The sequence below is a fragment of the Deltaproteobacteria bacterium genome (assembly GCA_016931625.1).
In the GTDB taxonomy this organism is placed as follows: domain Bacteria; phylum Myxococcota; class XYA12-FULL-58-9; order XYA12-FULL-58-9; family JAFGEK01; genus JAFGEK01.
This window is the reverse complement of sequence record JAFGEK010000055.1, coordinates 1-46,524: the sequence shown is the minus strand read 5'-3', so window position 1 is coordinate 46,524 and position 46,524 is coordinate 1. Positions and strand designations below refer to the sequence as shown.

General features: G+C 39.9%; 33 protein-coding genes and 1 tRNA gene. 12 read left to right on the top strand and 22 right to left on the bottom strand.

Features of this window, described 5'->3' with window-relative positions; all coding sequences use genetic code 11:
- The first annotated feature begins 457 nt into the window (after positions 1 to 457).
- On the top strand, positions 458 to 1,135 hold the full coding sequence (locus JW841_04925) for an HAD family phosphatase (GenBank protein MBN1960268.1): 678 nt from the start codon (positions 458 to 460) through the stop codon (positions 1,133 to 1,135).
- A gap of 36 nt (positions 1,136 to 1,171) precedes the next feature.
- Here JW841_04925 and JW841_04920 read toward each other — a convergent pair whose 3' ends face one another.
- The 8 genes from JW841_04920 to JW841_04885 form a co-directional block, all read right to left on the bottom strand.
- Complete coding sequence (locus JW841_04920; protein ID MBN1960267.1) at positions 1,172 to 1,525, bottom strand: acetyl-CoA carboxylase biotin carboxyl carrier protein subunit; 354 nt, start codon at positions 1,523 to 1,525, stop codon at positions 1,172 to 1,174.
- Positions 1,522 to 2,991 carry an ATP-grasp domain-containing protein gene (locus tag JW841_04915; protein MBN1960266.1) on the bottom strand — a complete coding sequence of 490 codons (1,470 nt, stop codon included), beginning with the start codon at positions 2,989 to 2,991 and terminating at the stop codon, positions 1,522 to 1,524. Before JW841_04915 ends, JW841_04920 begins: the two co-directional genes overlap by 4 nt.
- 131 nt (positions 2,992 to 3,122) lie before the next feature.
- Complete coding sequence (locus JW841_04910) at positions 3,123 to 3,518, bottom strand: type II toxin-antitoxin system VapC family toxin (protein MBN1960265.1); 396 nt, start codon at positions 3,516 to 3,518, stop codon at positions 3,123 to 3,125.
- A gap of 19 nt (positions 3,519 to 3,537) precedes the next feature.
- Positions 3,538 to 3,771 carry an AbrB/MazE/SpoVT family DNA-binding domain-containing protein gene (locus JW841_04905; GenBank protein MBN1960264.1) on the bottom strand — a complete coding sequence of 78 codons (234 nt, stop codon included), beginning with the start codon at positions 3,769 to 3,771 and terminating at the stop codon, positions 3,538 to 3,540.
- A 150-nt stretch (positions 3,772 to 3,921) separates the two neighbouring features.
- Complete coding sequence (locus JW841_04900) at positions 3,922 to 4,335, bottom strand: putative toxin-antitoxin system toxin component, PIN family (protein MBN1960263.1); 414 nt, start codon at positions 4,333 to 4,335, stop codon at positions 3,922 to 3,924.
- Entirely contained in the window at positions 4,335 to 4,589 is a 255-nt protein-coding gene (locus tag JW841_04895; protein ID MBN1960262.1) for an AbrB/MazE/SpoVT family DNA-binding domain-containing protein, read from the bottom strand. Before JW841_04895 ends, JW841_04900 begins: the two co-directional genes overlap by 1 nt.
- Positions 4,590 to 4,886: 297 nt before the next feature.
- The gene (locus tag JW841_04890) at positions 4,887 to 6,494 is read right to left on the bottom strand and encodes a methylcrotonoyl-CoA carboxylase (protein ID MBN1960261.1); all 1,608 of its coding nucleotides are present in this window, start codon (positions 6,492 to 6,494) and stop codon (positions 4,887 to 4,889) included.
- Between the two features lie 54 nt (positions 6,495 to 6,548).
- The gene (locus JW841_04885; protein MBN1960260.1) at positions 6,549 to 6,929 is read right to left on the bottom strand and encodes a transcriptional repressor; all 381 of its coding nucleotides are present in this window, start codon (positions 6,927 to 6,929) and stop codon (positions 6,549 to 6,551) included.
- Positions 6,930 to 7,121: 192 nt separating this feature from the next.
- Here JW841_04885 and JW841_04880 point away from each other — a divergent pair, with 192 nt between their 5' ends.
- From JW841_04880 to JW841_04870, 3 genes are read left to right on the top strand one after another with little or no spacing between them, the layout of a single operon-like run.
- Positions 7,122 to 8,144, top strand: coding sequence for a zinc ABC transporter substrate-binding protein (locus JW841_04880; GenBank protein ID MBN1960259.1), 1,023 nt, complete (start codon positions 7,122 to 7,124; stop codon positions 8,142 to 8,144).
- Positions 8,141 to 8,962, top strand: coding sequence for a metal ABC transporter ATP-binding protein (locus tag JW841_04875; protein ID MBN1960258.1), 822 nt, complete (start codon positions 8,141 to 8,143; stop codon positions 8,960 to 8,962). Before JW841_04880 ends, JW841_04875 begins: the two co-directional genes overlap by 4 nt.
- A gap of 14 nt (positions 8,963 to 8,976) precedes the next feature.
- Positions 8,977 to 9,795: a metal ABC transporter permease gene (locus JW841_04870; GenBank protein ID MBN1960257.1), complete on the top strand. Its 819-nt coding sequence runs from the start codon at positions 8,977 to 8,979 to the stop codon at positions 9,793 to 9,795.
- Between the two features lie 13 nt (positions 9,796 to 9,808).
- On the opposite strand, the gene JW841_04865 is transcribed toward JW841_04870, so the two are convergent.
- From JW841_04865 to JW841_04855, 3 genes are read right to left on the bottom strand one after another with little or no spacing between them, the layout of a single operon-like run.
- The gene (locus tag JW841_04865; protein MBN1960256.1) at positions 9,809 to 12,262 is read right to left on the bottom strand and encodes a DnaJ domain-containing protein; all 2,454 of its coding nucleotides are present in this window, start codon (positions 12,260 to 12,262) and stop codon (positions 9,809 to 9,811) included.
- A gap of 44 nt (positions 12,263 to 12,306) precedes the next feature.
- Positions 12,307 to 14,583, bottom strand: a complete 2,277-nt coding sequence (gene priA, locus JW841_04860) for a primosomal protein N' (protein MBN1960255.1) — start codon at positions 14,581 to 14,583, stop codon at positions 12,307 to 12,309.
- Positions 14,584 to 15,354: a hypothetical protein gene (locus JW841_04855; GenBank protein MBN1960254.1), complete on the bottom strand. Its 771-nt coding sequence runs from the start codon at positions 15,352 to 15,354 to the stop codon at positions 14,584 to 14,586.
- Positions 15,355 to 15,752: 398 nt separating this feature from the next.
- Here JW841_04855 and JW841_04850 point away from each other — a divergent pair, with 398 nt between their 5' ends.
- From JW841_04850 to JW841_04835, 4 genes are all read left to right on the top strand, one after another.
- On the top strand, positions 15,753 to 17,126 hold the full coding sequence (locus JW841_04850; GenBank protein MBN1960253.1) for a thrombospondin type 3 repeat-containing protein: 1,374 nt from the start codon (positions 15,753 to 15,755) through the stop codon (positions 17,124 to 17,126).
- A gap of 111 nt (positions 17,127 to 17,237) precedes the next feature.
- Positions 17,238 to 19,325: a VWA domain-containing protein gene (locus JW841_04845; protein ID MBN1960252.1), complete on the top strand. Its 2,088-nt coding sequence runs from the start codon at positions 17,238 to 17,240 to the stop codon at positions 19,323 to 19,325.
- 38 nt (positions 19,326 to 19,363) lie between these two features.
- The gene (locus tag JW841_04840; protein MBN1960251.1) at positions 19,364 to 22,324 is read left to right on the top strand and encodes a VWA domain-containing protein; all 2,961 of its coding nucleotides are present in this window, start codon (positions 19,364 to 19,366) and stop codon (positions 22,322 to 22,324) included.
- The gene (locus tag JW841_04835; protein MBN1960250.1) at positions 22,237 to 24,573 is read left to right on the top strand and encodes a hypothetical protein; all 2,337 of its coding nucleotides are present in this window, start codon (positions 22,237 to 22,239) and stop codon (positions 24,571 to 24,573) included. Before JW841_04840 ends, JW841_04835 begins: the two co-directional genes overlap by 88 nt.
- 65 nt (positions 24,574 to 24,638) lie before the next feature.
- Here JW841_04835 and JW841_04830 read toward each other — a convergent pair whose 3' ends face one another.
- Entirely contained in the window at positions 24,639 to 25,319 is a 681-nt protein-coding gene (locus JW841_04830; GenBank protein ID MBN1960249.1) for a hypothetical protein, read from the bottom strand.
- Between the two features lie 193 nt (positions 25,320 to 25,512).
- Here JW841_04830 and rmuC point away from each other — a divergent pair, with 193 nt between their 5' ends.
- Positions 25,513 to 26,805, top strand: a complete 1,293-nt coding sequence (gene rmuC / locus JW841_04825; GenBank protein MBN1960248.1) for a DNA recombination protein RmuC — start codon at positions 25,513 to 25,515, stop codon at positions 26,803 to 26,805.
- 16 nt (positions 26,806 to 26,821) lie between these two features.
- Here rmuC and JW841_04820 read toward each other — a convergent pair whose 3' ends face one another.
- Positions 26,822 to 27,772, bottom strand: a complete 951-nt coding sequence (locus JW841_04820) for a hypothetical protein (protein MBN1960247.1) — start codon at positions 27,770 to 27,772, stop codon at positions 26,822 to 26,824.
- A gap of 171 nt (positions 27,773 to 27,943) precedes the next feature.
- Here JW841_04820 and JW841_04815 point away from each other — a divergent pair, with 171 nt between their 5' ends.
- Entirely contained in the window at positions 27,944 to 28,597 is a 654-nt protein-coding gene (locus JW841_04815) for a DUF4332 domain-containing protein (GenBank protein ID MBN1960246.1), read from the top strand.
- An 88-nt stretch (positions 28,598 to 28,685) separates the two neighbouring features.
- On the opposite strand, the gene JW841_04810 is transcribed toward JW841_04815, so the two are convergent.
- The 3 genes from JW841_04810 to JW841_04800 form a co-directional block, all read right to left on the bottom strand.
- On the bottom strand, positions 28,686 to 29,765 hold the full coding sequence (locus tag JW841_04810) for a discoidin domain-containing protein (protein MBN1960245.1): 1,080 nt from the start codon (positions 29,763 to 29,765) through the stop codon (positions 28,686 to 28,688).
- A 31-nt stretch (positions 29,766 to 29,796) separates the two neighbouring features.
- The gene (locus JW841_04805; GenBank protein MBN1960244.1) at positions 29,797 to 30,432 is read right to left on the bottom strand and encodes a macro domain-containing protein; all 636 of its coding nucleotides are present in this window, start codon (positions 30,430 to 30,432) and stop codon (positions 29,797 to 29,799) included.
- 14 nt (positions 30,433 to 30,446) lie between these two features.
- Positions 30,447 to 30,522: transfer RNA gene (locus tag JW841_04800), tRNA-Gly, on the bottom strand.
- A gap of 221 nt (positions 30,523 to 30,743) precedes the next feature.
- Here JW841_04800 and JW841_04795 point away from each other — a divergent pair.
- On the top strand, positions 30,744 to 32,822 hold the full coding sequence (locus JW841_04795) for a carboxy terminal-processing peptidase (protein ID MBN1960243.1): 2,079 nt from the start codon (positions 30,744 to 30,746) through the stop codon (positions 32,820 to 32,822).
- Here JW841_04795 and JW841_04790 read toward each other — a convergent pair.
- From JW841_04790 to JW841_04765, 6 genes are all read right to left on the bottom strand, one after another.
- The gene (locus tag JW841_04790; GenBank protein ID MBN1960242.1) at positions 32,814 to 37,052 is read right to left on the bottom strand and encodes an A-macroglobulin complement component; all 4,239 of its coding nucleotides are present in this window, start codon (positions 37,050 to 37,052) and stop codon (positions 32,814 to 32,816) included. The two genes, JW841_04795 and JW841_04790, sit on opposite strands and share 9 nt — an antisense overlap.
- Positions 37,053 to 37,224: 172 nt before the next feature.
- Positions 37,225 to 38,772, bottom strand: a complete 1,548-nt coding sequence (locus JW841_04785; GenBank protein MBN1960241.1) for a hypothetical protein — start codon at positions 38,770 to 38,772, stop codon at positions 37,225 to 37,227.
- A 90-nt stretch (positions 38,773 to 38,862) separates the two neighbouring features.
- Positions 38,863 to 40,053: a flotillin family protein gene (locus JW841_04780; protein MBN1960240.1), complete on the bottom strand. Its 1,191-nt coding sequence runs from the start codon at positions 40,051 to 40,053 to the stop codon at positions 38,863 to 38,865.
- A gap of 89 nt (positions 40,054 to 40,142) precedes the next feature.
- Positions 40,143 to 41,447, bottom strand: a complete 1,305-nt coding sequence (locus JW841_04775) for a flotillin family protein (GenBank protein ID MBN1960239.1) — start codon at positions 41,445 to 41,447, stop codon at positions 40,143 to 40,145.
- Complete coding sequence (locus tag JW841_04770; protein MBN1960238.1) at positions 41,444 to 42,178, bottom strand: hypothetical protein; 735 nt, start codon at positions 42,176 to 42,178, stop codon at positions 41,444 to 41,446. The genes JW841_04775 and JW841_04770 overlap by 4 nt, the downstream gene beginning before the upstream one ends.
- Positions 42,179 to 42,365: 187 nt before the next feature.
- Positions 42,366 to 44,549, bottom strand: a complete 2,184-nt coding sequence (locus tag JW841_04765) for an anthranilate synthase component I (protein ID MBN1960237.1) — start codon at positions 44,547 to 44,549, stop codon at positions 42,366 to 42,368.
- A gap of 282 nt (positions 44,550 to 44,831) precedes the next feature.
- Here JW841_04765 and JW841_04760 point away from each other — a divergent pair, with 282 nt between their 5' ends.
- Positions 44,832 to 46,322, top strand: coding sequence for a hypothetical protein (locus JW841_04760; GenBank protein ID MBN1960236.1), 1,491 nt, complete (start codon positions 44,832 to 44,834; stop codon positions 46,320 to 46,322).
- Positions 46,323 to 46,524: the final 202 nt, after the last annotated feature.

Here is a 46,524-nt window from a genome sequence, read left to right as displayed (position 1 = left end):
CTAAAATCACCACGCTACAAATAAGTGCATTACCAACTAATTCAGGACAAAAAGTGTCGAATTCTAAAATAATAAAGAAGACAAACAATAAAAGTACTAATAAATTAGCCTTGCGTACTAGCGACACCCTTAAAAAAAAATAACCCTCCACAACCATAATAGATATGATCACAAATAAGAAAAGATAAAAGTAGCAGTCTATCAGCTATATCATGGCCTTTCATTTCCAGTTCCCTATTCTTAAGTTTTTTAAATACGTAAGTTCAAAACATAAAAATGAAGATTTAAAGAACAGAAAACTTAAGAATTAGGAATTTTAGATGAGCTTATTCGAAAAGAGTGTCGAATAATTTTTATTCACGCCATATACATTATCGAGCTTGACAGAATAATAACGTAAAATTAAGAGCCGCTATTATTCAAATTATATCTAACCAACGGGTGGTATGATAAACCTATGTCAACTGCAACTATATCAAACATGGCCGTACTTTGGGATCTTGATGGTACTCTCATCGATTCTGCAAATATTCACTACCAAGCATGGTGTGAAGTTCTTGCCCAAGAAGGACAGCGCCTATCTACACAAGAATTCGCTACAAATTTTGGCAAACGCAATGATGAGATTCTGCGCCAAATATTTAGCGTCGATATGAGTGCTGAGCGCATAGAAAATATTAGCGAAAAAAAAGAACAAACCTATAGAGGTATGTTAAAAACAGCAGGCCTAAAATTGCTGCCTGGTGCTGCAGCTTGGTTAGAACGTCTACAAGCTACTGGCTGGCAACAAGCACTTGCTTCATCAGCACCACATGCCAATATCGATGCGGCGTTTGCAGCTCTTGGCTTAGGTAAGTTTTTAAATATTGTTGTCTCTGCTGATGACGTTGGTGAAGGTAAACCAAACCCCGCTGTATTTATTGAAGCGGCGCGGCGACTTAATATTTCGGCAAAACAATGTATTGTTGTTGAAGATGCCCCTGCAGGTATTGAAGCGGCAAAACGCGCCGGCATGCATTCTATTGGTGTACTATCAGAACATCATTCACAATTGTCTGCTGATATAGTTGTTGCTTCGCTAGAAGCTTTACCAGAGAATGCGTTTATTAAATTATTAGCTCAAGAGCGAAGTTAGTCGAGATGACTGATTTACACAAATTATGATAATATATTAAGTATTTATCGTTATTAGCACCGCACCCAAATCAACTAATTCTCCATGATTACAATCTACTGAAATTACTTTTCCAGCACGTGGTGCTTTAAGCCGATATTCCATTTTCATCGCTTCGATAACTATTAAAATATCATCAGCAGCAACCTGCTGACCCTCTTGTACATATACGTCAATGATTTTGCCGGTCATAGGAGCAACAACTTTATCTTGTTTTGACTGCTTTTTGGTATCTTTTTGGGGACGATACAAAACTGCGCCGCCAGCAAAACCAACCCAAACGCCTGCATTGGTATTAGCTATCGGCACCCGATACTTAACACCATTATGTTCAATAATTACGAAACTCATTGGCCAATTCTAAACCTGCTTAATACTCGCCATGGTGAATATATATCATAGTCTTCATTACTATTAATTTGTGATTTAGTATTAGTATTACTTCGATGCTTTTGCAGCAAAACTTGTTCTGCTGCTGCCCGAGCATATACTGGCAATTCTGGTCTTATCCATGTTCGCGAGTCTATCGCTGTTGTATAACTTGCTCCGCTAGCAAATAAATCAGATTCTAATAGTTGCACTAAAAAATTTTGGTTGGTGATAATTCCTAATATAGTTGTATTTTTTAATGCAGTTAATAAACGTTGGCGAGCCTGTTCGCGATTTTGTCCCCAAGCAATTATTTTACATAGTAAAGAATCATAATATGAAGAAATAATCGAACCAGTATATAGGCTACTATCGATTCTTACACCAGGTAGATGAGGTAGCTCTAATACTTCAATGCGTCCGGCTTGTGGCACATAGCTATTAAAAGGATCTTCAGCACATAAACGAGCTTCAATAGCATGACCTCGTATTGATGAACCCTCGGGCAGCTTACCACCCAAGGCAAGCTCTACTTGAGCTCGCACAATATCAACACCGGTCAACATCTCAGTTACAGGATGTTCTACTTGTAAACGGGGATTGAATTCTAAAAAATAATATTGACCACTAGTATCTAATAAAAATTCTGCTGTACCTGCACCACTGTATTGCGCAGCTTCGGCAATAGCAATTGCTGATGATATCAAATGTTGACGTGTCGTTTCAGCAATACCGACTGCCGGTGCCTCTTCGATTAATTTTTGATTACGACGCTGCAATGAACATTCACGTTCACCTAAAGCAATAACTTTTTTACCATTGGCTAATATTTGCACTTCGATGTGGCGAGCATTAACAATGCATTTTTCAAGCAATAAAGTACTATCATTGCAGATAGTATTTGCCTCACGCGTGGCTGCATTAAAAGCAGGCTCTAATTGATCAGGATTTTCAATAAACCGAATGCCTCTGCCACCCCCTCCTAATACTGCCTTGAGCATAAGTGGATAACCAATAGCTGCCGCAGCGGTAGTTAAGCTATTTATATCTAATATATTATTAATCCCAGGAATTACATTAACCCCAACACTCTGGGCTAATTGACGCGCCTTGGCCTTATCGCCAAGTTGGTTCATTGCTGCTATTGATGGCCCAATAAAAATTACCCCAGCATCATCGCATGCCTTTTTAAAATCTACCTGCTCAGATACAAACCCATATCCGGGATGGATAGCTTGACTCTTAGTTTGCTTGGCGGCATTTAAAAGTGCCGAATAATTATTGTAGTCATTGGGATTGTTTAATTTTACCGACTCATCGGCCATAAAAATATGAGCGGCTTGCGCATCAGGCTCAGTATAAACAGCTACTGAGGCAATACCCATTTCGCGCAGCGTCGCCAAGATGCGGCAAGCAATCTCACCTCTATTTGCAACTAATATCTTCACGGTTATCGCCAATTATATGGATAAATATAATACGTCAATTAAAACATAGCGTGAGCTTATATACCCACTGGTGGGGGGACTTTGCCTACACCTTCTAATAGCATAAGCTAGAACTTTACCTAGTTAGTAGGTTAGAGTAATGAAAACAGTGGGTTGTTTTTAAGTGCTTTATCGAATGTTACTGTAATATTACAATCGCGAATACGATTTTTTAGACCGATAAGATAGTCAGCAAAATCGCCGTTGTTTTGGCTATATATTTCAAGTGCCTGTGAAATGATATCGCGATCTTGAATAGAAAATTGGGCAGCGCTTAAAATTTGTTCTATGGTTAAGACTACAGTTTTTTTGTTAAAACCATAGGCTTCACGCAATACCCAAACCAATTCACACAAAACCACAATGTCAATGTGTATTTTTTCACGATTTTTTACCGCGATATCGAATAATTTATTTACTCTTTTAGCCTGATTGGGGTCATCTTGGGTTAAATAACGAACCAGAATATTAGTATCTATACCGAACATGATTATTTTTTACATCGCATTATTTATGGCGTGCAATAGCTACATTCATTTCTTCAATACTAACAGGTTGACGATCAGATTGATGCAGTATTCCTTTTAGTTTAGTAATATCATTAGTACCAGCAGAAACAATTACGCGCTTTTCACTGGTGAGATAAAAATCAAGCCGATCTCCAACGTCAACCTTTAAAGCTTTACGTATAGCTTTTGGAATAGTGACTTGTCCCTTACTAGAGATTATGGCGCTCGGCATAATTTCTTACCCTTATGTAAGAATATTTATAAAAAGTAAGTATGACATTGTTAGATTAATATAGCAAGACACAGGCGTCAGACTTTGGATACATTTCATCTGCTTAAGTAGCAGTATAATTAGATTGTTTCTCGATCCTCGAGCGTCTAATTATGCCCTATCAGGTACTCGCTTAATAAATTCTGATGGGCTAACTATCGCAATATCTTCAAATTGTTTCAATATTAACAGATGCTTTTTATCTCCACTTACAATAATATCTGCCTCTCCAGCTAATGCACATTCAATAACCATTTCGTCTGCAGGATCAGACGTAACGTGAGTAACACGATAAACCGGAAATACCAAAGTTGCAGTTTTAGTTAATGCCTCCACCCAGTTGACAAATGCTCTGTTAGGATATTCACGGTATAACTCTTCGATGGTTTCATGGTATTCAGAAAGTAAAGCTGGACTCACTACAGCTTTACAGTAACCATTTGCCCAAGCAGCAAGACAACGAAAGGGTGAACCTTGCCAAAAGCTAGCGCTAGCTACAACGTTGGTATCGAAAACAACTTTCACTATTTACGTCGGTTTCTTACTTGTTGCACAAGACGATTTACATTTTGTTCGTCAGCTTCGGTTATTTCAGGGAGTTCACGACCAGCCATGATTAGTGAACGTACGCGTGCTGGCGTTAACGGTTGACGTTTGCGCATAATGATAAGTCCGTTAAAATAACCAACATCCAATTCATCGCCATTTTTGATATGCGCCTGCTCGCGAATGGCTTGCGGAATAACGGTTTGACCTTTTACTGATACTTTAGCAATCATATAGTAAGACTAGCATTACTATTGTAAGAATCAAGCTTAAAGTAAAAAAATAGTCTAATTGCACCAAACAAACGGTGTTAGACGACATTATAGCGGTTTCCTCTTGAATTGATCTACTGCGACACGACATACCTGCCTGCAAATGGCGGCCTCGTCCTTTCGCTGCTCGAAATATGTCTAATATTCCTTAAGCTGCTCACTCCTCGGGCGCCATTTTCGGCTACGGTCTGTCGCGTCTCGTTACAATCACTTCAAGAGGAAACCGCTATAACTCCGAGTTGTTTGAGCATTTTAAACTTACATCCGAAATACCGGACTAGCCCCGCGCTCAATAGGCGTATTTAAAGCAACCGATAAACTTAGCGCCACTACTGCACGAGTATCTTTAGGATCAATAATACCATCATCCCATAATCGTGCGGTACCAAAATAGGGATCGCTTTCGTGTTCATACTCAGCTAAAACTGGTTCGCTAATTGCGCGCTCTGCTTCTTTAGATAATTTTTCTTGATTACGGGCAAGTTTTTCTTGCTGCACTTGCACTAATACGCGAGCCGCTTGTTCGCCACCCATCACCGCCACCCGAGCATTGGGCCAGGTAAAAAGAAAACGAGGAAAATAGCCACGACCGCACATGGCATAGTTACCAGCACCATGCGAAGCGCCAATAACTATGGTAATTTTGGGGATATTAGCTGTTGCTACCGCTTGCACCATTTTGGCGCCATCTTTAGCAATACCACCTTGTTCATAACGAGTACCCACCATAAACCCAGTGATATTTTGCAAAAATATTAGCGGGATACCCCGCTGATGACATAAATTTACAAAGTGCGCTCCTTTTAATGCACTTTCGCTAAACAATACACCATTATTAGCTACAATACCTACTTGGTACCCCATCCAACGGGCAAAGCCACATACTAAGGTAGTTCCATAATTTTTTTTAAATTCATGAAAACGGCTGCCATCTACTAAGCGAGCAATTACTTCGCGAACATCATAGGGATGTCGATTTTCACACGGTAAAATACCATACAACTCATCAACATCGTAAGCCGGAGATTCAGGTTGACATACCGTAAGATCGATTCGTTTCTTTATATTTAAGTTTTCAATTATATTTCGACATATATGTAAAGCTTCATGCTCATTCTCTGCAAAATGATCCACAACCCCAGAAACATGAGCATGCATTTCACCGCCACCCAATTCTGCGGCAGTTACTTCTTCGCCGGTAGCTGCCTTTACTAATGGTGGTCCAGCTAAATAAATTGTGCCGACATCTTTGACTATAATATTTTCATCAGACATTGCTGGCACATATGCACCACCTGCAGTACACATTCCTAACACAACTGATATTTGGGCAATGCCTTGTGAAGACATTAAAGCCTGGTTGTAAAAAATACGGCCAAAGTGTTCTTGATCAGCAAATACTTGTGATTGCATTGGCAAAAAAATACCGCCTGAATCAACTAAGTATATGGCGGGAAGTCTATTTTCGAGCGCAATTTGTTGAGCACGTAAATGCTTTTTAATGGTTTCAGGAAAATACGTTCCACCTTTAACTGTAGGATCATTGGCTACAATTACACATTCAACCCCTGCGACCACGGCAATCCCAGTTATAAGCCCCGCTGCTGGGACTTTATTGTCGTATTGCCCCCACGCCGCGAGCGGAGATAGTTCTAAAAATGGCGAATCGGCATCAATAAGATACTCGATTCTTTCATGAACCAATAATTTACCGCGTGCACGTTGAATATCTTTAACTTTAGCGCTAACCCCATCTCTAAGTGAACCCAAACGCTGTCGTAGCTGTTGTGCCAAATCCTTATGATATTTAGCGTTAGCTATAAACTCTGCACTTTGGGTATTTATATTCGAAGTAAGTATTTCCATATCAAGCTAACAGTACAAACTTAAAGTTTGCGGCAAGGGTTATTTATTAATCCTTTATCGTGAACATGATGGACATGAACCAAATAAAAAAACATCATGCCCTAATGTAATAAAACCTTTAGGAGCTTGGTCAATATTGCTGCACGTACATACTTCTAAACTAAAAAGACGTCCACAAATACGACAATGAAAATGATGGTGATGACCTATTTCGGCTTTTTCATATAAATTGCCAAAGGCTGGATGGTGAATTTGACGCAGCCAACCATCTTTAAGCAGCACCTTCAGGTTTCGATATACTGTCGCTTGGTTTAATGAGTGCACATAGTTGCGACCGAGCTTAACAATATCTTCAACCGTTAATGGCCTTTGCTCACTATTAAATACTTGCTCAATAGCAGCTCGTTGTGCCGTTTGTCTTTTAACTTCAGCCATGTTTACTATATAATCAGAATCTGCTCATCTTTGCAAATGCAATTGCATAATCATTTTTATGATATAAATATTAAGTTAGATTTATAACTATTACATATTAATATATTTAAATATTTTTTAAAAACGATTGACTTTTTCTGCATGATATTGCAAATGCAATTGCAATATCATTATTTAATTCACGAGGTCATCATGCAACCCAAAATGCGTACATTATTACTTATTGTATTTATTGCCATTACAGCCATTATCGCTTTTGTTATCGCGAGAAATCAACCCAATAAACCTTTACCGCAAAGCCTCGAATCACCTGTCACTTCTCCAAATTATGTGGTTGCTTCAATTGCCCCGCTAGCTGACATAGTTCGTCAAATCGCTGGTGATCGTATGCAGGTTCATACACTTTTACCGCCAGGTGCCAGCCCACATACTTTTGAAACTACTCCGGCTGAGTTAATACTTTTAAGCAAAGCCAAAGCCTTTTTTAAAATTGGTTGGTCTTTAGAATTTTGGGCCGATAAACTTGTAAATTCTCTTGGTCATGATCAGTTACGAGTAATTACGGTATCTGCCGGGATCCCTACTATTTTTTCAAATCATCATCATGATGATATTCAACCACAAAAGCATGGTGAAAACGTTGAACATCATGAGCACACTACTACATCCAAAAATGATGATGAAGATATTGAAGTTAATCCACATTTTTGGCTAGACCCGATAAACGCAATGCAAATAGCTAACAATGCACGTGATGGACTGATTGCTATGGATATAAGCGGACGTGAGGAATATGTTTCAAACACCACAGCTTTTATACAAAAACTTAATAACCTGCATGGTGAATATGAGCAAACCTTGAGCCAACTTCGAGCACGCCGATTTGTAGTATTTCATAATGCCTATGCATATCTCGCTCAGCGCTACAAACTAGAAATTATCGGTATAATTGAACCATCCCCCGGCAAAGAGCCTAGCGCTAAACACCTTGCCACTTTAATTGATGACATCAAAAATTCACATGCAACAGCAGTACTCGTCGAACCACAATTTAATCCAAGACTAGGTGAAGTAATTGCCGCTGAGACTGGTATTAAATTAATCACTATCGATCCACTCGGTAATCCGTTACAACCTGAAACTATGACTTATATTGGCCTGATGAAATTTAATCTGCACCAACTAAAAAGTGCATTCGATGGAAAAATTAAGTGAAACCTGTTGAAATTAGTGGTTTAAATTATGCAATCGCGGGACAATTAATTCTCGAAAACGTCAGCTTACAAATTGAAGAAAATGAATTTGTCGGACTTATTGGTCCTAATGGCGGCGGCAAAACTACTCTTTTGAGAATTATGCTTGGCCTAATTCGAGGATGGAGTGGTGAAATAAAAATATTTGGTACTAATCCTTTAAAACTTGGAAACAAACGCCAATTAGTTGCCTATGTTCCACAAGGAAACACCAGTACTATTGGTTTCCCTGCAACAACCTTAGATGTTGTATTAATGGGGCGCATACCTACAAGGGGATTATTTCATTCGCTTACCGCTGAAGATCGTGATGTTGCTGCTGCTATGTTAACCGAAGTGGCTATGATTCATTATAGGCATCGTTCTTTTAGTGATTTGTCTGGTGGCCAACGCCAGCGAGTTTTGATCGCTCGTGCCTTAGCTACTCAACCAAAATTACTTTTACTCGACGAACCAACTACTGGCATTGATCAAGCGGCACAAGCTTCGTTCTATGAACTTTTAGCTAAACTTAAACAACAATTTGGTATCTCGCTGATTATGTCATCGCATGATCTTAGTGCGGTTTCTCAACATTGTACTAATGTCGCTTGCCTTAATCGACTTATGTATCAACACGATTCACCTAAACAGCTAAATCATCAAACGCTGTATGAATTATTTGGCCCCCATCTCGAACTTTGTATACATGGAGATGTGCCACATCGAGTTTTAAAAACACACGAACCAACATCACAAAATAATTCAGCAACCACTAGCGCACCACCAAAAGATACTTAAAAAATGGAGCAATAATGCTAACCGCTTTTTCATATGCATTTATGCAACGAGCTCTAATAATCGGGCTTATTGTTGGTTTGCTCTGTGCCGTATTGTCAGTATTTATTGTACTAAAGCGTTGGGCTTTTATTGGCGAAGGGATATCTCATGCCGCCTTTGGTGGGGTAGCTATTGGTTTGTTATTGGGGCAATCGTCCATTACTTTTACTACTATTATTTTTTGCCTGACGACCGCCTATCTTATTGGACTTACTAGTCGTGGTAGTAGAGTATCTGCTGATAGCGCTATCGGTATTTTTCTAGTGGCTTCTATGGCGTTAGGAGTATTGATTTTAGCTCTACGCCGTAATTACTCTGTAGATATTTTCGGTTATCTCTTTGGCAATCTCTTAGCCACTGATAATCATGATGTTACGGCAGCAGCAATTGTTGCTATTGTGGTGTTAGGTTTTATAGTTATCTTTTTTAAAGAAATAAGCTCATTTACTTTTGACCCAGTAATGGCAGAAGCATCTGGATTACCAGTACGTTTGCTTCATTATGGTTTGTTAACTGCCATTGCTCTTACTGTTGTTATTGCAGTTAGAGTCGTAGGGTTAATTTTAGTTAGTGCTTTACTAATTTTACCGGCGGCCACTGCTCGGCCTCTGGCACGTCATTTACTGACTATGATGTTAATAGCAATTGGGATTACGATTATTTGTGTTAGCTTCGGATTATGGAGTAGTTATGCACTCAATACTCCTTCTGGAGCAACTATTGTATTAGCTTTATTTGTAGTCTTTTTATTATCACTAATGTTTGGACGTTCGGTGCGACAACACAATAATTGACAATTTTAGCATGTTAAATTGGTATATGTTTATCATACCTCTCGCGTACTTTTTCATCGCGTAATACCTGGCGAGCTTCACGCAATACTTGTTCAATTTCAAATAATTCGTCGTACATATCTTCTTGAATTTTGCTAGAGAAACGCTGCGGTTGAAATTCACCAGAAATGCGTTCATAAGCGCGGTCAATTTCAAAAGTAGTAGCACTTCGAGTTACCCCAAGTATTTTGAAATAATCATCGTTTCTAACTTGTTCAAGCTTATCGCTAATACGGGCACGATCAATAGCATCAGCACCACTAGCGCCGTCTTTACTAATTCCTTCAATCCCACGTACAGTAACTTCAGCTAATGACATGGTCACTAAAATAACTACAGCATGATAAACACGTAGTGCTTCAATACCGCTACTAAATATTGCATCTTCTAAACTACGAGTGCCATCAAGCAAACGAACCACACTCAATTCTTCGCTAGCTAAATTTAATGACTCTAAATCTGCCTTATTTCCTCGTACCACCACTATGGAGCTTGGCCCACCAACCCGAGTCATCATCCGTGGCAAGAGATATTTACGTCGAACCCCCTCGGCAATAATTACGCGCGGATCAGAATCTAAGGCAACTTTATCCTCAGGTGCCACACGCTCAACAAAATAGTGATACTCGCCTTCTTCCCATTCAAATAAGCCATATAAAGTTTCTTGCAGATGACCACGAACTGCCACAAATAATTCATCAGGTTTTAAATAACCTTCACTGGCAAGATAAGCCGCCACCCGCCGTGGACCTCGCAGTGATTTAACTCGCACATCTTGATATTGAGCACGAGTAATACGGCCCTCGCGTAAAAGGTATTCTTCAATACGATCATATACCTGACTAGAATATGCATCTACCGGTATACCTTTTTCAAAAAACACCGTTTTCTGGCGAGATTGGGAAGTAAAATCTACGCGACCGCTTATTTTTTGCGTATAAAACGAGTACATCAACATCGCGATATCATTAGTTGATTCGATTAAACCTTCGCTGGGATCAGCTGCAATTATACCTGCTGCTTTAGCTACATCTTTTACCGGTCTTACTTCTGGTTTTGCTGGGTCATGATTCGCTGCAAAAGTAGTATCAAGCTGGCTGCTTGTCACAGTATTTTCCGCAGGTGCTGGTAAACCCATTTCGCGACGAAGTTCTAATTCAACCTGTCGACGAATTTCAGCCTCTTTACTCTCCATTGATTGAGTGCGATGCCTTAACTCCTGCTCAAGTTTACGCCGCGTTTCTACTTCAATATGTTTGCGAGTCTCCTCTTCAATACGGCTGTGCATTTCTTGTTCAAGTCTAAGACGTGTCTCTTCTTCAATCTTTTTACGAATATCATCATCGATACGCTCACGAGATTCGGCTTCTACTCGCATACGGGCATCTTCTTCAGCCTTATGGCGAGCATCTTCTTCGGCTTGGCGACGCGCTTCTTCTTCAATACGACGGCGTGCTTCTTCTTCAACACGACGACGGGCATCTTCTTCAACACGACGACGGGCTTGTGCTTCAGCTTGCTGACGAGCGTCTTGTTCAGCTTGTCGACGCGCCTCTTCTTCAATACGACGGCGTGCTTGTGCTTCAGCTTGACGACGCGCTTCGTCATAGTTTTGTGGTGTTGGTAATGACGTGTCTAAACGTAGCTCTTGTTCAGTACGCCGCCATGCTTCATTTTCAGCACGACGAGCAGCTTCAACATCGTAATTAGTGGCCTCACTATTATCATCACTTCTTAAAAAATCCGCTTCTTTTTCAGCAATAACTGCCAGCAATGCATCGGCGGCATTCGACATTTTCAAAGATGCCTTAGCAGTTGAGGCTAAATCATCAGAAACAATCTTTGGTAAATTACTTGTTACTGCTAATTCACTTTGAGTTATCACACCACTCAACGGCGGATCTGCCTCAGTAGGCGCTGAAATTGGTGCGTTATTTAAAACCGAAGCTTCTATTTGAGGTGCATTAATATTGTTAATAGTACTCTCGTTTGATTCCCCTGCTGTTGCTCCTGCTATTGCCCCTGTTACTGATAGTTTGATTACCTCTTGCGCAAATGCTTCACCCGGACCAATGTAAGTTGCAATTTTAGCAATAACCTTGGTGTCATCTATGGGCAAAGAAAAATAATAATCAGCGCCTTGATTTAACGCATCTGCAGGTGAATTAACTTCAGCATGATTGCTACCGATTAAAATTATGGGAACAATTGCACCATCAGGATCCGAACGAATACCTTCACAAATCACTAATGGCTCTGGCAAACCTAAGCTTACAAAAACAAGCTCTGGTTTTTGCTCGGCAAAGTGGACAACCGCCACCGCATTAGCTGGCACTACCATAGCTTGATAGCCTTTGGCCGCAATTATCGAGGCCAGCTCAGCTAGGCTGTTTTGAGCGTCATCAACTATTAAAATCGGTTTCGTCATAAAAACCTATACTTAAAAAAAATTAAAATTCCATATTTTTATAATTACAACATGCTGTATGGATCAACATCAAGAATTTGCCTGACACTATCTGATATTTTAACTGGTGCAATCACTTTACGAAGCGCCACCCTTGAAGCTGCTTTGATTAATATTTGCCAACGCCATCTACCACGCAAACGCGTAATTGGCGCTGGTGCTGGGCCTAATATTGATACCTCATTTGCTTCTACACAGCCACGCATCCGTGCCTGCAATTCTTCGCAAGCAGTACTAGCCGCGATCTGCGTCTGACTTTCATTTGTCCCTTCTAAACGTAATAGCGCCAAATGGCTGAAAGGGGGATAATTCATTTCTCGCCGGTGTGCTAATTCTCGCTCAACAAAACCCATATAATCATAACGAGTTGCAGTTTCGATGGCGTAGTGATTAATGTCATAGCCCTGAACAATAACAATTCCTGTTTTATCACCTCGACCAGCGCGGCCAGCTACTTGAGTTAATAATTGAAAGGTACGCTCTGCAGCACGAAAATCCGGAAAATTTAGACTATTATCAGCTTGAATTACCCCAACTAAGGTAACCCCCGGAAAATCGTGCCCCTTGGTGACCATTTGGGTGCCCAATAATATCTTAGCCTCGCCACTGCGAAAAAGTTGTAGTTGCTCAAGCAATTGTTTGCGAGTACGTATGCTATCGCGATCAAGACGTGCTAGTTTTATTGAGCCAAAAAATTCTTTTAATTCGATATCAAGCTTTTCTAAACCTGCCCCTGAGCTAACTAAACGATTGCCATTGCACTTTTTGCATTCATCAGGGGTCATTTCTTGATAGCCACAATGATGACAAATCAACAAATCTTTAGCGCGATGCAAAGTTAGGGCTACATCACAGTCAACACAACGATATGCATAGCCACAATCACGACAATAAACATAAGGAGCAAAACCACGGCGATTTAGATATAAAATAGCTTGTTCACCGCTAGTTAGCACTCGCTCAAGAGCACGGGCCATCCGCTCAGTAAGCAAACCCTCACCAATCTTTGGCGCAGTTTGCAAATTTATTCTTTCAATTTCGGGCATAGGACGGCGATGTACTCGCTCAGAAAGTAATAAATGCTGATAGCGACTATGATTTGCATTAGCTCTTGATTCAAGTGAAGGCGTCGCTGAACCTAATATTACTACGGCATTTTCATGTTTTGCACGCACTACCGCTAAATCACGGGCATTATAACGAGGGGTTTCTTCTTGTTTGAAAGTAGCTTCATGTTCTTCGTCAACTACCAGCACCCCAATATTGATAAAAGGTAAAAAAATCGCACTTCGTGCACCTAAGCCAATACAAGCTTCATTATTAGCAATTCGTTCCCATTGATCACGACGCTGGGAAACCGTTAAGCCTGAATGAACAATTGCTACGCGATCACCAAAACGATTGATAAACGCTTGGCCTAATTGCGGAGTTAAAGCAATCTCAGGCACTAACACTAGTGCAGTTTTACCTGCTGCTAAGGCGTGAGCGATAGCCTGCATATATACTTCGGTTTTACCGCTACTAGTAACTCCTTCAAGTAGTATTGCTTGAAACTTACCTTTATCAATTGCTTGAGTTATTTTTGCAGTAGCCTCGGCTTGGGCATTAGTTAGATTCTGGATCCCCGCTTTCGCGGGGATGACGTCTTTAATATTTTCTGTAGAAAGTAATATAGTGGGAGTAACTTCTTGGGTTAGTGCTAGACGACGAGTTCGCCTGCTTCTAATATAAAGTAAACCTTCCTTAGTGGCATGTTTTAACTCACGAGCTGCCAAACGACGACTTAAACCAAGACGACGTTCTAAGGCAACTACGGTAAAACCATTACGAACTGAAGCAGCAATATCAAGAATAGACTTTAATATTGAGTCTGACTTGACTTGATTAATGGCCTCACGTCCTTTTTTGGTAATACGATAAGTTGGCGCAGCTAAGCGTGCCATTGAAGGCAAAGCGCAAGCTAACATCTCACCTGCACTTACAATGTAATACTTTGCCGCAAATAATATTAAATCAATAAGTGATTCTGGCAAAGCCGGACGCTCAGGATCTATGCCTTCAATATCTTTTAAAGTTATTCCAGCTGGTGCATTACCATAACGTACTTCAGTTACATAAGCCCCGGTACGCCGACGCCGCAGTGGCACAAGTATGGCAATACCTTTGCGTACCTGTTCTTGTAGATGTGAAGGAACGCGATAGTCTAACAATGGTACAGGCTCATTAAGTACCACTCTAACTATTACTTCGTTTTTGGTAGGAGACTCAATTGGCGCAGTCATTTAGCGCAAACGCGGCAAATCAAAAAGTGTCTCTGGTAATGAACGATTAATCGCTAAGCTTGAAAGTTCGGCACGCCGTACCAATTTGCCATCACGATAAACTTCAATTACCGCTGGAAGAAAATCGCCACCAGTAGGCGAACCATAATCAAGAAAACGCATTTCAACCACAGCTTTGGGTTTTTCTTTATCAATAATTATGGTCTTTAATAATTGCAGAGTATCTTGATTAAGCCATACTTGCGGTTTGTCAGTTTCAAAAGGTCGTGCCCCAATAACATAGGCAATAGTATCATCTAAATGACCATAGGCAACTATTGAAGTATCAATACCTGCGGCTTTTAGCGCTTTGAGCATACGCACGGCTTTTTGATCAATATCTTTGCCAGCAGCAACTAATAATGATGCGGTTAAATCAATAGCATTAGTAAGTTTCTTAACTTGTTGTTCTGTTTGCATCACCCGCTTGCCTTCACGCTCAATATAAATAACTTCACCATGGTCATATTGCGAAATTAAACGCATACGTTCTGGATACTTTAGATATAAATATTCTTCGATGGGTACATCGACACCGGCTATCTCTGTACGAAACTGTGCGCTAATATCGCGAGCATTAAGACTCTGACGTTTTTGTGCTAATTGTTGTAATAAAAAATATGCTGTCGGGGTAAATGCCAAAGCAGAATTAATATTTACTGTCGCTAGACAAGAAACACTAACAACTAATGCCTTAGCAAAAGTGGTAAATCTTGTATTTGTAGCAAACATTGCATGCGCATAGCAGACCTTTGGTATATCTGGCAACGATATGTAGGGGCGCTTTGTCAGGCACGAAAAGCAGCGCCCCTATATAAAATAATAACCTTCAAATTTTATCAATCATTTATGAATAAAAGTACTTATGTAAAAAAACATTTGTCTCGCTAAAAAAGACAGGATCGGAACTAATAATATCTAACTAAATAATAATGTTACATAATTACGTATGGTTCGGCGACATACTATTTAATACATCAACTGTCTCTTTTATAAAATCATCAATAAAAGATCACTACGACACAAAATCGTTTGATGAAAAGAGTCTTAACTGGAGATAAGATAGCTAAACAAGTTTTTGTTATTGCTCTTGCAGCAGCCAATAAGAGTGATGACATAGGAGGATTCAAATGCAGCGTCGGTTCTATATGTTCATAGGTTTTTGTGCCGCCTTATTGTGGGGCGGGACAGCAATGGCAATCGAGTGTATAGGCTCAACAGAATGTGGTGCCCCGCAGCAATCAGGAGGTGGTTGTGGCTGTGGTGGCGGCTCATTTTTAGTTAATCTTACTGATAGTGGCCAAAGCTATCAATTTGCTGATGACTTTGATGGTGATGGCATCGAAGATAATTTTGATAATTGCCCATTTATGTCAAATATCGATAGACTCGATGGCGACGGTGATGATGTGGGTGACGCATGTGATAATTGCGTTAGTATTATTAATGAAGATCAAAAAGATACTGATGGCGATGGTGTAGGTGACCTGTGTGACGATGATATTGATGGTGACGGTGTACTAAACGATGCACCAGATAATTGCAAATTAGTATATAACCCTACCCAAAAAGATACTGATGGTAACGGTGTGGGTAATGCTTGTGATCCAGATATTGATGGCGATGGCGTAGATAATGCAGATGACCCTTGCCCACTACGTGCTGATGATAATCCCGAAAATGGTCTCTGTGTTGATGACGCTGACCAAGACGGTCTTAATGATTTAGAAGATCCTTGTCCAACAATGGGTCCACTTCCTGGTGGATATGCTACTGATGATCGTAATGGTGACGGCAAAGGTGATGCCTGCGACGAAGATCGTGACGGTGATGACGTACTTAACTATAAAGATAACTGCCCAGATGTACCCAATGCTGCGCAAATCGATTTAGATCGTGACGGCAAGGGTGATAATGGCCTCTGGGAAGAGGGTGCTCCACAATCATGTGACACTGAAGAATGCTATTATGCCGAATATCCGCATGCAGCAGATGCTGAATGCTTAGATACTGATGGTGCCTTTAATATTGCGCTTACCGCTGTTTCAAAACGTAAAGATGGCACCTTCGAAACTGGCGATGATATTCCAATTACCCTAATTACTAATCGCTTAGGCGTACAGCATAAGTGGACCGCACGTTTGGCAGAAGCCCCCAGCGAGAGTGAGGCAGTATTAAAGAATGCTCAATCAATAGCCTCAACTCTTGGTAATAGCCCTCAAGTTGCCAGTTGTGTTCGTGGCGAAGGTGAAGGTGACAACTTTGTATGTACTGAATTAAACAATATTCGCCTAAAACCCGACACCCGTGGCCGCTATGTAGTCAGTGTTACTGCCGAACTGCCCAATGGTGATACTATGGGCCGCTCAGCACAAACTGCATCGGTTATGCTAGATGTTAGTGGTGTTAAAAAAGGCGGTTGCGCTGCTATCAGTGGCTCAAGTGCCTTAATTGCCGGAATAATGTGCTTAGCTGGATTGCTAAACCGACGACGACGCCGCTAAATAAGGGTATCCTTATAAAAACTATGCAATAATATAAAGCGCCGCACCTGCTCCTCCGGGTGCGGCGTTTATTGCGTGGTGTGGCAACCCTTTTGTGGTATGAGGTAGGTCGTGGGTTATTTTAGTAAGTTAAGATGCCGTACTCGTTCCTTTTGTGGTTGTGCTCCCCTTTTAGCCCTCACTTATTTTATTTTTTTAAGCGCTTGTACTGATTCAAGGCTTGAATATCCGCAAGTTGAGGTTATATCACTCGAATATGACGACGAACTTACTATAAAGGGTAGCTTTTGCGCCTCTCCAGCCGCTGATATCGCCTATCCGGTCAAAATAATGTTCATTGTTGACGGCTCGGGATCCTTGCAATTTAGCGATCAAAACCGCCAACGAGTAGTTGCGGTTGAAAACGCCATTGGTGCACTTCTTGGTCAACCCAATGTCTACTTTAAAATTATAGTATTCAATGCGGCGGTATCTACTACTCCCCCAAATTTTGGTAATCCTGTGCCACCACCAGTTTTCACTAATGATTTATCTACTATAATGCCGGGATTAATTGATCTTACCAAAGCTGATACCCTTACTGACTACCAGGGTGCACTGGCGGTTGCTTACGCTGAATTGTTGCGCGATATGACCGATATACGAAATGACCCTACAAGGGGCCCTGCTGAGCTAGGGCGTACAAAATATGTAATTATTTTTATTTCTGATGGATTCCCAGATCCGCAATGCAAAGTAGGCGCTGGTAATGATCTTGATCCGTTAGACACCATCGACGGTCTAAATGATATTTGCGAAAATCAAGATTATATCAATTGCACGCTACATGTAAGCGATGAAGTTGATACTACTGTATGCAACGGTACGACTTGCACCTATAACAACACTTTATGTTGGGATCTTCCTAATTATGCCACTCTCTTTGGTGGCCTATCTACCTTAGAGCTAATGGCCGGCAATGATTATAACCAACCCTATCAAATTTTAGCTAAAGTCCAAGATATTATGGATCTTGCCTCACGTTATGGTGTCGGTGAAATGCGCATGCACACTGGTTTAGTGCTCGATCCGCAAGCAAATGATGCGATTATTCAACTTTTCGGTGATCCCGCTCAAGCTATCCCACTCGTCCAAGAAATGGCCAATATTGGTGATGGGCTCTTCATGCAGTTTTATGGTGGTGATCAAATTAACTTTTTACAAATTGACTATCAATCGCTGCAACAACCACGTGTAGTTCGTGGCTTTATTGCCAATAACTTGATGGCCTTACCTAATGCTCAAGGTTATACTGTTGATACTGATGGTGACGGACTTTCTGATGCTGAAGAAATAAAAATTGGTACAAAATTACGTGTCGCCGACACTGATGGTGATGGCTATAGCGACGCTTTTGAAGAGCATCGTCGTTCATTTGGTTTTGATCCATTAGATGCCTGTATGCCCAAACTTGTTGACGTTGACGGTGCTGACCCCCTTGCTCCCTGTGACAAAACCGCACCAATGAATTGCAATTTTGAAATTGGTCCAAATGGGCGCGCCTATATTGATACTGACCGCGATGGCATACATGATTGTGAAGAAAATAATTATGGTCTTAACAGCTCGACACCCGACACTGACCATGATGGCATCCCTGATCCACTTGAATTAGCCTTTGGTACTGATCCCTTGCTTTGGGATTATGAGCGTGATTTTGATGGTGACGGCATTCCCAATGGTCGCGAATCTACATGGCATTTGCCACCTTTATCACTACAAAGTAATGTTATTACCCAAGCTCGTTATCGTTATGATTTAGAAGAAGTAGAAAAAACTGTTGATGGCCGACCATGCTACGACTTTGTAATTAGGCATATAAAACTTGCTCCAACTAAAGAAAACAATGACTTGAATTTAGAAGTAGGACATAACAATATTCGTTTATATATAGTCGAAAGCATGGCAGATAATCTTGCTGGACCACCATTAATCCGCACCGCTTGTATTAATGCTCGTTATATACCACCAAGTTTAAAAGTTCCTGCTGGCGGTGAAGTGCAATTATCGGTGGTAGATGAAAATGATCCCGATTTTGGCAACCGCGATGTAGATGAACGTTTCTTTAAATATTTATGGAGTGATGACCCAATATTTAATAGTGATGAAGCATTAGGTAATATCTTTGACCCAACTACCGATTGCATAACTCCTCAATAGCGTGAGGTTTAGCAAAGATTGAAGGTAAGATGGTTATCATGATACGACATGCTCCATTACTGCTTTTGCTCACTTATATTGCTAGTTGTTCAAAAAGCGAAATATATATACCGCCTGAACTTCGCGAACATCCTATAGATAATAAAATAACCCTTAATGGTTCAATGTGTGCTGAGAAAGCTTCTACCTTAGACGCTTTTTTAAAAATAATGTTTATCATCGACCGCTCAAACTCAATGGTGGTAACCGATCCCAGCAACCGTCGTGTCGATGCTGTACGTGAAGTAATTATGCGTTTTGTCGAAGACCCTACTACTTATCGTCTGCAACCGGGTGTCGAATTTGCTTTACTTAGTTTTTATGGTGATATTACCGTGCATACACGCGATAAAAGTGGGCTGCCTGGTTTTACCAGTGATGGCCGTACCTTGCTTTCTTCTTTAATGAGTGTAGCCAATCCCGGGGCTAATACTAGCTACGAAAAAGCATTATCTACCGCATTTTTAATGCTTGATAGTGATATGGCGCGATTACCTGATATTGCTCGTGCACGCAGTCGCTATCAGATAATTTTCTTATCAGACGGTATGCCCTATCCAAACAATTGTAGCGGTGAAGCAAACTCACCAACTGCTGCGGTCAATGGCGTGAAAAATATATCTCAACTATCTGCAATGCATCGTGTTCCCATAGAATTTAGCACTGCATTTGTCACTGACCCACGTGCATTTATTCCTGGTAATGCTAGCGATAGCGAAAATGACTGTTTACGGCAATATCTGCGCGTTGACCCACTTGCCGCTAATAATAATGAAAGCCTTGGGCATCAGACTCGTGCTTTACTGATGCGTATGGCTAGTGTAGGTGGTGGTTCTTTTGCTCAATTTGAAAATGGTGATGCTATAAGTTTTCAAAGTTTTGAATTAGCAAAAGCTCGTCGCATGTATGCCTTATCACAATTTACCGTATTTAATACTGGGGCGATACCAAACGGCGACTCAGTTGAAGCCGATACTGATAGTGATGGTCTAAGTGATAGGGAAGAAGATATCATTGGCTCACGCTCAACTCTTGCCGATAGTGATGGTGATGGCATTAATGACTTTATCGAATGGCGCTTTCGCAGCAGTGGCCTTAATCCATTAGATCCTTCTGATACACGTTGTACTGAAGCTGATATGATGGATACTGATGGTGATGGGTTGCGTGACTGCGAAGAAATGCTTATTGGCACATCTCGTAAAAGCGTTGATACCGATAATGATGGCATTACTGACGATGTAGAGTTAAAGAGTGGTGGTAATCCTCGCAGCGCTACGCCTCTGCAAGACAGTGAACTCGATGCTGATAATGATGGTGGCTCTGATGCTAACGAATTACGCTGGCATACTGATCCTAAAGTAGATGACGCTGGTTCACGTGCTGATAACGCCTATAACTATTTGCAAGCTGAGCGTACTATTACTGACGGTCAAGCATGTTATGATTTTTCTGTTTCTAATATTCAATTAGGTTCAGCACGTGCTGGGTTGAGCAGCGAAAACTTGCCACCACCAAATGACCGTGCTGGCTGGAATCGTATAATGCTTTACTTTGCCGAAGCTCCCTATGATGATCCACTTCATGATCTACTCTACCGAGTTGCTTGTGTTGAAGCACGCTTTATTGCCGAGCGTGATTTAAAAACGCCACCAGGAGGGCGGTTTGAATTACCTATGCGTCGGCCCTCACATACTTATGATGCCAGCCCTATTTATCAACCTAATAACACCCGCTGTAATATGAGTGTTAATAGTGATTGTGGTTTAAATACTCGTTGGTGTCGCCTCGAAGATGATGGCTCCTGTCGCTGTTATCGTCCACCTACTGCAGTAGGCGAGCCTCTCGATGGTGTTTATGTCGGCTTATGCCCCGCTTGTAGTGATAGTATTGACAATGATGGTGACGGTAAAACCGATTATCCAAATGACCCCGACTGTTTCGATTCAATGGATAATGATGAATCTCCTTCAACCGCTTGCAAAGATGGCGTTGATAACGATGGTGATGGTTTAATTGATTGGCCGCTAGATCCCGGATGTCAGAGTGCTTATGACATTGAGGAAACCGACCCAACTACATTGCCCGAATGTTCAGATCATATCGATAATGACGGCAATGGTTTAGTTGATTTCCCCGCTGACCCTGGCTGCTATGCCGCAAGTGATCCAAACGAAGAATTATCACTAACTAATATTGAGTATGCCTGTTCTAATGGGCTTGATGATGATGGTGATGGGCTAATTGACTTTGATGGTGCTGGCAATCCGAGTCTAATTGATGAAGGATGCGAAAATGGCAATGATGTTGACGAATCAGGGCCGAGTGTCTGTTTTTATTGCGAATTAGCCACTGATAATCGCCCAAACCAATGTGATTTAGCCTCTTCCCGCTGCCGACCGCGCTCAGGTGCTCCACCAAGTGGCGCCTGCAATAATAGAGATGACTGCCGTGGCTCACCTTGTGTAAATGGCAGTTGTGTACCATGCATAAGAAATAGTGATTGTGATACAAGCTCAGGTGCTGGCGATGGTATATGTAGTGTTAAACACGGCTGGTGCCTGTCAGCAGGTTATACCCCCAAAGCTTGCACTAACAATGCCGATTGTGCTGGTTTTGGTGATGTTTGTGACACCGAGCTTGGTTATTGCCCAGTCGATCCCTTTGCCGCCTGTCGCGATGAGCGCGACTGTAAACCGGGTGATCTTTGCTCGGAAGAACGCGGCTTTTGTCTTACCAGTATTTTCACAACGCTACCATGCGGCAATGATATGCCTTGCCCCAGCGGTACGTGTGATGAGAAGCTTGGCTGGTGTTTACCAAGTGAGGACGCGCAAAAATGCCATCACAACGACCTTTGCCCCTATGGAACTTGTCTTACCGAAGGATACTGCGATCAACAAACTTTCGTCGAGCCAACAAAATTCGACCCGCAATTAGACTGTTTGCGCGCACATTAGTTATCGCGTTTGCAAGCATTCTCGCGGCGTGCGAAACTGACGCCACCGGTAAAGCTGACGCGCCTGATACGGGTAATAATACTGTGGTGTGCCCGGTAGATGATTCACTTGGTTTTGATACTGCTTTTACCTTGACGGCAGGTACAGATGCTTCAGATACCATGTGCCCACAGCGCGACCAAGATTACTGGAAGATCGATCTTGCCGCAGCGCAATTGCTAACCGTAGATATTAGCTACTCTAAATTAGCTACGATGCAATTGGCACTTGATTGGTATGGCCCAGTTGGTGCTTGCATGCCGGCCAGTCCACCAGCATGCGGTACAGATAATAAGTGTGCTGATACTACGCAAGTGTGTGATACTTTGCGAGGTGGTTGCCGCCGCGCTGCCTTTGGCGAAACTTGTATTACCAATGCTGATTGCAATACCAGCGCCGGTGAACAATGTGTTAGCAATCGTGAAAAACTCGCCACGGTTATTGAACCTACTACCAATGCTTCACAACATCGCATTGTTACGGCTTTTGCTAGTCTCATAGCTGGAACTTATTATCTAGTAGTACGTGACAGTTTATCAAAAGTTGCTGATGCAGATGTTAAATATTATGCCAAAACTACGCTTGCGGCCAATCCCGATACCAACGAACCAAATGACACCAAAAATCTTGCAACGACCTTAACATCAGGCACTCAAGTTGAAGGTTATATTACTCACGTAGGTGGTATAGGTAGTGACGCTTCAACTACTAAAGATATCGATTGGTATGTTATTAATCCCAATTTGGGTTCCCAGCCAGTAGTGACTGTTACCTTAACTTGGCCTGAAAACAGTGGCAGCGATCCAACTTTTACGATGTATCAAGGAACTACTGAATATCTTAGCAGTAAGGTTACAAGTTCAACTAGTGGTTTGGACGCTATCAACACTCGTAGTATAACTATAGTTGTGCAAAGTGCTAGTGAGCCGATTTTCATCGCCGTTAAAGATAATGCCCTGAATATTGATACTGATACAGCTTATCAGTTAACTGTAAGTTTGGATACAGATAGTAGCGAAGCTACTCGCAATGACACCCCAGATACTGCGATAAATATAAATTTACCAACAACTCCTTCATCATTATCGTTAAATACAAATACGCTTATTGCTCAAAATGATCAGGATTGGTTTAAAATTCAAGCTGCTCCAAACACTAATAATTCATTAATCTACATGTTATTAAATAGTAACGCTGACCCCGATAAAGATTATATATTAACCATAACTACTTTCACTCCCAGTACTAATACTTGCACCGAAGATACCGATTGCGTAACGGGCGGTCACTGTATTACCGCAACTAACACTTGTATAGTACCATGGGTACAAAGACCTTCAACTGAAGGCCCCGGCGACTTTCAATTTGGGGGACTGTCGCCAAATTATATTGAAACGCAACTGCCATTATTTTCAGATTTTGGCGGAGTCTTATATGTTTTGGTAACTAATGTTGATTCTAATCCTTATGTTCAAGGTTATAGTAACACTAAAACGTATTCGATTTCCTTTACCCATAAAGCCGAACCTGATACAAATGGTGACTTAGGCACCAATCCTGATAATAAATTTGTCGTACGACCATTACAGTATGGCATTAATCGTAGTGCTTTTTTAGGAACGCCACGTTCAGTTACTATTGGTAGCCCTACTGGAACTTCAGTTTTAAACGCTTCTTATAATCAATATATTATCACTCAACAAGGTTACATTTCTTACGAAGGCGATCAAGACTTTTTTAATATTGATGTTACTGGAGTAAAAGGCAGTGGCTTAACCCTACGTATTAGCATGCCTGCTAGTTCAGTAGATATTCGTATTGTTGCTACTCGTCGTTCAGACCAGGGTGCTGGCATACCGAGCTCAGATACTATAGACGACTGCCTCAACCATTCTTGCAACCATGGTGGCACATGCGATACGGTTAATCGTCATCTGTGTACTCAACCAATTTTTGATGAGCGCGTAGGTCCTGCTGAAGATATCAACACCTATTGCGTATATGTAGCAGATCAAAATGATGCTGGCACTGAACAATACAACAACATTCAAGTTTGGGTTAATGATCATATGGCAAATGATTGGGACGAAGTTAATCCTTATCAATTTACTATACAACTTGACGAAGGCTGCGCGCCAGAATGCGCTAATGCTTATCCAGTACCCTGTTGCCCTGATACTTGGCCTGATGCATGCCTACCGCCAATATAGCATTTATCTAATCTCTTGCGTGTTATAGCGACTTACTTTTTTATGGCGCAGTATATAAATTGCCATTACTTATGTATATTGCGTTGTCGAACAGTTAATTGAAATAATTCTTGCCGTAAATTCTCTAATTCAGCACCATATTTAAGCGCCATATTAACTGCAGCGTCGCCATATTTTTTGCGGGTTTCTGCACCATTACGCAAGTTTTTAAGGCCATCTGATAGTTTCATCATTTCAGGCTTTGCTTCGTTGCGTACATCTTCAGGCATTTTATCAAGATGGGCTTGTACCTCTTCTTCTAGCTTTTTAATAGCAGCATCCCCACCACCTTGGCGCCATGCCATTCTGCTAGTGAATAAAGAATCATATAGCTTGTCGAGTAAATTCCAGGTGTCTTTATCGACTTTAGCACCTTCACGAATTTTTTTTACTTTTTCATTATATAAAAGTCGGCGCTCATTTTGTTGTTTAGCTGCTAGGGCTGCCACTTCTTTGTTAGTTTTGGCTAAATTTCGTGTTTGTTCAATATTATTTAACATTTCGTTGGTATAGTTTTTAGTTAGACTAAGAATTTTTTGCTGGGCTAAAGCATATCGTTTAAAGATATCTTCACTAATTGCCGCTTGGCCTGTTATGTTAACCATTATCGATTTAGGTTGTGGTGTTGTCGTAGCTGAATTTGATTTGGTTTCAGACTTGCTACAGGCGCCTAAAAGCAATGCTACCACAATAAGCCAACGTTGCATTGTTAAATTCTCCTTCAAGTCAATTTTAAAAGCCATATTAACTCTAGCATACTAGCCAATGCCATATTCTTTTTTATAAATTTTACGAGATTTTATTTAACCCCTTGACCTAGTAGGTAAGACAGGTCTTGTTGTAGGTTAATTTTACTTATACGGGTTGTACAAAATGAACCTTTATGAATTTACCGTTCTTATCGCAACATTATTTATTGGTATAGCTCTCGGCGCGCTACTAATGTGGCGACGCCTTTTACAATTACGCAATGAACAACAACAGCTTTTAGTGGCCGAAACTGAACGTCGTGCTGCAGCAGAAGCTAGCATTGAAAATGAACGTCGTGCTACTAATGAAAAACTTGCCCTGCTTGAAAATACTCGCCAGCAACTCACTGAGGCTTTTAAAGCATTAGCATCTGATGCTCTTAGTGCAAATTCGCGTTCTTTTATAGAATTGGCACAAACTTCTTTAGGACAATACCAAAATGCTGCTAAAGGCGATCTTGAAAAACGCCAGCTAGCAATTACCGAACTGCTTAAACCGTTGCGCGAATCATTAAGCAAAGTTGATTTGCGCATCAACGAAATCGAACGTAGTCGCGAGCATGCTTATGGCGCCCTGCTTACCGAGTTGCGGAGCATGGCTGAAGCACAACAACTTGTGCGCACTGAAGCTGCGAATTTGGTTAAAGCTCTGCGCGCCCCACAAGTAAGAGGCCGTTGGGGCGAGATGCAACTACGTCGTGTGGTTGAACTGGCTGGTATGGTTAGTTATTGCGATTTTACCGAACAAGAAAGCGTCGACACTGATAATGGCCGCTTGCGACCTGATTTAATGATTCATTTGCCCGGCAACAAAAGCATTGTCGTCGATGCTAAAACCCCACTTGCGGCTTATCTTGAGGCTGCAAGTAGTACTGATGATAATGAACGGGCGGCACAACTTGCAGATCATGCGCGGCAATTACGTCAACATATTTTAAACTTATCTCGCAAAACTTATTGGGAGCAGTTTCAAAAAACCCCTGAATTTGTAGTGATGTTTTTACCAGGCGAAATGTTTTTTTCGGCCGCGCTTGAGCAAGACCCCACGCTTATTGAAATCGGCGCACAAAAAAATGTTGTCTTAGCTACCCCAACAACTCTGATCGCTTTGCTTAAAGCTATAGCCTATGGTTGGCGCCAAGAAGCCGTTGCCGAAAATAGTATAAAAATTGGCCAACTAGGACGCGAGCTTTACAAACGCATAACTGATTTAGGTAATCATTTTGTGCGGTTAGGTAAATCACTTAATGCTTCGGTTGAAGCATATAACAATGCTGTCGGCACCCTAGAAACCCGAATATTAGTTTCAGCAAGACGTTTTAAAGATTTTGAAGCAACTAGCCCTAATGACCTAATTGAACCACCGCCAATGATCGAAAAAACCACCAGACAACTAATGGCGCCAGAGCTAGTAATTAATAAGAGCGATCCAAACGCATCTTAAAGATTTTATAAATATTTCATCGACTACCAGCATTATAAAATTGCTTTAGACTTTTTATTACTTCTGGTGAACATTGCTCTGCGATTTGTTTTAGCTTATAAAGTTCTAATAAACCACATCCAGATATTTGTTTGCTATCACTATACCAATAACTTGCGGATATAATTTGTTTAAGCACGTTATCTTTATTTAGTTTTAAACATTTAATCAATTCACCACTAAAATTTGGTGCGTAATATGTACTTATTGCAGTTAATAAAATGAAAATATGTTCAGCTACAATGCTTTTTGCTGTAGCTTCAAGATTAACTATACTCACTCCATCTTTATAAGGCATATAAATACAATTTAATATAATCTCATGATTAAAATAACTCAGCGGAGCTTCGCGCCAATTTGGTATGATTTTTTCTAATTCTATAACTTGCTTAGGTTTTTCATAATCAACCACCAAGGTTCTCAATTTTTTATTTTGTTTGGTAATATCACATAAATTATTAGCGCTTTGCTGATTGTCTAATTTTGTCAACGCTGGTGCTCGCGCTAAGGCATATATATTACCTTCATCATCAAAAAAGTGATCGATAATCTCAACTTGCTGCAATGCTGCCGTCGTTATAGTCTTTATAGTTGTAGAATCTTTTGTTTTGCTAATAGTAACCTTAGAATTAATAAGTTTGGCAATCTCAGCTCGTGCACGGTTATCAGCAGCAGTTCGCGCTAAGGCTAAATTTTTAATACCTGATACTACTCCAACCCCTAAAAATATTGGTACATTATCGCTGCTATGACATACTTGCGAACTCATCTGCGTCCAAGCAGGTACTTGCTTCTCTTTAATTTTAAATCTTTTGGTATTGCCAAATAATTTCACTAGTAGTGGCATATGCTTTATAGATTCGGCTTTTTTGGCAAAAACTGGAGCCGCTGACAACAATACTACTAAATATGCAATTATAAACGGCATTTTAACCTCGCGTATTTAGGTGTTATTAATCATTTACCCTTTGACGAGTTAGTATGGACTTTACTTCAAAAATTATTTAGTCATTTCTTCATAATTACAACTGCGCTGCAATATTGTTTTAACTCTTGTTTGATGATGGGGTTAATTATCTACAAAAGGAGTTTATCAATAATGAGCTATTATATTGATGATCATAAAATGAGTCTTAATGATTTAGCGACTAGACTTAAAGCTGCTGATTTAATTCCAAGCCAACTATCACTGCTTGACGGCATTAGTGACAAGTTTGCAAGTTTACAAAAGAGCGATATTAAAACAGTAGAGCAATTACGCACACAACTACAGCGCTCACCATCATTAGCAAAACTTGCAAGTGAAAGTGGGATAAATCCTGCTTACTTAAATTTATTACGCCGTGCAGTTGAAGGATTTTTTCCCAAACCACATCCTTTAAAAACTTTTGATTGGATGAATAAAAAAGAATTGGCCAAACTCGAAAATGCCAAAATCAAAAACAGCAAACAACTTTACGAAGCTGCGTTATCTGGATTAGCTGCGCTCACGAAACAAACTGGTTTAACAACTGCAGAACTCAAACAATGGTTAGCTCTTGCTGATTTAGTGCGGCTGCAGTGGGTAAGCCCGACTTTTGCGCGTGTACTTGTCGCTGCTGGTTATGACAGTGTTAAAAAGATTGCAAAAGCAAATCCTGAAACTCTTGCGGCAAATGTTAGCACCGCTAATAAAGAAGCAAAATTTTACAAAAGCACAGTAGGTTTGCGAGATTTTAAAAGGCTAGTAATAATAGCATCTTATTTAGCTTAGTATTTATAATATATTCCATTGTAAAGCGGCGCCTTTTTTATAAAGGCTTTTGTGGATTAAAAATATCAACGTTGATGTCAAACGGCTATTACAGCTCGGGCAGGTAATCATCACAGGCTGGGGTACCATCATTATGTTTGAGTTCGATCATACGCGTCACCGCACCCGTGGTATTTAAACAGACTACCGGATAAAGGCTCAGCCATTCACCATCTCCCTTGTGCACCGACTCATATCCGATCAAGCAGTCGTCTCCACGTGAGTGGGTAAAGGTAACCGCCTGTTGAATGAAAGAGCTATAAGTAGCACGAAGGAATACTTCCGCGGGTTTTATTGAAGCATCGAATTTAGCGGTTAAACGCGGTTCTTGTTTGGCGGTTGCTATAATTTTCAGCGCTGTTTCACCTATCATGGCGGTCTTATAAAATTCATCGAAGTAGATGATTTTTTGTCTTAAGTCTTCTATTTGAGGATTGCTCGCCAACTTAATGGCATTATAACGCTGATCGCGCAGCAGGCGCATGAAGTCTATGGCATTGGCAGATACGCGATGTGATCCGGTTGCTTGCCAGCTAGGTAGTAACGACAGCTCGCTTATGGCCAAATCTTCATATTTGGTACCAAAAACCACCTCTTCTATTGCCACAACGAATTGTTTAGCAGTGATCGGTCGCGCTAAAATGATTATGCGATCGTAGGCATTCACCTTACCGTTTGTAAGCTGACAATGAAGGTCGCCTGATTTAGTTACACTCATCTCACTACGATAGGGGATGCTGAAGGTCCCTAGACGGTCGTTGTCGCTGTCTAAGGTTATCTTTGCAGGTGAGCAGTTGGCACGCAACAATGCGGAGTTTTTAGTGTAGCCGGGTAATAATGTTATGCCTTCGATCACTAATGGCTGTTCAAGCTTGAATAAAATCCACTGGTGTTTTCCGGCCCCCTTGGCGCCTTCTACCCAAGCAGTTTCCGGTTTACCATCGAATAAATTAGCTAGCGCGTATTGGCCGGGGCTTTTAGGGCCTTGCAGGGTCGAGGATGACTGTACCTTAAGTGGTACGCCGAAATAGTTGGCTTGATACTCGGTTGGCGAGGTCGCAACTACGGCAGTGGTGGCAATCAAGGTAATGCTGCCCAGCAGCGTAACCGGGAGATATGCTCTAATCATAGCACAAACATAAAATTATTAGTTGCTTAAGTCAATGATGGGCTAACGTCACCTTTTGAGATGCAGCTAGTAAATTTTCTGTGACTTTAGGTATTAGAGTAGGCTGTTTAGAAATGATCTCTAACATAATTGTGTATTCATGTGGTTGATAGCCATAAAAGGTTACTTCACCTATTTTGCTTTGGGTATTGCTATTAAGATGTGCTTTTAGGGTTTCACAGGCAATTTCAGTAGGAAAACGTACACCTAATTGTCCAGTGCTAGCGCCGAGTGCAACCATAGCCACAGTAATTTTGTCAGCTTGTAGTTGTTCTAATGTCTGCCATAAGTTTTGACAACAAAGCTTAATGGTTTGCACAGTAGGAAATGGATCAACATTGAATCCTTGGCGATAATCCATAACCGCAACATGGGCAACGAACTGAGCTTTGGGATGCTTACCAGCATCAGTTATTAGTATATCTCCCGGCTGCATTGGGCCGACAAATTTTTTAGTTAGCGCATTTGTAATAGTAGTTTGAAGCTCTTTGCCACAGGTGCGACTAATAGCTGCAGATACACCTGCGCCCAGTATGCCATTAGTGTTCGAGGCATTAACTAGCACCAGTGAGTCACCTTGAGTTAAATCACCTTGCTGAACTTTAATTATACATTTGTGCAGTGTCATATGAAATTTTTTTTTGGAGCGGGCGACGAGGCTCGAACTCGCGACCCTCAGCTTGGGAAGCTGACGCTCTACCAACTGAGCTACGCCCGCGTTTGTTTTTGTTAAATAACCTTGTAACTTGTTTGGCGTCAAGTTGCTTGTACGCCGCTCAACTGCCAAAACCGCTAATTTTGATACAAAAGCTAATAATTTCGTAAAGTTAAGATAAATTTGCGTAAATATTGGCAATTTAGAATAATTTTAATTAGTAACTTTGTTTAATTGGTAATGCTAGGTAAATATAGTACTAGTCGTATTACAGGAGATAATCGATGTTCTTAGCTAGGTTATTTGGGGTCGTGCTTGCATCCACTATTGTTTTAATTTCCCAACCTGTATTTGCACGATCTCAACCAGCTGTCACATCTGTACCGGCTGGTGTCCAATGCCGCGATTTACCGTCGCTTTTTCGCGTATTTATGCGCCAACATTATTCGGTCAAACAAATAGACGAAACCCTTATGCAGCATACCTCAAAACGTTTCATTGAAATCATTGACCCTTCAAAAAATATGCTGCTTGCTCCTGACCTTGAGCAATTGCAACACGATTTACCAAAAACGTTCACTGAAGCCCAGCATGGCAACTGTCAGCGCATAACTGATGTTTGGAAACTAATTATGCAACGTTCAGTTGATGACCAAAAAATAGTCACCAAAACACTAACGCCTAATTTTAAAATTGATGATAGCACTCAACTAATTCTCGAACCTGAAAAACGTCAATATGCTCAAAATATTAATGAACGCGAAAAATTAGTTCGCAATACCATTCATTTTCAAATGTCAAATTACTTAGCTGCTGGTCTTAGCATGCAAGAGGCCAAGCGCCAATTAATTCATCGCTATGAATTAATTGGTAAGCGCCTTGCCGAACGTCAAAGCAAAGGTGAAATTACTGGTCTTTGGGCCGAGGCTTTTGCACAAGCACTTGATCCTCACTCGGCATATATGAGTCCTGACCAACTGACTGATTTTGAAATCGCCCTCAAACTTTCACTCGAAGGTATTGGTGCGGTGCTCACTAGCAATGATGGCTTTACTATCATTCAATCTTTAGTCCCTGGGGGTCAAGCCGAAAAATCAGGACAACTGCGCCCCAAAGATAAAATTATTGCTGTTGCTCAAGAAAATGAAACACCAGTACCCACCATTGATATGGATTTAAGTGACGTTGTTAAAATGATTCGCGGTAAAAAAGGCACCCGCGTTACTTTAACTATTCTTCGTGAGAGTAAAACCACAAAAACATTAAATGTAACTATTGTTCGTGATAAAATTGATGTTTCTTCGCAAGCCGCGAAAATAACCTACGAAACACGAAAAGTTGAAAATCACGAACTTAAAATTGGCATAATTGAATTACCCTCTTTCTACGGTGGCCAAAAAGGTGGTCGTTCATCTTATGAAGATATGAAAAATCTATTAGAGCAAGCACACGAGCATAAGGCTGATGGTATTGTTTTAGATTTATCTCGTAACGGCGGTGGGTTATTAGAAGATGCAGTTCGTATATCTGGGCTCTTTATAAAACGTGGCGCTATTGTTGGCACTAAAAATGCTGATGGTCAATTTGAAGTTCTTGAAGATACTAATCCCGAAGTTGAATGGGATGGCCCATTAGCTATAATCGTTAGCCGCGCTAGCGCTTCAGCTTCAGAAATTGTTGCTGGTGCGTTACACGATTATCAACGTGCTTTAATTATTGGTAGCGATACAACTTTTGGCAAAGGTACAGTGCAAATGATTGTACCTATGCCAGTTAGTATTGGCGCACTGCGTGTTACTACCGGCATGTTTTTCTTGCCCGGTGGCAATTCTACTCAAATGACTGGAGTGCCATCTGATATTATAATACCTTCCGTATTTGATGGTTTTAATATGGGCGAAGATAAACTTGAGTACGCGCTAGCTGCTCAAAAAGTTCAGCCCTTCTTTTCAAAAGAAGCAAATAGCAGTACTGAAAAAAATAATTGGCAATTTAATTATAGCAATGCCCTTTCGCTGCTAATCGAAAAATCAAAAACGCGTATCGCCCATAATCCCGACTTTGCCAAAATACAGCAGCAAATTGAAGATCTTGCTAAAAATCAAGGCGTTGTGCTTTTAGGTGATTTGCGTAAACGAGCCGCTAAAGAAAAAGACAAAACGCCTGCTAATACCCGCGATGTTGGTGATAAAAAACATAAAAAGAAATTGAAACACAAAAACAAAAAGCTAAAAGACCAACGTCATGATAATGAGAAAAATAATTCGCCTGAAGATGACGAGCAAATAGAATCATTGCAAAAAGCAGTGGTTGCTGAAGGGGTAAATATTTTAGCAGATGCTATTATTGCCAGCTTAAGGTAGCTCGGCTGCAACTATCTCAACGTCTATACCTGCTACCCAGTGCTTATATTCATCTGTGTAATATTCATACACTCTACTAGCGGGGGCCGTATATTTGCCGGGAATAGCTGCAACACAACTAATAGGTAATGAACGTACCTCTTTGGCTTTTAATTGACGCCAATACAATACTACCTCTCTACCTAACACTTCGTATGCATCTATTTTTTTACTTTTAACTAATTCTTTTAATTGATCATGTCTAACTTCAAGTCCGCCAGGTATACCGATAATCGCAACTGGTGTTGGCACTGCGGCATTAGTAATATTAGCTACATCTACTCGGATTTCTGTAACTTTGCCTTCGACAATCTTGCTATTTGCTAGTTTGGTTTTAAGGCTAAGCTTAGTATGTGCAGATGAAGCTGGTTGCAGTGTATTATATTTAATTGATATCGAATAAGGCATACGCGCACCATGATGCATACGCAGACTTAATTGATGATTACCTTCGCTTAAATACTCAATCAATGACGGCATTAATATTGCGCCTTGGCTTTCTTTTGTAAATGCTACCTGATTACCAATAGGTTTGTCGTCAAGTAACAACTGTAATGTACCAGCTGCTTTTGGACTAGCATAAGCTTCATCATAAGCAATAATAGCTTTAAGTGCTAATACCGTTGCTTGGGTTGAGCTAAAACGTCCACCTTCACACATAGAGGTTAAAAATTTAATTGCCTTTTCAACATTTGCTGCATACGCAGGTTCATGCAACCAAGCTAAAACTGCGAGCGAGGTTGTTTCAATAGCTAAGGCCTCGCCACCTGATCGGGTAATAGTAGTTACAGCGCCACTTACAGCACCACTATTATCTTGTTTATCGGCAAGCTTAGCCATAAATGATTTTGCTTTTGTACTATTACCAGATAGCCAGGCGATATTGGCACCTAGCGCTGTGATATACGAATCTTTAGTAGTTTTTGCGGTATTAAGTACTACAGCAACTTCTTTATTAAGCCCTTTCTCTTTGGCTGATAACAATGCCCAAACAATATAAGCATTAGTAGTATCTGTAGGAGCTCCACCAAAACTATCAAGCGCTTGACTATTTCGTTGAAAACCTCCCTTACCATCGCGTCGTGCTAATAGCCAAGTTCTGGTGCGGTTTAACATTTGCTCATCTACTAAAGATAATTTTGCCTTAATCATATCATGAAATTGCATAATACCATAAGCGGTCAATGCCTCATGCCCTGGAGCTGCACCACCGAACCATTCATAACCTTTATCTTTACACTCAAAACTGGTTAAGCGTTGATAGCTACGCTTTAAAAGCGCATTTGCATTTTGCACTATATTGGAGTCGACATTTGCATGACTAGTGAAATATTGCTGCGCCATTGTTAATGGATAAGATGTTGAGCTAGTTTGCTCAAAACAACCATAAGGTTCTTGCATTAAACGCGTTAATGCTTGAGTTAAATTGCCTAATGGGGCTGGATATATTGCAACTTCGGCAATTAAACTACCTGGTACTATATGATGAGGAATATTTAAATCGATAGTTTCAGTAACATCAGCGTCAATTAAACCACCGCGCGCAACGGTAACCGGAAAACCTTTTGGCATGACTTCAAGAGTTCGGGTAATTTTATCAACATAATTACCTGCAGCAGCATTAACAACAAGTTCGTCTTTGCCAACATAGTTGCCAGTAGCTAAAACAACTAGCGCACGTTTTCGTACATTTGCCTGCAGCTTGAAGTTGATGTTGTTGTTTATTACAGCAATTCCTCTTGCGGCCCTAACTGCAAATTCGTTTATGGTTAATTCTTGCACAGTACCATTAGCTAATACAACTGGTAGTGACACTACATCACCAGAAGTAAGTTGTAATGGCACTTTAGGTTCAACATAAAATGGCTGGCGTGATTGTATACTTTCTGTAGCAATACCTAAGCTACCTTTATCATTGTATGCATCTGCCATTACTTTAAATGAGGTTACTGCATCACTTAAACCAAAACTGCAATGCGCCTTGCCATTACGGTCAGTTTGTATTCCAGCATGCCAATATAATGTTTCAGTAAAGTCGATACGGTCATTTGCTTGTCGATTTGATCGCACTTGATGCGCATATTCGCGCACATATATTATCTGTGACTGCTCAGCTACCATTTCATCTGCCATGACTATGGGCATTTTTTCTTTCATAGCCAAAGCTTCATCTTTTTTCTGCTCTACTTCACGCTTATCAACTTCAGCAATTTGTAGTTTTTTATCATTTGCAGGTTGCTCGGCTGCTGGCTTCTTAAGAGCATCAGCTATTTTTGGTTTTGGAGCTTGTGCCTCAGGTGGAGGCGCCATTGCTGGAACTGGTGGTGGTGCAAATCCAGCAATTTTATTAACTGCTTCTTTATGAGCAAACTTCATATTAGCTCGGCGATGATGACCATTTTTTCGCGGACGATATTTTACCCGTTCGGTTAATATTGTAATCGGTTGTGTCTGTTGGGCTAATACTCGTCGTGCTGCATCCCCATATGTATTTATAAATTCTTGTATGTCCTTCAAGGCAAAGCGACGCCATCCTTGGGTTGCAAGTAAAAGATCTACTGCCAGACGCGTTTTAATAGTATCGCTACTTAAATAAATCTGTGCATCCGCTAACTCGCGAACTTCTGGTTCAAGCAATACCATAACCGGCAAACGTGGTGCTTGTTCACGTTTTTCGATCATTTCAAGCACGCTATCATCAGTAACCGTAATACCTACCATAGCACTTACAGGATTACCTTTTTCATCCTTGGTAGTAATTTCTAAATTAGCTACGCCACCAGGAACATAACTATGCTGATCCGGTTTAATCGATACTTGTAGCTTGTGAGCAAGTTCGCGATAAATTAAACGCTCTGCTATGGGCTCGCCTTTAGGTCCCCATAATGTTGCAATCAAAACGCCATCAGCTTCTTTAGGTAATGGTATAGTAACGTTAGTGAGTTTTTTGTTTTTAAGATCCACAATAGTTGAAGCAAATTCAATCTCGCGCTTATTAATAGTGATTGTGTAATTGCCCCTTTGTGTTGCAGCAATTTTTAGATGCACAGGTTTGCCGCGATTAATGACATCATCGGTGGCGGTTATGGTGCCGCCTTCTTTTTTTGTTGCCGGCAGCGCAAATAGCTTTTTAATCCCAGTTGGTGCCAAAATTTTTAAAAAATATTTTTGATTATCAATCGGTGTAAAAGTAACTCGTCCACGGCCTTCATGCTCAGTCTTAAGCACTGCAATTTCTTTATCATTTGCATCAACTACCACAGCTTCAATATCTGCTGGTTTTTGCGCTGGCGTTTTTGCCTCAATATAAAGCCGCGAAGGTATACCGACTATAAAATCACCACCTTCGGGATACATAGAAATATCTAAGGTCTGCAATAAAATAGGAATAGTCTTAGTAGCAGTTTCAACTACTCCACCATCTTCAACGCTCATAGCTAAAGTGCCTTCACCACGCTCTATTTTTTTAGGTAGAGCGAAATGAGTACTGGCGTTACCTATGGCGTCAACACTACTATGCCCAACGTATACTTCTTTATCATCTACGCGTGCACTTACCTTTACTTTTGCATTTTTAGGTATACCACCCTCAGCTCGTTCAACATGAAGTGTGGCAAATACTTTGTCACCAGGGCCATAACCATCACGTTTAAATTTTATTTGTGTCTTTAGCCGAGGCGCTCTAAAGGTGCGAATATCAAATTTTCGTTCTGCCGGAGCTAATCCCAAAGTTGATATATTCACAATTGCTTTATATTCACCACCTGCTATTTCATCTGGTACCGGCCAAGTAAAACCTGCTGCACCCAGAGTAAAAGCTGAATAGCCTTGGGCAACAATATTACCTTTGGGCCCTTTAATTTGAATTTCACTCTGTACATTATATTGCAAAGGCTTATGTGTACGCGCTTCTAAAATTACACCACGTACATAGACCTGTTCGCCGATACGGTAAATTGGTTTGTCAGTACTAATATGAATTAAATAACGCTCTGCGCCACCAAATTGCTGATTTTGATTGTATTGCGGTAGCTCACTCCAGCCCGAGTCTTTTTCTGCGGCTACAGTTATTTGGCCGCTTATCATCATTATTGCAAAAGTGGCAAAAATAATTGTCGCTGCTCTAACTAAACGCTTTTGTTGGCTATTTTGGTTAGAAAATGAATTTTTATAAATATGTGTAGTTGGCATGCTCTGCCCTCCATGCCTTATAAGTCGTTTTTCCTTACAAAAATGGGAACTTCAATACGGCAATTTTTTTTAGAATTTTAACAGAAAAAATAATTAAATAAGCGAATCTATTTTTAATAAACGATTTCAAACAATTATAACATAAATAGTTTTATTTGCGCTGCATATTTGCCTAATTATTTATCGATAAGGGGATATCAACTTTGATTGGGGCTCCTTTAAATTTAGGAAATGTCCAAATGTTTATATTTCGTATAATGCAACTTTTAGCAGTAGAAGATAAAGAATTTGCTGATTTTAAATAAACTCGTTGTGTTTCACCATTAGGATAAATCAAAATCACTGCTGAACTTGAACGTAATGCTCGTTTATCTTTTATTTGGTTAACACATCCCTGTAATTTGGGAATATTGGTTTTTATTACTGACCATATTTGTTGCCTTGATAAGGTGGTAGGTTTTTCGCTATTTTCAATCAATCTTTTCCTTAATGCGCGACGTTGCATAGCAAGATTTAAACTATTATTTAAAGAGTTTTCGTTATTATCAATTTTTTTAGTTCCCTCATCTGTTGGTTGATGTTCTTGACCGCCAATTAAACCTGACAGACTATTATTATCTCTTGCAGAGGAAACTGCTTCTGGCTCTGGTTCTGGTTCTGGTTCTGGTTCTGGAGAAGGCTCAGGACCTTGCACTTGATCTATTGCAGGCGATTTCTCATTTGTTGTTAAAGCATTTGCGGTATCCGTACCTGAATTCTCATCTGTTTTGTTTATTTCAGTGAGTTCATTTGTAGGTAATGGACGTAAAATCAGCTTGTTAATATGCTCATTGGCACTTTCAGCCATATTGTATAAAAGTATTCCACTACATAATATGAAAAAATTTAATTTATACAAACGATAAGACATTAAACGACGACCATTAGCTAAAGCAAGCATAACGATGGCTGAAATACAAAAATACACCGCAAATGGTACCCATAAGCCCTGAAATATTTGACAACCATTTTCGCTTATATTTAATATATTTATTAATAGGTTATGCAAAGTTTCTGTAGGCAACAAATCTTCAGGTGGTACAAGCTCGAATATAAATGTACCAAACCACTGACCGATAAAAGATAAAACTATTAAAAAAACTGCCGTAAATATTAAGCGAATAAACCGGCCCCCAGATTTTTTTGATTTAGACTTAGTAGTAAATGTAGATTTCGTTAAATTATCTTTACTAATTTTAGGTGCTTCATGCTTTCGCTTCGCTTTATTATGAATTTCGCTAGGTATAGATAGTGGTTGGTCAATATCTATTGCGCTGTTACTAATATCGATTTTCTCAATATTCCATGCATCGCTATTAGTTGCTGAATGAACTATAGGTTTACCATATAAAACATGATGTAGTTGCTCAATATCAGCTTGTGCTATTCGCTTAAAATTAACCTCACCAGTTTGCGATGATAATTGCAACTCAATACCAAGAAAACCCTCAACAAATTTTACTAATACATTATCTAAATTATATTGCTGCACTTCGGGGTCATCAGTGGTCACTGGTTCGGTAATAAATAATATTCGATGATAGCTAGTAAGTAATAGCAGCCCAGCTTTACCTAATAGGGCACCAATTTCGCTTTCACCTTCGCAGCTAAAAACAATCTGCTCACTATCAGTAAGCACTTTCTGTGCTGCATTATTAATTTTTTCGCGTTCTATGAGCAAGATGCACCCTCATTTAAAAATTTGTTACTTTAAAACTACATTATACAAATCATAAGCGAAAAAAAATAATGTGATATTTTTAAATACTTTTTAAACGTTGCTTGGCCTTATTTCAGTGGCTTTCTTATTACTACCAATATTGCTAAGCATACTAGTAAGATCGATGCCTAATGCAGCTTTAAGTTTTTCATTTAATCCAACAGCACTCATGGCCAAATCGCCGTTGGTCTGACTTTGTAATAAAGTAAGCTGATTAATATCAAGCGATTGAATAGTATCAAGCATGGTGCGCATAATCGGTTCTATTTTATTGATAAGAAATACGTCACGGGCATTATCGCCAGCTTTTTGCCAAGAGGCTACTGCTTCTTCTAATGCGGTTACCGATGCCTTACCTTGTTCTAAAATTGGTGCGGCTTCAGCTTTAGCCTGTTCTATCATACGATTGCGTTCAGCAATAGCGGGCTGAATCATATCAGCCTCAAGTTGTTGACGTACTTGTTCGATACGTGCAACTTGCATGGTTAGTTGTGCATCAGCTTTAGCAATCAATGCTTCAACCTGTGATCGCTGTTCAGCAACCATAGCTTCTTTTTTAGTAGTAGCATCAAGAATACGTTTTTCAGTATCAGCACCAACCATTTGCATTTGTGCATTAATTTTGGCTAGTGCGGTTTCCTTTTGATTGGCTGCATCTTTTTCAACTGCATCTGCTCGTGCTACTGCTTCAGCGATAAGCGAGCGTTTTTGCAGCTCGGCAGATTGTCGACGACCAATTGAATCTAAGTAACCAACCATGTCAGTGATATTTTGGATTTTCAAGTTATCGAGATCTATACCCAAACGATTTAAATCAACGATAGCTTCTTCTTGTAAACTTTTAGCAAATGAAATTTTATCTTCATTTACTTGCTCAGGAGTTAATTGCGCCAATACACCACGTAAATTGCCTTCAAGAGTTTCGCGAGCAATTGCTGCAATTTCCTCACGGCCTTTGCCTAAAAAACGTTCAATAGCATTTGCTAGCGCCATACCTTCACCAGCTATTTTTATATTTGCCACCGCATCAACATGTAGCGGGATGCCACCTTTTGAGTAAGCACCTTCAACTGTAACTTCGATGGGCAGGTTGGTTAAATCCATGCGATCTACCGTCTCAAGCATGGGAATACGTAAACCTAAGCCACCTTTAATAATACGATAGCCAACTACTCTTCCTTCAACACGACGACGCGGCCCCGAAAAAATTAAGACTTCATTGGGCTGACAGATATAAATCATTTTTTTCAGCACTAATATGCCAAAAATGAAAGTGGCAATTAAAATGACAATAATGACTGCAAGGTATTCCATGGGTCACCTATATAAAATTAAATCGTTTTTTTTGAAGAAGTTGCAAGTTTGTTAGTGCCAGCTAAAGATTTCGTGCCCTTTAATATTGCAGGTATATCAACCCCGGTTGCTAATTGCACTTGTGCTAATACCGCATTTACTGCAGCCGGAAAAGCTGAAATATAACTTGCTAATGCCAAACCTTTACCATCATCAAGTAAGTTAACTGCTTTTATATTAGTATTTTTGACCGCCTGAACCACCATCCCCAATAATTCTTCGACACGCTGGATAAGATAAATATCTTTTGCGTCACTACCAGCTTTACGCCAAGCTTCACTTACCATCGATAAAACATCAGCATTTACTTTACCGGTTTCAGTAATAACTGCAGCGCGACCTTGTGCTAACATTTGCTCAACACGACATTTGGCTTCTGCCGGAATAGTAACATCGGCTTTTAAGCGTGCTTCTTCTACTTTAGTTCGTACTTGTTGTAATTTTGCCTCTGCACTGGCACGCGCGCCTTCGGCTGCTGCTGTAGCTCGTTCTTCTTCAGAATTTGCACGTGCTTCTTGTTCAGCAATATAACGCCTTAGTTCATTTTGTTTTTGTGCAATCAATGCCTGGGCATTAGCTTCAGCAACTTTAGCACGACCTTGACTTTCAGCTTGTACCATAGCTGCTTCACGCTTGGCATTAGACTCTGCAATTTCTGCCATCTTTTTAATATTTGCTATTTGTTCACGGCCGATATTATCAAGATAGTTAGTGTCATCAGTTACTGTCTGTATTTTTAATGTATCTAGCTGTAATCCTAGTTTTTCTAAATCTTCATCCACTTCTTCGGCTAAGTGTTTAGAAAATTTTAAACGGTCTTGGTTAACCTCTTCAGGGGTAAGGGTGGCGATAACATTTCGCAAGTTACCTTCAAGTGTCTCACGAGCTACGCGCATAATTTCGCTGCGATCACGGCCAAGAAATCGCTCAATCGCATTGCCCATAACTGCAGGATTTGAATCAACTTTTACGTGAGCAATCGCGGTTAAATTTAATGGTATTGCACCTTTTGAATATGCATTTTTAGTATGAACTGAAATCGGCATAATCGTCATATCCATACGATCAACACGCTCAATAATGGGTAGTTTAAAGGCTCTGCCACCATTTACGATACGAAAGCCGACAACACCTTGATCAGGTAGATGATATTTTCGTCCAGATAAAATTAGCACCTCATTAGGGCGACAAATATACATAAAACTTTTTATCATTAATATGATAATGAAAATGGTTACTAAAACGCCAATCGCAATAAGAAAGGCCGCTTTTAAATCTGTCATTGCTTAACTCCCATGTTAGTTTCTGGATCTGGTAATTTATTATAATTTTTGTCTTCAACTTTTTTCTGCCTCAGAGCGGTTACTCTGGCAATATCATTTTTTATATCAAGAATTAAAACTTGTTCACCAATATTTATATTTTTTTCATCTTGCGTAATTGCGCGCAAATCTTTGACATAGCCTTTGCTGGCAATACGAATTTTTCCTTCAGAAGTAGACTCTATCGGCAATAGCACACGTGCGACACCACCTTGAATGTCACGTGTTGATACCGAGCTATCCACTTGTGCTCGTTTTAAGGTGCGATAAAGCCATGCCACACCTGTACCGCTAATAACTCCTAATACTATTGAGGTTAATAAAGTAACTGGACTAGATGCTAGCTTTAGCCAAGTTAAAGCGACACCGGCTAAACCAAAAGTTGCAGCAAAAAAGGTCCAAAAACGTAAAGATAAAAAGGGTAGCCATATACCAACTTCATGCATGTTGGTATTTAGTTGTTGTTCAGTGGTTAATTCGACTTCATTACTAATAGTTGTATTTGTCTCTAATAAAGCTTTGTTATCGATTTCAAGATTTAAACTATGAGCAACGTCGTGATCTAAATCATGGTCAACATCATGATCCAAATCATGATCAACATCGGTGTCATGGCTATGGCTACCAAATAATACGGATGTAGCAATTAGCACACCGCCAACTAAAAAACATGTTAGATATAAAGTGAGCACTAGCTATTGCTCCCACCAACTGTTGGTTGTTTATTTATGTTTTTTAAATCTAAAAATTAGTTACGCTACAATCGCAGCTAATTTGCGCAATTAAAAGAAGAAAAACACTGATCGCTTACTTTTTTTAATAGGCTTAATAATTTTACTGATTCTTCTTAACTAGCCAATATAATTAAGCAAATTATCACTATGCAGACCAACACTGTACTAAATTATGCAATAACAAGCGTCCGATATCTCCTTGCATCGTCATTATTGATTCTGGATGAAATTGCACTGCAGCAATTTTTTCTGTTTCATGTTCTATTGCCATTATTACTTCATCTTCACTTATAGCTGTTATGATTAATTCTCCTGGTAATTCATCACGCTTAACAAATAGAGAATGATAGCGGCCAGCGGTAAATTCACTTGGTAACCCAGAAAATAACTCACCACCAAGCACTTTAATGCTTGTAGACTTTCCATGCTTTGGTTCAGGCAATACAGAAAGCGTACCGCCAAAATACTCAACAATACCTTGCAGTCCTAAGCACACGCCAAAAATAGGTATCTTACGTTCTCGCAAAAGTGATATAGTGCGCGACACTAAAAAATCACTAGGCGATCCTGGTCCAGGCGATAACACCGCTAAATGTGGCTGATATTCATCTAAATACTTAGCCGAAAAACCGCTACGTAATGTTTTTACTTCTACTTCACAATCACGTAGGTAGCTACCAAGGGTATGCACAAAAGAATCTTGATGATCTATTAATAATATTCGACTTGTGAGCGAATTATTTATGTTAATCTTTTTCGAGTAAGTATTGTTGCTTAAAATTTCATTCTTTTTGTGCGATACTTCCTTAATCTCACTTTTAGAGATTTGCAATACACCTAATAAAGCAGATGCTTTTAAGCGCGTTTCTTGCTCTTCGGCCTCAGGATCAGATCCATAAAGTAAAGTTGCTCCTGCACGTACTTCGGCAATGCCATTTATAATACGCATTGTACGTATAGTAAGACCGGTATTGCAATTGCCATTAAAATTTAAAGTACCTAACGCACCACCATACCAGGCGCGTGGTGATTTTTCATGATCTTCGATAAATTGCATAGCCCAACTTTTTGGCGCTCCCGTAACAGTCACTGCCCAGGTATGAGCTAAAAACGCGTCTAAAGCATCAAAACCTTCTTTTAAAAATCCTTCGATGTGATCAACCGTATGGATCAAGCGTGAATACATTTCAATGTGGCGTCTACCTAGTACTCGTACCGTGCCTGGTTTACACACGCGTGACTTATCATTGCGATCAACATCAGTGCACATAGTTAATTCAGACTCGTCTTTAGTTGAATTTAATAGTTGTAATATTTGTTGTGCATCAGCAAAAGCATCAGCACCACGCGCAATAGTGCCCGCAATAGGGCAAGTCTCAACCCTTTCACCATCAACCCGTACATACATCTCTGGTGATGCACTAATAATATATTCGCCTTCACCAAGATTTAACAACGCTCCAAATGGACTGGGATTAGCTTTACGCAAATCATTAAAAATTATTGACGGCGACTCTTTATAAACCGAAAAAAATGTTTGACTTGGTACGACCTCAAATAAATCACCACACTTAAAAGATTTTAATGCTTCGCGTACAATTTCAGCATATTCGCCCTGTGCATGATCACAATCATCTTTAAGTTCAACCGCTGCTCTAGAAGGCTTTCGTATACCGAAACGATCAAATTCATGAGTACGATGACCTGCAAAAATAAAATCATAACTATATTGTTTTGCTATTTCACGTTGATGATCAACAACAACAATTTGATCAGGTAAATATAATACTAAGTCTCTTTGATTTTGCGGACGAGACAAATGTAATTTTATCGGTTCAAATTGAAAGGCAAGATCATAACCAAAAGCACCATATAAACCAAGATATGCATCTATATCGCTGGCAAATACTTTTATAATAGCGCGCAACACGGTAAATATTGATGGTCGTTTACTTCGTTCTTCCTCAAATATTTCATTATAGTTAGGTACTACTTTACCAGTTATAAAATTATAATCAGTTGATACATTTTTACAACATTCTATTGTTTGTAATACTGGGATTAACGCTCGTAGTAAGACTACACCTCTTTGATTTAACGCACGTATATCAAAGTCATACTCTTTAGCGGTAATGCATAATGGTGGATTAATAAAACCAATATCCCACCGGGTATAGCGCCCAGGATATTCATATCCTGAAGTCAAAACTACACCCAGATGCTCATCAAGAGCATCAATTATAGGGTTTATTGCGCTACCACATGCAAGCTCAATTTCATGGCGATGAATAACAACATCACCATTGGTCACATACTTGAGACACTTCATAGCAAAAGCTCCAGTTTAGCTTTTGGCCACAGGTCATAAGCAGCATCGGTATTTTACGGGGAAACAACCAAAGCCACCTACGACAAGTGGCCTCGGCTTTTTTAGGTTATTGCAATTCAACCAAACGGGGCCACCTAACTTAGGCAGCGCCACCAACGATATACAAGAATGGGTTGTTTGCAAATCATCAAGTAATACTATAGCAAATAGAATTTAATTTTTACAAGTATAAATAAATATTTTTCTTGACGAGTAGTGTAAAACATTGTTTTTACAAGATTTATGAATATTCGCCGTCATACCACTGCCATAATTATACTTTGCCTATGTGGAATATGCGCCTTTTGGATAATTGCTAATGCTCGCTATACTGCATCACATGATGGCGATAGCTTAGTCCCGATTTTATCTAGCCTATATTATTGGACCTTTTTTTATTGGCAACAAAACCGTTTTGGCATGTTAATACCTTTGCTAACTAAACCAATATCTGACCCCTGGTTAAATCTGCAAATACAAAACTGGCTCAATGTATTTTGTGCTTGTACAATCTTTTTTCTTGCCGCTAAAGTTATTGGCGCAAAATCATATTTATCTGCAGGCTTATTAAGCCTTACTGTTTTTTTGGCTACCACTCATGACCATTTTCAGTTTTCTGCATTTAGCACTCAACAACCCTACCCTGTATCACTAGCTCTTATATTCGCTGCAATTGCATTATGGGACATACAAAAAAAGAAGTGGCAAATACTATCATTTTGTTTAAGCTTGCTTGGAGCTTGGGTAAATACATCTGCACCGATAATAGCTCTGCTAATAATTATATTTCGATATCGGTCGCCATTTGTTCATGAGGATAATCCAACTTCATCACGCTTAGTTAAGTTTTTTCATAATTTTAACATTGTTGCTGATATCAGATTAATAATAGTGCTAACTATCTCATTGTTTGCTGGTTATCTGGCAGTACGTGTCTCTCCCTGGAACAATACACGGCTTAGCTCCGTTTCGCTTACTTTATGGCCGAATGCAATCGTTCAATTAAGTCGTAATCTAATTAATGAATATGGTCCGCATACTATTATAGTTGGTTTTGTTATTTTATTAATACTTTTAAGTCTTATTACTTTGGCAACTACTAATCTAAAATATCGACATGTACTACATATAACTTTATCGTTATTTATTACTGCACTTGTTTTTTATCTCTTTATCAGCTCATTGCGTTGGCTGAAATCTAATATGTATGCATCCCGTTATGCTATACCAAGTGTAATATTAATTTTAGTTGCTTCTGCTATTCAAATTACCGATACCTTTTTGCTTTGGTTTAATTCTAACAAAAATAAAATTTTCACCATTATTTTTACCATAGGCTTATTGTTTTGCTTAGCTTATAGATTTGGCCCACCTTCAATGTCTACCGCTCGAACTCAATTTGATAATACCTTTGGAAAAAATTCGGCAAATATAATTAATGTTGGTTGTACCCATTTGATAGGAAATTACTATGAAGTTTGGCCAGCAGTATTACATAGCAATATGCTACGCTATGAGCATAGTAATAATTCACGAATTTGGGGCATAACTGCTCGATCTGTAGTTAACGAGTCTCTTTGGCGTAATACTCCATTCAAAGATTGGACCATCTGTCAACTTGGTGATGATTCAGAACGTGAAAAATATATTAATGCCTATCATCTACCAAAAATGCGAGAAGTTAAACGTGTTGAAAATCTTATATTGTTAGCCTGGGATGATGACATTCAATAATAGACACTCTTTTCGAATAAACTCACTTAAAATTCCCAATTCTTAAGTTCTGTAAATCTTCATTTTTATTTGATGACCGACTGTTTATCTTTTAGTAAGGCAAATTTAAACTTACGTATTTAAAGAACATATTATAGGGGACGGAATTTGCATAACATTTTTGGATTCTTGGCTTTCACGGTAATGATGTTATTACTACTAT

Excerpts from the sequence above, each read along its gene's own strand:
- JW841_04920 (MBN1960267.1), bottom strand. The coding sequence starts at position 1,525 with ATGAGTTTCGTAATTATTGAACATAATGGTGTTAAGTATCGGGTGCCG.
- JW841_04880 (MBN1960259.1), top strand. The coding sequence starts at position 7,122 with ATGCAACCCAAAATGCGTACATTATTACTTATTGTATTTATTGCCATT.
- JW841_04805 (MBN1960244.1), bottom strand. The coding sequence starts at position 30,432 with ATGACACTGCACAAATGTATAATTAAAGTTCAGCAAGGTGATTTAACT.
- JW841_04795 (MBN1960243.1), top strand. The coding sequence starts at position 30,744 with ATGTTCTTAGCTAGGTTATTTGGGGTCGTGCTTGCATCCACTATTGTT.
- JW841_04810 (MBN1960245.1), bottom strand. The coding sequence starts at position 29,765 with ATGATTAGAGCATATCTCCCGGTTACGCTGCTGGGCAGCATTACCTTG.
- JW841_04870 (MBN1960257.1), top strand. The coding sequence starts at position 8,977 with ATGCTAACCGCTTTTTCATATGCATTTATGCAACGAGCTCTAATAATC.
- JW841_04855 (MBN1960254.1), bottom strand. The coding sequence starts at position 15,354 with ATGTTTGCTACAAATACAAGATTTACCACTTTTGCTAAGGCATTAGTT.
- JW841_04885 (MBN1960260.1), bottom strand. The coding sequence starts at position 6,929 with ATGGCTGAAGTTAAAAGACAAACGGCACAACGAGCTGCTATTGAGCAA.
- JW841_04815 (MBN1960246.1), top strand. The coding sequence starts at position 27,944 with ATGAGCTATTATATTGATGATCATAAAATGAGTCTTAATGATTTAGCG.
- JW841_04765 (MBN1960237.1), bottom strand. The coding sequence starts at position 44,549 with ATGAAGTGTCTCAAGTATGTGACCAATGGTGATGTTGTTATTCATCGC.
- JW841_04790 (MBN1960242.1), bottom strand. The coding sequence starts at position 37,052 with ATGCCAACTACACATATTTATAAAAATTCATTTTCTAACCAAAATAGC.
- JW841_04830 (MBN1960249.1), bottom strand. The coding sequence starts at position 25,319 with ATGCAACGTTGGCTTATTGTGGTAGCATTGCTTTTAGGCGCCTGTAGC.
- JW841_04925 (MBN1960268.1), top strand. The coding sequence starts at position 458 with ATGTCAACTGCAACTATATCAAACATGGCCGTACTTTGGGATCTTGAT.
- JW841_04780 (MBN1960240.1), bottom strand. The coding sequence starts at position 40,053 with ATGATTTATATCTGTCAGCCCAATGAAGTCTTAATTTTTTCGGGGCCG.
- JW841_04760 (MBN1960236.1), top strand. The coding sequence starts at position 44,832 with ATGAATATTCGCCGTCATACCACTGCCATAATTATACTTTGCCTATGT.
- JW841_04840 (MBN1960251.1), top strand. The coding sequence starts at position 19,364 with ATGATACGACATGCTCCATTACTGCTTTTGCTCACTTATATTGCTAGT.
- priA (MBN1960255.1), bottom strand. The coding sequence starts at position 14,583 with ATGACTGCGCCAATTGAGTCTCCTACCAAAAACGAAGTAATAGTTAGA.
- JW841_04910 (MBN1960265.1), bottom strand. The coding sequence starts at position 3,518 with ATGTTCGGTATAGATACTAATATTCTGGTTCGTTATTTAACCCAAGAT.
- JW841_04890 (MBN1960261.1), bottom strand. The coding sequence starts at position 6,494 with ATGGAAATACTTACTTCGAATATAAATACCCAAAGTGCAGAGTTTATA.
- JW841_04905 (MBN1960264.1), bottom strand. The coding sequence starts at position 3,771 with ATGCCGAGCGCCATAATCTCTAGTAAGGGACAAGTCACTATTCCAAAA.
- JW841_04820 (MBN1960247.1), bottom strand. The coding sequence starts at position 27,772 with ATGCCGTTTATAATTGCATATTTAGTAGTATTGTTGTCAGCGGCTCCA.
- JW841_04850 (MBN1960253.1), top strand. The coding sequence starts at position 15,753 with ATGCAGCGTCGGTTCTATATGTTCATAGGTTTTTGTGCCGCCTTATTG.
- JW841_04895 (MBN1960262.1), bottom strand. The coding sequence starts at position 4,589 with ATGATTGCTAAAGTATCAGTAAAAGGTCAAACCGTTATTCCGCAAGCC.
- JW841_04865 (MBN1960256.1), bottom strand. The coding sequence starts at position 12,262 with ATGACGAAACCGATTTTAATAGTTGATGACGCTCAAAACAGCCTAGCT.
- JW841_04775 (MBN1960239.1), bottom strand. The coding sequence starts at position 41,447 with ATGACAGATTTAAAAGCGGCCTTTCTTATTGCGATTGGCGTTTTAGTA.